Source organism: Sphingomonas asaccharolytica NBRC 15499 (assembly GCF_001598355.1).
In the GTDB taxonomy this organism is placed as follows: Bacteria; Pseudomonadota; Alphaproteobacteria; order Sphingomonadales; family Sphingomonadaceae; genus Sphingomonas; species Sphingomonas asaccharolytica.
Genome location: NZ_BCYU01000020.1, coordinates 1 through 57,208 on the forward strand (window position 1 = coordinate 1; position 57,208 = coordinate 57,208).

General features: G+C 64.3%; 51 protein-coding genes, 1 tRNA gene and 1 pseudogene (1 of these 53 cut by a window edge). 28 read left to right on the forward strand and 25 right to left on the reverse strand.

From position 1 onward, the window contains the following. Positions 1–61: 61 nt before the first annotated feature. Positions 62–1,570 (reverse strand): replicative DNA helicase, encoded by a 1,509-nt coding sequence (locus SAS01S_RS07440; RefSeq protein ID WP_066806745.1) that lies wholly within the window; start codon positions 1,568–1,570, stop codon positions 62–64. Between the two features lie 83 nt (positions 1,571–1,653). Between SAS01S_RS07440 and SAS01S_RS07445 the strand changes: the two genes are divergently transcribed. Genes SAS01S_RS07445 through SAS01S_RS07455 form a run of 3 tightly spaced genes read left to right on the forward strand, consistent with a single transcriptional unit; the run spans position 1,654 to position 3,247 of the window. Next, positions 1,654–2,136, forward strand: coding sequence for a UPF0262 family protein (locus tag SAS01S_RS07445; RefSeq protein WP_066806747.1), 483 nt, complete (start codon positions 1,654–1,656; stop codon positions 2,134–2,136). Next, the gene (locus SAS01S_RS07450) at positions 2,136–2,807 is read left to right on the forward strand and encodes a GH25 family lysozyme (protein ID WP_174544947.1); all 672 of its coding nucleotides are present in this window, start codon (positions 2,136–2,138) and stop codon (positions 2,805–2,807) included. The genes SAS01S_RS07445 and SAS01S_RS07450 overlap by 1 nt, the downstream gene beginning before the upstream one ends. Continuing rightward, a complete protein-coding gene (locus tag SAS01S_RS07455) occupies positions 2,804–3,247 on the forward strand; it encodes a cytidine deaminase (protein WP_066806749.1) in 444 nt (147 codons plus the stop codon). Before SAS01S_RS07450 ends, SAS01S_RS07455 begins: the two co-directional genes overlap by 4 nt. Before the next feature lie 24 nt (positions 3,248–3,271). Here the strand turns inward: SAS01S_RS07455 and SAS01S_RS07460 are convergent, their stop codons facing one another. Continuing rightward, on the reverse strand, positions 3,272–3,961 hold the full coding sequence (locus SAS01S_RS07460) for a hypothetical protein (RefSeq protein ID WP_066806751.1): 690 nt from the start codon (positions 3,959–3,961) through the stop codon (positions 3,272–3,274). A 96-nt stretch (positions 3,962–4,057) separates the two neighbouring features. Here SAS01S_RS07460 and dcd point away from each other — a divergent pair, with 96 nt between their 5' ends. Then, positions 4,058–4,612, forward strand: a complete 555-nt coding sequence (gene dcd / locus SAS01S_RS07465; RefSeq protein WP_066591765.1) for a dCTP deaminase — start codon at positions 4,058–4,060, stop codon at positions 4,610–4,612. 127 nt (positions 4,613–4,739) lie between these two features. Next, entirely contained in the window at positions 4,740–4,922 is a 183-nt protein-coding gene (locus tag SAS01S_RS07470; protein WP_157082702.1) for a hypothetical protein, read from the forward strand. Positions 4,923–5,042: 120 nt separating this feature from the next. On the opposite strand, the gene SAS01S_RS07475 is transcribed toward SAS01S_RS07470, so the two are convergent. From SAS01S_RS07475 to SAS01S_RS07490, 4 genes are all read right to left on the reverse strand, one after another. Then, entirely contained in the window at positions 5,043–5,471 is a 429-nt protein-coding gene (locus tag SAS01S_RS07475) for an ExbD/TolR family protein (RefSeq protein WP_066806755.1), read from the reverse strand. Positions 5,472–5,500: 29 nt separating this feature from the next. After that, positions 5,501–5,986 (reverse strand): ExbD/TolR family protein, encoded by a 486-nt coding sequence (locus SAS01S_RS07480; protein WP_066806758.1) that lies wholly within the window; start codon positions 5,984–5,986, stop codon positions 5,501–5,503. 89 nt (positions 5,987–6,075) lie between these two features. Further along, the gene (locus SAS01S_RS07485) at positions 6,076–6,873 is read right to left on the reverse strand and encodes a MotA/TolQ/ExbB proton channel family protein (protein WP_066806760.1); all 798 of its coding nucleotides are present in this window, start codon (positions 6,871–6,873) and stop codon (positions 6,076–6,078) included. A 78-nt stretch (positions 6,874–6,951) separates the two neighbouring features. Then, positions 6,952–7,632 carry an energy transducer TonB gene (locus SAS01S_RS07490; RefSeq protein WP_066806761.1) on the reverse strand — a complete coding sequence of 227 codons (681 nt, stop codon included), beginning with the start codon at positions 7,630–7,632 and terminating at the stop codon, positions 6,952–6,954. Positions 7,633–8,003: 371 nt separating this feature from the next. Between SAS01S_RS07490 and SAS01S_RS07495 the strand changes: the two genes are divergently transcribed. Continuing rightward, complete coding sequence (locus SAS01S_RS07495; protein ID WP_245656787.1) at positions 8,004–8,699, forward strand: hypothetical protein; 696 nt, start codon at positions 8,004–8,006, stop codon at positions 8,697–8,699. A 74-nt stretch (positions 8,700–8,773) separates the two neighbouring features. Here SAS01S_RS07495 and SAS01S_RS07500 read toward each other — a convergent pair whose 3' ends face one another. Then, complete coding sequence (locus SAS01S_RS07500; protein ID WP_084238631.1) at positions 8,774–9,145, reverse strand: dihydroneopterin aldolase; 372 nt, start codon at positions 9,143–9,145, stop codon at positions 8,774–8,776. 163 nt (positions 9,146–9,308) lie between these two features. Here SAS01S_RS07500 and SAS01S_RS07505 point away from each other — a divergent pair, with 163 nt between their 5' ends. The 4 genes from SAS01S_RS07505 to SAS01S_RS07520 all read left to right on the forward strand — a co-directional run bounded on the left by SAS01S_RS07505 (position 9,309) and on the right by SAS01S_RS07520 (position 12,355). Continuing rightward, complete coding sequence (locus tag SAS01S_RS07505) at positions 9,309–9,821, forward strand: GNAT family N-acetyltransferase (RefSeq protein ID WP_066806765.1); 513 nt, start codon at positions 9,309–9,311, stop codon at positions 9,819–9,821. A 211-nt stretch (positions 9,822–10,032) separates the two neighbouring features. Then, on the forward strand, positions 10,033–10,599 hold the full coding sequence (locus tag SAS01S_RS07510; RefSeq protein WP_066806767.1) for a DUF1285 domain-containing protein: 567 nt from the start codon (positions 10,033–10,035) through the stop codon (positions 10,597–10,599). Further along, positions 10,596–11,183, forward strand: coding sequence for a CoA pyrophosphatase (locus SAS01S_RS07515; RefSeq protein ID WP_066806769.1), 588 nt, complete (start codon positions 10,596–10,598; stop codon positions 11,181–11,183). Before SAS01S_RS07510 ends, SAS01S_RS07515 begins: the two co-directional genes overlap by 4 nt. Then, positions 11,171–12,355, forward strand: coding sequence for a CCA tRNA nucleotidyltransferase (locus tag SAS01S_RS07520; RefSeq protein ID WP_066806771.1), 1,185 nt, complete (start codon positions 11,171–11,173; stop codon positions 12,353–12,355). Before SAS01S_RS07515 ends, SAS01S_RS07520 begins: the two co-directional genes overlap by 13 nt. Here SAS01S_RS07520 and SAS01S_RS07525 read toward each other — a convergent pair. The 4 genes from SAS01S_RS07525 to gcvA all read right to left on the reverse strand — a co-directional run bounded on the left by SAS01S_RS07525 (position 12,331) and on the right by gcvA (position 18,108). Then, positions 12,331–14,040: a putative bifunctional diguanylate cyclase/phosphodiesterase gene (locus tag SAS01S_RS07525; protein WP_084238627.1), complete on the reverse strand. Its 1,710-nt coding sequence runs from the start codon at positions 14,038–14,040 to the stop codon at positions 12,331–12,333. The genes SAS01S_RS07520 and SAS01S_RS07525 overlap by 25 nt on opposite strands. A 263-nt stretch (positions 14,041–14,303) precedes the next feature. Further along, positions 14,304–16,553 (reverse strand): DNA topoisomerase IV subunit A, encoded by a 2,250-nt coding sequence (parC, locus tag SAS01S_RS07530; protein WP_066806773.1) that lies wholly within the window; start codon positions 16,551–16,553, stop codon positions 14,304–14,306. A 226-nt stretch (positions 16,554–16,779) separates the two neighbouring features. After that, positions 16,780–17,088: a hypothetical protein gene (locus SAS01S_RS07535; protein ID WP_066806775.1), complete on the reverse strand. Its 309-nt coding sequence runs from the start codon at positions 17,086–17,088 to the stop codon at positions 16,780–16,782. Between the two features lie 123 nt (positions 17,089–17,211). Further along, entirely contained in the window at positions 17,212–18,108 is an 897-nt protein-coding gene (gcvA, locus tag SAS01S_RS07540; protein ID WP_066806777.1) for a transcriptional regulator GcvA, read from the reverse strand. 116 nt (positions 18,109–18,224) lie between these two features. On the opposite strand from gcvA, the gene SAS01S_RS07545 reads away from it, so the two are divergent. Both SAS01S_RS07545 and SAS01S_RS07550 read left to right on the forward strand, forming a co-directional pair. Next, positions 18,225–18,410 carry a hypothetical protein gene (locus SAS01S_RS07545; RefSeq protein ID WP_066806779.1) on the forward strand — a complete coding sequence of 62 codons (186 nt, stop codon included), beginning with the start codon at positions 18,225–18,227 and terminating at the stop codon, positions 18,408–18,410. A 142-nt stretch (positions 18,411–18,552) separates the two neighbouring features. Continuing rightward, the gene (locus SAS01S_RS07550) at positions 18,553–19,398 is read left to right on the forward strand and encodes an alpha/beta hydrolase (protein ID WP_157082703.1); all 846 of its coding nucleotides are present in this window, start codon (positions 18,553–18,555) and stop codon (positions 19,396–19,398) included. Here SAS01S_RS07550 and SAS01S_RS07555 read toward each other — a convergent pair. Beyond that, on the reverse strand, positions 19,395–20,318 hold the full coding sequence (locus SAS01S_RS07555; RefSeq protein ID WP_245656789.1) for a LysR substrate-binding domain-containing protein: 924 nt from the start codon (positions 20,316–20,318) through the stop codon (positions 19,395–19,397). The genes SAS01S_RS07550 and SAS01S_RS07555 overlap by 4 nt on opposite strands. Positions 20,319–20,429: 111 nt before the next feature. On the opposite strand from SAS01S_RS07555, the gene SAS01S_RS07560 reads away from it, so the two are divergent. The 3 genes from SAS01S_RS07560 (at position 20,430) to purC (ending at position 22,737) form a co-directional block, all read left to right on the forward strand. Further along, positions 20,430–20,756: a UrcA family protein gene (locus tag SAS01S_RS07560; RefSeq protein ID WP_157082704.1), complete on the forward strand. Its 327-nt coding sequence runs from the start codon at positions 20,430–20,432 to the stop codon at positions 20,754–20,756. A gap of 193 nt (positions 20,757–20,949) precedes the next feature. Beyond that, positions 20,950–21,858, forward strand: a complete 909-nt coding sequence (locus tag SAS01S_RS07565; RefSeq protein ID WP_066806785.1) for a DUF4349 domain-containing protein — start codon at positions 20,950–20,952, stop codon at positions 21,856–21,858. 99 nt (positions 21,859–21,957) lie between these two features. After that, a complete protein-coding gene (gene purC / locus SAS01S_RS07570) occupies positions 21,958–22,737 on the forward strand; it encodes a phosphoribosylaminoimidazolesuccinocarboxamide synthase (protein ID WP_066806787.1) in 780 nt (259 codons plus the stop codon). A 138-nt stretch (positions 22,738–22,875) separates the two neighbouring features. Here the strand turns inward: purC and SAS01S_RS22750 are convergent, their stop codons facing one another. Then, entirely contained in the window at positions 22,876–23,025 is a 150-nt protein-coding gene (locus SAS01S_RS22750; protein WP_169804913.1) for a hypothetical protein, read from the reverse strand. Positions 23,026–23,194: 169 nt separating this feature from the next. Between SAS01S_RS22750 and purS the strand changes: the two genes are divergently transcribed. After that, a complete protein-coding gene (purS, locus tag SAS01S_RS07575) occupies positions 23,195–23,422 on the forward strand; it encodes a phosphoribosylformylglycinamidine synthase subunit PurS (protein WP_066806789.1) in 228 nt (75 codons plus the stop codon). Beyond that, entirely contained in the window at positions 23,419–24,087 is a 669-nt protein-coding gene (gene purQ, locus SAS01S_RS07580; protein WP_066806791.1) for a phosphoribosylformylglycinamidine synthase subunit PurQ, read from the forward strand. The genes purS and purQ overlap by 4 nt, the downstream gene beginning before the upstream one ends. Positions 24,088–24,090: 3 nt before the next feature. On the opposite strand, the gene SAS01S_RS07585 is transcribed toward purQ, so the two are convergent. After that, complete coding sequence (locus SAS01S_RS07585; protein WP_066806793.1) at positions 24,091–24,834, reverse strand: queuosine precursor transporter; 744 nt, start codon at positions 24,832–24,834, stop codon at positions 24,091–24,093. A gap of 88 nt (positions 24,835–24,922) precedes the next feature. On the opposite strand from SAS01S_RS07585, the gene SAS01S_RS07590 reads away from it, so the two are divergent. Further along, positions 24,923–24,999 (forward strand) — tRNA-Arg (locus SAS01S_RS07590). 91 nt (positions 25,000–25,090) lie between these two features. On the opposite strand, the gene SAS01S_RS07595 is transcribed toward SAS01S_RS07590, so the two are convergent. The 5 genes and pseudogenes from SAS01S_RS07595 to SAS01S_RS22755 form a co-directional block, all read right to left on the reverse strand. Beyond that, on the reverse strand, positions 25,091–26,755 hold the full coding sequence (locus SAS01S_RS07595; protein ID WP_066806795.1) for a putative glycosyltransferase family protein: 1,665 nt from the start codon (positions 26,753–26,755) through the stop codon (positions 25,091–25,093). Further along, positions 26,752–28,260 (reverse strand): hypothetical protein, encoded by a 1,509-nt coding sequence (locus tag SAS01S_RS07600; RefSeq protein WP_066806804.1) that lies wholly within the window; start codon positions 28,258–28,260, stop codon positions 26,752–26,754. Before SAS01S_RS07600 ends, SAS01S_RS07595 begins: the two co-directional genes overlap by 4 nt. Beyond that, positions 28,250–29,518: a GMC oxidoreductase gene (locus tag SAS01S_RS07605; protein WP_245656791.1), complete on the reverse strand. Its 1,269-nt coding sequence runs from the start codon at positions 29,516–29,518 to the stop codon at positions 28,250–28,252. Before SAS01S_RS07605 ends, SAS01S_RS07600 begins: the two co-directional genes overlap by 11 nt. Positions 29,519–29,710: 192 nt before the next feature. Then, a pseudogene (locus SAS01S_RS23325) lies at positions 29,711–29,830 on the reverse strand (FAD-dependent monooxygenase); the annotation flags it as partial. After that, entirely contained in the window at positions 29,827–31,002 is a 1,176-nt protein-coding gene (locus SAS01S_RS22755; protein WP_066806807.1) for an NAD-dependent epimerase/dehydratase family protein, read from the reverse strand. The gene SAS01S_RS22755 and the pseudogene SAS01S_RS23325, both read right to left, overlap by 4 nt. Before the next feature lie 326 nt (positions 31,003–31,328). On the opposite strand from SAS01S_RS22755, the gene SAS01S_RS07615 reads away from it, so the two are divergent. The 5 genes from SAS01S_RS07615 (at position 31,329) to SAS01S_RS07635 (ending at position 36,296) form a co-directional block, all read left to right on the forward strand. After that, positions 31,329–32,555, forward strand: a complete 1,227-nt coding sequence (locus tag SAS01S_RS07615; protein ID WP_066806809.1) for a glycosyltransferase family 2 protein — start codon at positions 31,329–31,331, stop codon at positions 32,553–32,555. Positions 32,556–32,611: 56 nt separating this feature from the next. Next, the gene (locus tag SAS01S_RS23035) at positions 32,612–32,968 is read left to right on the forward strand and encodes a hypothetical protein (RefSeq protein WP_066806811.1); all 357 of its coding nucleotides are present in this window, start codon (positions 32,612–32,614) and stop codon (positions 32,966–32,968) included. 80 nt (positions 32,969–33,048) lie between these two features. Then, positions 33,049–34,929 carry a M1 family metallopeptidase gene (locus tag SAS01S_RS07625; RefSeq protein WP_066806816.1) on the forward strand — a complete coding sequence of 627 codons (1,881 nt, stop codon included), beginning with the start codon at positions 33,049–33,051 and terminating at the stop codon, positions 34,927–34,929. A gap of 20 nt (positions 34,930–34,949) precedes the next feature. Continuing rightward, positions 34,950–35,165, forward strand: coding sequence for a hypothetical protein (locus SAS01S_RS07630; protein WP_066806818.1), 216 nt, complete (start codon positions 34,950–34,952; stop codon positions 35,163–35,165). 51 nt (positions 35,166–35,216) lie between these two features. After that, positions 35,217–36,296 carry a PLP-dependent cysteine synthase family protein gene (locus SAS01S_RS07635; protein WP_066806865.1) on the forward strand — a complete coding sequence of 360 codons (1,080 nt, stop codon included), beginning with the start codon at positions 35,217–35,219 and terminating at the stop codon, positions 36,294–36,296. Between the two features lie 49 nt (positions 36,297–36,345). Here the strand turns inward: SAS01S_RS07635 and SAS01S_RS07640 are convergent, their stop codons facing one another. From SAS01S_RS07640 to SAS01S_RS07665, 6 genes are all read right to left on the reverse strand, one after another. After that, positions 36,346–42,591, reverse strand: coding sequence for a YDG domain-containing protein (locus tag SAS01S_RS07640; RefSeq protein ID WP_066806820.1), 6,246 nt, complete (start codon positions 42,589–42,591; stop codon positions 36,346–36,348). A 17-nt stretch (positions 42,592–42,608) separates the two neighbouring features. Continuing rightward, on the reverse strand, positions 42,609–44,354 hold the full coding sequence (locus SAS01S_RS07645; protein ID WP_066806821.1) for a ShlB/FhaC/HecB family hemolysin secretion/activation protein: 1,746 nt from the start codon (positions 44,352–44,354) through the stop codon (positions 42,609–42,611). A 121-nt stretch (positions 44,355–44,475) separates the two neighbouring features. Then, on the reverse strand, positions 44,476–45,642 hold the full coding sequence (locus SAS01S_RS07650) for an alpha-hydroxy-acid oxidizing protein (protein WP_066806822.1): 1,167 nt from the start codon (positions 45,640–45,642) through the stop codon (positions 44,476–44,478). 22 nt (positions 45,643–45,664) lie between these two features. Further along, positions 45,665–46,720, reverse strand: coding sequence for a CaiB/BaiF CoA transferase family protein (locus SAS01S_RS07655; protein WP_066806823.1), 1,056 nt, complete (start codon positions 46,718–46,720; stop codon positions 45,665–45,667). A 50-nt stretch (positions 46,721–46,770) separates the two neighbouring features. Then, positions 46,771–47,553 (reverse strand): SDR family NAD(P)-dependent oxidoreductase, encoded by a 783-nt coding sequence (locus tag SAS01S_RS07660; RefSeq protein ID WP_066806824.1) that lies wholly within the window; start codon positions 47,551–47,553, stop codon positions 46,771–46,773. A 92-nt stretch (positions 47,554–47,645) separates the two neighbouring features. Then, positions 47,646–48,821, reverse strand: coding sequence for an acetyl-CoA C-acetyltransferase (locus SAS01S_RS07665; protein ID WP_066806826.1), 1,176 nt, complete (start codon positions 48,819–48,821; stop codon positions 47,646–47,648). A 144-nt stretch (positions 48,822–48,965) separates the two neighbouring features. On the opposite strand from SAS01S_RS07665, the gene SAS01S_RS07670 reads away from it, so the two are divergent. From SAS01S_RS07670 to SAS01S_RS07690, 5 genes are all read left to right on the forward strand, one after another. Then, a complete protein-coding gene (locus SAS01S_RS07670) occupies positions 48,966–51,065 on the forward strand; it encodes a malate synthase G (RefSeq protein ID WP_157082706.1) in 2,100 nt (699 codons plus the stop codon). A 214-nt stretch (positions 51,066–51,279) separates the two neighbouring features. Beyond that, on the forward strand, positions 51,280–51,618 hold the full coding sequence (locus SAS01S_RS07675; RefSeq protein WP_066806830.1) for a hypothetical protein: 339 nt from the start codon (positions 51,280–51,282) through the stop codon (positions 51,616–51,618). 122 nt (positions 51,619–51,740) lie between these two features. Beyond that, complete coding sequence (locus SAS01S_RS23130; RefSeq protein WP_066806832.1) at positions 51,741–52,496, forward strand: ImuA family protein; 756 nt, start codon at positions 51,741–51,743, stop codon at positions 52,494–52,496. Beyond that, positions 52,432–53,976, forward strand: a complete 1,545-nt coding sequence (locus SAS01S_RS07685) for a Y-family DNA polymerase (protein ID WP_245656794.1) — start codon at positions 52,432–52,434, stop codon at positions 53,974–53,976. Before SAS01S_RS23130 ends, SAS01S_RS07685 begins: the two co-directional genes overlap by 65 nt. Before the next feature lie 243 nt (positions 53,977–54,219). Then, positions 54,220–57,208 carry the 5' portion of an error-prone DNA polymerase gene (locus SAS01S_RS07690; protein WP_066806834.1) on the forward strand. Its footprint extends 587 nt past the window's final position, so the window shows 2,989 of its 3,576 coding nt (coding positions 1–2,989); its start codon is at positions 54,220–54,222; its stop codon lies beyond the right edge, outside the window.

Consider the following 57,208-nt stretch of genomic DNA (forward strand, 5'->3'; position numbering starts at 1 on the left):
CTCGCGCGGTCCTACGGACCGCTCACCCCTCTCCCAGCTCCCCTACCGGGGAGAGGAAGATCTACTCGTAATCCGTGCTCGCATATTCCCCAGCATAGTCGCTGAACCGCGTCACTTCCGGCTCGAACCGCAGGATCACCTTGCCCGTCGAGCCATGGCGCTGCTTGGCCACGATCAACTCGGCCAGGCCATAGACGCGGTTCATCTCCTCGGCCCATTTGGCATGGTCCTCGAACGCCTTGGCGTCATCGCCCTCGACTGGCCGTTTGGGCTCCTTGGCCGCGACATAATAATCCTCGCGATAGACGAACAGCACGACGTCGGCGTCCTGCTCGATCGATCCCGATTCGCGCAGATCGCTCAATTGCGGGCGCTTGTCCTCACGGCTTTCGACCTGACGGCTGAGCTGGGACAGCGCCAGCACCGGTACGTTGAGATCCTTGGCCAAGGTCTTCAATCCACGGCTGATCTCGGAAATCTCCTGCACTCGATTGTCGCTCGCGCGCGAGCCGCTGCCCGACAGCAATTGCAGATAGTCGACCACCACCATGCCGATTCCGTTCTCGCCATGCCGCCGCTGCAGCCGTCGCATGCGAGTATGGAGCTGACCGATCGTCAGGCCAGCAGTGTCGTCGATCACGAACGGCAGGTTTTGCAATTCGCCCGCGGTGACCACCAGCCGGTCCATTTCCGACTGGCTTATCTTGCCCATGCGCAGGTCCTGGCTCGAAATCCGCGCCTGTTCCGCCAGCACGCGCGTCGCCAGCTGATCGGCCGACATTTCCAGGCTGAAGAAGGCGACTTTGGCGCCGATCCGCTGCTTGGGATCGATGCCGTCCTGCTCATCCTGCATGTAGCGCTGCGCCGCATTGAACGCGATATTGGTCGCCAGCGACGTTTTGCCCATGCCGGGTCGCCCGGCCAGGATGATCAAGTCGGAACGGTGGAAGCCACCCATCTTCCCGTTGATCGAGGTAAGGCCAGTGGTCACGCCCGATACGCCACCGCCCGAATTGAGCGCGCGATCGGCCATCGCCACCGCCAAAGTCGATGCCTGGGCGAAGGTCTTGATCGACTGTTCGCTGCCGCCGTCGCCGGCAACCTTGAACAATTCCTCTTCGGCCGCTTCGATCTGCGCGCGCGGATTGACCTCTTGCGAGGTGTCCATCGCCTTGTCGACCAGTTCGCGACCGACCCCGACCAAGGTCCTGAGCAGCGCCAGGTCATAGATCTGTTGGGCAAATTGCCGCGCGCCGATCAGCCCCGCGCCCGATCCCGTCAGCCGCGCCAGATAGCCCGGCCCACCCAATTCCTTCATCGCCGGATCGGCTTCGAACATCGGCCGCAGGCTGACCGGCGTCGCCGGCATCTGAGCATCGACCATCTTCTTGATCGCGCCGAAGATCCGCCCGTGAAGCGGCTCGAAAAAGTGATCGGGCGTCAGCTTGTCGATCTCTTCGGCGATGCGGTTGTCGATCATCATCGCGCCAAGCAGCGCGGCTTCCGCTTCGACGTTCTGTGGGAGCGAGGGCGCCTCCGCCCCCGGCAAGGAATGAATCGCTGTCGCCATGGCGTCCTTCTACGCCACTCCCCGGCCGGGACAAAGCCAGCAGCGCTGTGGATAATCGCATTGGATGGGGATAAGCGCGGTCTGTGGCGGATCATCGCATCAAGGACATCACCCTCGACGACCGCACGATCGTGTGGCGCAGTGCGGATGTCGAACAGGAACGCCGCATCGCGATCTTCGATCTGCTCGAGGACAATGCCTTCCGCCCGTTGCGCGACTATCCCGACGGTTATGCCGGCCCCTATGTCCTCCATCTCGGGGTCGAGGAGGGCCGACTCGTGCTCTCTTTGTCGCGCGAGGATGGCTCGCCGCTCGAGACATTGATCCTCTCGCTCGGCACGCTCAGGCGACCGATCAAGGATTATTTCGCGATCTGCGACAGTTATTACGAAGCGATCCGCAACGCCACGCCGCAGCAGATCGAGACGGTGGACATGGCCCGACGCGGCATTCACAACGATGCTGCCGAACTCCTGAAGGAACGGCTGGGGGGCAAGATTGAGGTCGATTTCAACACCGCGCGGCGGCTGTTCACGCTGATCTGCGTGCTGCACATCCGCGCCTGATGCGGCGCCTGGCGTTACCGGTCGGCTTGGCGGTCGCGATGCTCGCGCTGGCCGGCGCACTGTACCTGGTCGCGCGCGGCTGGCGGCCATCAGCCAGCGATTATCAGTTTCAGGGCGTCGACGTGTCGGACGCCAATGGTGCGGTCGACTGGAACGCGGTCAAGGCGGCAGGCGCCGATTTCGGCTATGCCCGCGCGACCCTGGGCGGCGACCGCGACGCGCGGTTCGAGGACAATTGGCGCGGCATTGCCGACGCGGGCATGCGCCGCGGCGCCATCCACGCCTGGTCGCTGTGCCGGCTCGCCGCCGATCAGGCGAACAATTTCAACACCACCGTGCCCAAAGCCGACGACGCCTTGCCGCCGGCGGTCGAGGTCGATTTCATCGATGGCTGCAACGACCGGCCATCGCGCGATGTCGTGCTGGAGGAGCTCAAGCGCTTCATCATCATGGTCGAAGCGCATACCGAGCGCCCCGTGCTTCTGCTCGTGTCGAAACGGTTCGAGGCGAATTACGACGTGACGTCAGCGCTCGACCGCCCCATCTGGAGCGCGCAGAACTTCTTCCCGCCCGATTACGCCGCGCGACCCTGGCGGATGTGGCGGGCAAGCGATATGCGGCGCGTCGATGGCGTCGAGGGGCTGGTCAATTGGGATGTGGTAACGAAATGACCGATGCGGATACGGCCGAACGGCTGATCGAGGCGGCGCGCGACGCGGCCGCAAATGCCTGGGCGCCCTATTCGCATTTCTCGGTCGGCGCGGCGCTGCTCATGAGCGACGGCAGCGTGATCACCGGCGCCAATGTCGAAAATTCCAGCTACGGCCTGTCGCTCTGCGCCGAGACGGTAGCGGTGGCGAAGGCGAGTGCCGACGGCCGGATGCGCGATGTGGTCGCGGTCGGCGTGGTTGGAGGCATGACGGGCAAGGACGGCATCGGGCCGATCCTGCCGTGCGGGCGCTGCCGTCAGATCCTAAATGAGGCAGCGCAGGCCGGCAAGCGCGACCTCAAGGTCTGGTGCTCGGGGCTGACCGGCGGCCCGATTGCCGAATATGCCTTGTCCGACCTCCTTCCTCACGCTTTCGGGCCGGCGAATCTCGGAATCGTCTGACGTTCCCGGCGTTCAAGGTTCGGGTTACCGCACCGTCCTCGTCACCTTGCCAGCCGCGTCGCGGAGCTCGACACTTGGAACGCCGTCATTGCCGACGCCGAGCGTCAGCCGCGGCCGCCCCGCCGGGTCGCTGAGGATCAAGGCGACGCTGCCATCCTCGCTTCGGCCCAGCCAAGCCCGTCTCGCGCTGGTCAGCCCCGCCTTGGCGATCAGCGCATCCCGCTCAGGCCCCGGCTTCATGGCCCGCATCTGCAGGCCCGCCGCGATGTCCATCGGTGCATCGGGGCGGTCGTTGACCACCAGCCCCGCGCGGCGATCGCGGCCATCCTCCGTACTGACCAATTGCAGCGTCTGATCCTGATGCCAGCGATCGAAGGTCAGGCTGCCGCCATTGGTCGGCTTGCCGTTCTTCATCCCGCCGTCGAACACCAAGCCGCCATTCTCATCGCCCTGATCGTTGTAGAAGATCATCCCCGCTTCGGTCCGGTTAGGGTGCGGATATTCCTTGCCGCCGATGATGATGCCGGGGATCAGCGCGTGGTTGGCGATCGCCAGCCGTAGCGTTCCGTCGGGTTCGCGCACGTTGATCCGTTGGACGTCGATCGTATCGAATTTCGTCGCCGCCGGTGCGACCGCGGCCAATGCCAGCCACGCCGCCGCCAAGGTCATCACCGCGGCATAGCCGCCAATCGCGCGCGAGGGATCGATCCGCATTCTATCGTCTCCTTGGATTTCGCCGACGCGCGATGCGGCGCCTCTTGCCCGATCGCTTTATTGCCGCGAAAGCTGCTGGCGAACAGGGAGTAGAGAATGTCGATCCTTTCCGACCGCTGGATTCGCGAGCAAGCAACGCAGCATGGGATGATCGAGCCGTTCGTCGAGGCGCAGCGGCGCGAGGGCTGCATCAGTTACGGCCTGTCGTCCTATGGCTATGACGCGCGCGTCGCCGACGAATTCAAGATCTTCACCAATGTCGATTCCGCGACGGTCGATCCCAAGGATTTTGCCGCCAACAGCTTCGTCGACCGCAAGACCGATTGCTGCATCATCCCGCCCAACAGCTTCGCCCTAGCGCGCACCGTCGAATATTTCCGTGTGCCGCGCGACGTGCTGGTGATCTGCCTCGGCAAGTCGACCTATGCGCGCTGCGGCATCATCGTGAACGTCACCCCGCTCGAGCCCGAATGGGAAGGCCACGTGACGCTCGAATTCTCCAACACAACGCCGCTGCCGGCCAAGATCTATGCCAATGAAGGCGCGTGCCAGTTCCTGTTCCTGCAGGGCAACGAGCCGTGCGAGACGAGCTACGCCGACCGCGCGGGCAAATATATGGGGCAGCGCGGGGTGACTTTGCCGCGGCTTTGAGAGCCGTCTTTCCTGGTCAAGCAGGATCAAGACCTACCAAGCGGGAAAACGCGAACGAGCGCGATAAGAATCGATTCGCTGACGGAATGCTGCTGGGATGCGGGTCGATTCGCGCCAAAGCGAGTCCATGTCCGAACCACTAACGACGATCGAACGTGCCATCCAATTGGCGCAGTCCAGCGACTGCCGCTCCGTGAACGACGTGCGCCAACGGTTGCGGCGGGAAGGCTATATCGGTATCGGAGCCGATCTGGCAGGAGTCGCAATCAATCGCGAGTTGGTTGGCTATCTCCATGCCGCGCGGCGTTAGGCCCGATCGGATTATCAGGCCGCATCCTAACTCGAACAGACCAGCACAGCCCACCCGCCAACGAAAAGGGGCGACCGCTTGCGCGGCCGCCCCTTTCGACGAAAGCGATGCCCGAAAGCGTCAGAATTCGTTCGCGTATTGCTCGTTGCCGATGAAGCCGAGCTTGCTGATCCCGGAGCGCTTGATGACCGCCAGGACCTTGTCGACCTTCTCGTAGCGCGCGTCCGGAAGCGGCTGGAAGTGCAGCTCCGGTTCGGGCTGGATCTGCAAGGTCGCCTGCAGATACTGGTCGAGCTGTTCGTCGCTCGTCACCGGCGTACCGTTCCACGTCACATTGTCGTTCGCGTCGATGATGATCTTGTTCTTCTGCGCGTCGACCGGCGGCGGATTGTTCGCCTGGTTGACCGGAAGGTCGACCTTCACCGCGTGGGTCTGGACCGGGATGGTGATGATGAACATGATGAGGAGCACAAGCAAGACGTCGATCAACGGCGTCATGTTCATATCCATCATCGGCGCGCCATCATCCCTGCCGCCACTCATTGCCATGATTCAAAACTCCTGAGCTAGCGAGACGGTTAGGATTCCGCCGCGGAACCGTCCTTGGGTGGCGGCTGCGAGATGAAGCCGACCTTGATGAAGCCCGAGGACTGCATCGTGTAGATCGCCGCGCCGATGCACTTGTACGGGACGTTGACGTCGCCACGGATGTGCACTTCGGGAATCTTCTCGGGGTCGATCGGACCGGCCGCCTTGAGACGTTCGATATCGGCCTTCATCTTCTTCGTCGCCCTGTCGAGCAGTTCCTTGTGCGTCATCCGGGTCATGCCCCAATAGATGCCGCACTGACCCGCGTCGTCTGACACGATCGAAAGGTTGACGTTTTCCGGCTTCGTCTGCGTCACGTCGTACTTCACTTCGGGCAGCTTCAGCTTCACATTTTGCACCACGACCGGAACCGTGATGATGAAGATGATCAGAAGCACCAGCATGACGTCGACGAGCGGCGTCGTGTTGATGTCCGACATCGGCGTTTCGGAGGAGCCTCCGGTGCTAATAGCCATTAAGCATTCCTATCCTTGCTTCGTGCGTCCGGGCCAGCGCCCGAACGTCTGGCGGAACAGGGCACCGCGCCCGTTCCGCCATCACGCGCTTACGGCTTGGTGGTAACGCCACCCGCCTGACCGGCGGTGGTGGTCACCGGCTTGGCCGGCGTCGTCGCAGCGGCGGCCGGCTTGCGAACCGCGGCGCTGGGCTTCACTGCGCCGTTCGACGCGAGGTAGCCGAGAACGTCGTTGCCGAACGCGCTGAGCGCTTCCTGGATCCCCTTGTTACGGCGCTGCAGGAAATTGTAGCCGAGCACCGCGGGAACCGCGACGACGAGACCGAAGGCGGTCATGATCAGCGCTTCACCGACCGGGCCGGCGACCTTGTCGATCGAAGCCTGACCAGCAGCGGCGATGCCGAGCAGCGCCTTGTAGATGCCGACCACGGTACCGAACAGACCGATGAACGGCGCAGTCGCACCGACCGTCGCGAGGAAGGCGAGACCGCCAGCGAGCGCCGAGTTGATCGTGTCTTCCGAGCGCTGAAGCGAGCCGTGCAGCCAGTCATGCGCTTCGACCGGATCGGTCAGCCTTGCATGCTGCTCCTGCGCGGCGAGGCCGTCATCGACCAGCTGCTTGTAGGCGGAGTTCTTCTCGAGCTTGGCGGCGCCTTCGCGCAGCGAGTTCGAGTTCCAGAACGTGGCGCGCACGCGGCGGCCCTGGTTGATGATCTTCTGCTGCTCGAACACCTTCGTGAAGAAAATGTAGAGCGTGAAGAACAGCATGACCAGCAGGATGCCGGCGGTGGCGTAGGAGATGGCGCCGCCGTTGTTCAGCGCGTTCCAGAAGCCGAACTGTTCCTGGGCGGCACCAGCCGCACCAGCGTTAAGGATGGAGATGCTCATTCGGATGCTTCCTCTAAAAATATCGTCTCAAGATACAACCTGGCCGGCGCCCGGGCTTCCGGGCGCCGGCGTGAAAAATCATTCGTCCTTCAACGTCCAGCGGATGCCGGGCAACGTATAGGTGTAAGCCTGCGCGTTCCCTTCGGTATCCTTCTGCACGATGAAGCGGCCACGACGCTGCGCGAGACGGCAAGTCGCGTCGTCGAGCGACGAGTAGCCGCTCGATGCGGTAACGCGGCAACCGGCAACTTTGCCCGACGTATCGATGTTCAGCAGCACCGAGACGCGACCCGAGGCGCCAGCGCGCTTGGCGTCGGCAGGATAATCGTCGTCGGTGAACCAGCCACCAGGATTACCCTTGGGGCCACCCTTAACGGCGACGGGCCGAGGCGCCGGCGGCGCCGGTGGCTGCGGCGGCACGACCGGAGCCGGCGGCGTCACCGGAGGCGGCGGCTGCGGCACGTTGGTCGTAGCGATGTTGACTGGCGACGGGACCGGCGGAGTGATCGGCGGGATCACGACCTGAGTCGGCGGCGGCGGCAGATTCGGCTGGTCCGGTGGCGGGGGCGGCGGCTTGTCTGGCGGCGGCGGCGGTGGCGGTGGCGCCACGTCGAACGCGTTCAGTTTTTCAGCGGCCTTCTTGGCGAAATCTACCGCCAAGCCGGTCACGAATGCATAACCGAATCCCGCAACGATTAGCGAAACAATGATAATCGCTACGATACGGCTGCCGGTTGTATCACGATCAGCGTATGACATTCAGAAACTCAACTCCTTCGTGTCCGACCCGCGAATGTCGCCAGACGTTAATCGTTCGGCAACGAACCCTTCGGCTAGCGCCTGATCGGGCAGAGCGCGAGTCTCTATCGCTAGCCCTGCAACGACGCAAACGCTTTGTCGGGCGCAACAAACGTACAATCGCAGCATGGCAGAATTATTTCTGTAAAGGAACGTTCTGATCGCCTAACTCATTCGCTATGTCACGCGTTCCCATGGCTCGATTCCTCTCCGTCCTGTTCATTGCGACCGGTATCTCGATGATACCGGTGTCAGCAAACACACTGCCACCGCCTCCGCCTGTTTATCGTTATGCCGATATGGCTGATCTGGCGACGAAGGCGCCGGTGGTCGTGGACGCCACTATCACCGATGCGGCGAAGATCAAGCCGGCGGAGGCAGTCGGTATAGCCCCAGGGCATGTTCGTTATTATCTGACGGTCACGATCAATGCGCTGATCCGCGCGCCGGGGGCGTTGCCGCCGCAGATCGGCTACCTCTACGACGCCCCGCTCGACGCCGCCGGACGGGCACCCAAGTTGAAGAAAATGCGCGTGATTATCTTCGCACGCACAGTCGCCAACAGCCCCGACCAGCTCCAATTGATAACCCCGGGCGCGCAGTTGCAATGGTCGCCGCAGACTGACGCCACGGTGCGCAGACTGGCCGCTGATCTGGTGTCGCCAAAGGCGCCGCCGGCGATCGTCGGCATCTCCAATGCGTTCCATGCGGCGGGCACTCTTCCCGGTGAAGGGGAGACGCAGATCTTCCTCAAGACCACCGGACATCCGATCTCGCTCGGCATCCAGCGCAAGCAGAATCAACCGCCGGTATGGACGGTATCGCTGAGCGAAGTGGTGGAGGACGCCTTGCCGCCGCCGCAACGCAATACCTTCTTGTGGTACCGCCTAGCCTGCGGCCTACCGGTCGAAATACCAGCCGACACGTTGTCGGGACTCGACCCTGCCGACGCCGCGGCCGTCCAACAGGACTATGCGCTGGTCAAGCAAGGGCTCGGTCCCTGCCGCGCCGGAGCGAATCCGTCCTGACGGATTCGCTCCGCGTTCCCTCTCCGCAGCGATTTCCGAGCCGCCGACCGCTCAAATCGGCTTGAAAATCGCTCCTAACGGCGGTGGCGGATCAGGGTAATCCCGATCGATTCGCCGGCTTCGGCAATCGCCAGCTTGACGATCTTGACCCCGACGCGGGCGACACGCTTGTCCTGCAGGAACAATGTCTCGCAAATGTGGTCGGCGACGCCCTCGATCAGCGTGAAATGCACGCCCTCCGGCAGCGATCTGGTCGCAGCGTGTTTCAAATCGAGATAATTTTTCGACATTGAAAGCGGTGATTCGGGAGCGAATCGACCCGGCAGGTCGAGATCGACCGTGATCGAGATGCGCAGCGGCTGGGGAAGATGCGTTTCCTCGGAATAGATGCCGGTCAGCACCATTACCTCGATATCGTGCACTTCGAGTTGCAGGCGGTCTTCCAAGTCGCGTGATCCCATCTAAGGAGCGCGCCCCTGCCCTTCCCGGGGCCGGCGATCAAGCCCTAGCGGTGCCGCGGCCTGCGCATTCGCCTTGTATTCAGCCGCGATGCCGATAAAGCGCCCGCCCCCGGGCGTATTGCCCGTGCGTTCGAGGAGATTCCGCCAAGTGACCGATTTCGTGCCGATCAACGCCATCGACCCCGCCGCCGTCGAGGCGCTGCTGGACCGTGCGTTCGGCCGAGATCGTCACGGCCGCACTGCCTATCGCCTGCGCGATGGCGTCGAATCGATTCCCGATCTCAGTTTCGCGGCGATCGAGGGCGGCGTGCTCGCCGGCACGATCCAATGCTGGCCGATCGCGCTCCGCGGCGACGACGGCAGCATTCACCCGCTCGTCCTGGTTGGTCCGGTCGCGGTCGAACCGTCGCGTCAACGCGGCGGGCTGGGCAAGGAACTGGTCCACCAGGCGCTCGACGCCGCGCTCGAGCTCGACCTAGACGGCGCGATGATGCTGATCGGCGATCCGGAATATTATGGCCGCTTCTGGGGATTTTCCGCCGCGGCGACCGCCGGATGGCGTCTACCCGGGCCGGTGGAGGCGCATAGATTGCTCGCGCGGGGGACGAATGTACCGGCAATCGCTGGGGAGTTGGGCCCGCGGGTCAGCGTCGCGGTTTGACGCAGCGGGAAAAGGGCCATCACCAACCAATCGTCACCCCGGGCTTGTCCCGGGCCCCAACGAGCGGCTGAGCGAAGGGCAAGAGACTAAAAAGTCCGGTGCTCGCGGCACCTTGGACCCCGGCACAAGGCCGGGGTGACGTGGAAGGGAGGAGCCATCATCCCGCGGCTCGCGGTTGCAGCCCGATCTTCCCTGCCCTAGCGGTCATCGCATGCCGATGGCCCCGCCTCCCGATCTCGCCAACCTGTCGCTCGCCGACGTGGCGCGGCTCGTGGCGGAGAAACGCTTGCCCCCGGTCGAGCAATGGAATCCCAGCCATTGTGGTAACAGCGACATGCGGATCGCGCGCGACGGGACCTGGTTCCACATGGGATCGCCGATCGGCCGGCAAGAGATGGTGCGGCTGTTCGCCACCATCTTGCGGCGCGAATCCGATGGTGGTTACGTACTGGTTACGCCGGTCGAGAAGCTCGACATCGAGGTCGAGGATGCGCCCTTCGTCGCGGTCGAGATGAAGGCGGAAGGCGAAGGGCGCGACGCGGCGCTGGCCTTTCGCCTCAACACTGGCGAATTGATCACCGCCGACGCCGATCACGCGCTGCGATTCGAGCAAGGCGAGGACGGCCCGCGCCCCTATCTCCACGTTCGTGGCGGGCTGGAGGCGCTGGTCGCGCGATCGGTCTATTACGATATCGCCGAGCGGGCGCTGTCGGGCGACGACGATCCGCCGGGGGTGTGGAGCAACGGCGCCTTCTTTGCGCTGGAGCCCGACGCATGACGACGCTCGCCGAGCGGCTGCGCGTCGCGCTCGACCATGTCCACGAGCCTGAATTACTCGCCGGCGATCACCCCGGAATCGGAAGCTCACGCATGCCGGCCGCGGTACTGGTAGCCGTGACCGACCGGCCCGAGCCCGGGCTGATCCTGACCCAGCGCACCGAAAGCCTGCGCCGCCATGCCGGACAGGTCGCCTTTCCCGGCGGCCGGATCGACCCCGGCGACCGCGACGCAGCCGACGCGGCATTGCGCGAGGCGGAGGAGGAAATCGCTTTGCCCCGCGCCGCCGTCACGTTGATCGGCGAGGCGGACCGCTATCTCACCGTCACCGGCTTCGAGGTGATTCCGGTGGTCGGGGTGGTCCCGCCCGATCTCGATTATCATCCCAACGAGGCCGAAGTCGCCGACGTGTTCGAAGTGCCGCTGGCCTTCGTGCTCGATCCGGACAACCAGCTTCGCGCCAGCGCCGAATGGCAGGGCCGGACACGCTATTTCTACGAAATCCGTTGGGGCGAGCGCCGCATCTGGGGCGCGACGGCGGCGATGCTGGTCAACCTGTCGCGGCGGCTGCGATGGGCGGCGTGACCTTACTACCCCCGGCAGAGTGGCGCGATCGCCCCGGTCTCGCCCGATTGGTCGCCGCGCTGGGCGCCGGCAATGCGCGAATCGTCGGTGGAGCTGTGCGCGACACGCTGTTGGGGATCGAAACCGCCGATATCGATCTCGCCACCCCGCACGACCCGCGCACGGTGATCCAACTGCTCGAAGCCGCCGGGATCAAGGCGGTTCCGACCGGGATCGACCATGGCACGATCACCGCGGTGTCGCGCGACGAAGTGTACGAAGTGACCACCTTGCGGCGCGACGTCACCACCGACGGACGGCGTGCGACGGTCGCCTTTACCGATGATTGGCGCGAGGATGCGGCGCGGCGCGATTTCACGATCAATGCGCTTTATGCCGAACCCGCGACCGGCGAAATCCACGATTATTTCGGCGGCATTGCCGATCTCGAGGCCCGGCACGTCCGCTTCATCGGCGACCCTTATCGTCGCATCGCCGAGGATCATCTACGCATCCTGCGCTTCTTCCGCTTCCTCGCGCGGTTCGGCGACACCGCCGATCCCGACGGGCTCGAAGCCTGCGCCGAGCGCGCCAACGACCTGATGGCGCTGTCCCGCGAACGCATCGCCAACGAATTGCTGCGCCTGCTCGTCGCACCGCGCGCGGTCGAGGTCATCACGCTGATGATCGAGCGCGGCGTGTTCGTCCCCGTCTTGCCCGAAATCGCCGGCATCGCGCGTCTCGCCGATCTGGCGAGAAGAGAGGCCAATAGCGGGATCGCTCCCGATCCGATCCGCCGGCTGGCCGCGTTGCTGCCAGCCGATCCGGCCGTCTCGGCAAGCGTCGGCGCGCGGCTGAAGCTTTCCAACAAGCAACGCCAGCGGCTGGAAAGCGCGACGCTACCGGTCGATGCCGAACCGCACGCGCTGGCCTATCGGCTGGGCACTGAACTCGCGGTCGATCGGCTGTTGCTGTCGGGGGGCGATGCTGCCGCGATCCGCGACTGGACGCGGCCGAAGTTGCCGATGTCGGGCGGACAACTTGTCGCCAAGGGGCTGAAGGCAGGACCCGATGTGGCGAAGACGTTGCGGGCGATCGAGGATCGCTGGATCGCCGAGCAATTCCCCGATGCCGCGCGCGTTGCCGCGATTACCGACGAGGAAGTCGCTCAAGCCCTCGACGCGACCAGATAGGCGTAAGCCTCGTCGGCCTCGAGCGGCTTGGCGTAGACGAATCCCTGGCCATAAGTGCAGCCCAATGCCGCCAAGGTCTGGGCCAGTTCGTTGGTCTCGATCCCTTCCGCGGTGGTTTCCTTGCCGAGCGCCTGGGCCAGGCTGAGGATCGCGCGAACGATCGCGACCTTGTCGCGGTCGGCTAGCATTCCGGTCACGAAACTGCGATCCATCTTGAGCACGTCGATCGGCAGTTTCTGAAGATAAGCCAGGTTTGAATAGCCCGTGCCGAAATCGTCCATCGCCAGGGTCGCACCCAGACTCTTGAGCTGATGCATGGTCTCGGCGACGCGCTCCGGATCGGAGATCAGCGCGCTTTCGGTGAGTTCGAGCGTGAAGCGGCTGCCGGCAAGCTGATTGCGCAGCAGCGCCTGTTCGACCACCGGCGCGATATCGTCGCGCTGCAACTGGATCGCCGACAGATTGACCGCGACGCGCACGCCGCATTCGCCGCCCGCGCGGACATCCCACGACCGGAGCGTCCGTGCCGCTTCTTCGATCGCCCAACGACCGAGCGGCACGATCAACCCCGATTCCTCGGCGACGGGGATGAAGTCCGCGGGCGAATGTTCGTGGCCATGGTCGTCGGTCCAGCGCGCGAGCGATTCGAACGCGACGACCTGGCCGGTCGCGAGGTCGCAGATCGGATGATAGGTCAGCCGCATCGCGCCGTTCTCGATCGCCCGGCGCAGCTCGGTCTCGATGCCGAACTGCTCGCGCGCGATGTCGAGCGCCTGGGTCTGGTAATATTCAGCCTGGCCCGACGTCTTGGAGCGTTTGACGGCGAAATGGGCGTGGCGGATCAGGTCTTCCGAATCCTCTACCGCGTCCGACCCGAACGCGATGCCGATCGAGCACGACACGCGGATCTCGAAGTCCGACATGCGGAACGGCGTCGCCAGCGTCTCCTGAATCCGACGAACGACCTGTTCGGCCTCCGCTTCGCTCTCTTCGAGCGCGAGCAGGATACCGAATTCGTCGCCGCCGGTGCGCGCCAGCATGTCCGACGCGCGCAACGCACCCTTGAGGCGCCGCGCCAGTGTGATCAGCAATTCGTCGCCCGCCATCGATCCCATACAGGCATTGACACGGCTGAACCGATCGAGGTCGATGATCAACACCGCATAGCGCGCGCCGCCGCCCTCGGCGATCCGTTCCTCGAGCAACTCGCTGAAGCCGCTGCGATTGGGCAGACCGGTCAGGCTGTCGGTGATCATCTCGCGGCGCAGATTGCGCGCAGTCCGCAATTCGCCGGTATGGTCGACCAAGGTAGCGAAGCAATAAGACGAGGCCGGCGAACGCCGCGCCAGGGTGACGCGGAAATGGCGGCAATCGACCGCGTCGCCGAATTCCCAGGTGAAGTCGTCGTTCACGGCCTCTCCTGCCAGGAACGTCGCGATCCGGTCGCCCAAGGCGACGATCACCGGCGCTTCGCCCGCGGTGTTGCCTAGGCCGGCAGCACGAAAGGCGCGGTTGGCGGCGGCCACGACAACAGCATGATCGGGGCGCCCGACCAGCGCCAACGGCACCGGGATCAGTTCGATCGATGCGGCGATTCCGGCGATCTCGTCGGGGCGCAGCACGACCGCCGCCGATTCGGCGGGCACGGCTTTAGCGGCCTTCGCGCGAGACAATCCGAGCGCCATTGCGACCCGCTTAGGCGGGATTGGTTAAAGCGCACTGAAGCTTGCTCCGGTTTCAGCCACTTGGGGATGGCTGGCGGGATACCAATCGCACCGCCCGTTTAGCCCTCTCCCGCTTGCGGGAGAGGGTTTGGGTGAGGGTCTTCTTTCTTCTTTTGCCAATCGCGCCAGTTAGAAAGAAGAAAGAAGAAAGAAGAAAGAAGACCCTCACCTTCCCACCGCTTCGCGGCGGGCCCCTCCCTCTCCCGCAAGCGGGAGAGGTGTACTTAGAACCTGTTATCGCGCGGGAAACCAGTGGGCGGCATCCGCCCAGCGGCACCGCGTGCAGTACGCCACGGCTGCAAGTCGGTTTCGGTGCGCGTGCGGCCGCTTTCACCGCCCATCGCCCAGCTCAGCCCCTCGGCGAATTTGAACGTGACCGCGTCCGACAGCCCGCCGTCGCGATAGCGCTGCAACTGCACGCCTTGCCCCTTCGCCAGTTCGGCGACTTCCGACAGCGGGAAGACCAGCATCTTGCGGTTGTCGCCGATCGCCGCGACGTAATCGTCCTCGCGACCGATCGGCCGGACGATCTTGAGCTTGGCACCGGCGCGCGGCGTCACCACCGCCTTGCCCTTGCGCGTTTCGGCGATCGCGTCGGCGGCCTTGAGCACGAAACCGCGACCGTCGGATGCCGCGACCAGCAATTTCTCGGCCTCGCTCGCGCGCAGCAACGCGGCGATCCCGGCCTCTCCGTCGAGATCGATCATCAGCCGTACCGGTTCGCCGAACCCACGCCCGCCGGGCAGCCTGTCGGCGGCGAGCGTGTAGAAACGCCCGGTCTCGGCCGCGAGCAGCAATTTATCAGTGGTCTGGGCGTGGAAGGCGAAGCGTGGGCCGTCGCCTTCCTTGAACTTCATCGCGTCGGCCGAGGCGAGTTCGACATGCCCCTTCATCGCTCGGATCCAGCCGCGCTGCGACAGGATCACGGTGATCGGCTCGCGCTCGATCATCGCTTCCAGCGGGATTTCGCGCGCCGGTGCCGCTTCCTCGATCCTGGTGCGACGGCGGCCGAGTATAGTCTCCGGGCCATAACGGTCGCGGACCTTGCCGAGGTCGCGCTTCAACCGCGTGCGCTGCCGCGCGTCGGACGAGAGCAACAAGTCGAGCTCGGCCTTTTCCTTCTCAAGCCCCTCGCGCTCCTTGCGCAGTTCCATTTCCTCGAGCTTGCGCAAGCTCCTGAGCCGCATGTTGAGGATCGCTTCGGCCTGGCGGTCGGTCAGCTCGAACTCGGCGATCATCACCGGCTTGGGCTCGTCCTCGGTACGGATGATTTCGATCACGCGGTCGAGGTTGAGATAGGCAATGATATAGCCGTCGAGCAGTTCGAGCCGGTCGGCGATCTTGTCGAGCCGATGCTGCGAGCGGCGACGCAACACGATAAACTGGTGGTCGACCCAGGATTGCAGCGCTTCCTTGAGGCTCATCACGCGCGGGGTTCGCGTCGCATCGAGCACGTTCAAGTTGAGCGGGATGCGCGTCTCGAGATCGGATAGCCGGTACAGGCTTTCGATCAGCGTGTCCGAATCGACAGTGCGGCTGCGTGGTTCGAGCACGATGCGCAAATCCTCGGCGGATTCGTCGCGGACATCAGCCAGGATCGGCAGGCGCTTGTCGTTGACCAGGTCGGCAATGCCCTCGATCAACTTACCCTTGGACACGCCGTACGGGATTTCGGTCACGACGAGGTGCCAGCCGCCACCCTTTTCGTTGATCCGCTCGATCGTCGCGCGCGTCCGGAACGAGCCGCGGCCGGTCGCATAGGCCTCGGCGATCGCCGACGGACTATCGACGATCGCGCCGCCGGTCGGCAGATCGGGACCCTTCACGTAATCAAGCACATTGGCATTCGGATTGTCGATCAGCGCGATCGACGCATCGAGCAATTCGGCGGCGTTGTGCGGCGGGATGCTGGTCGCCATGCCGACCGCGATCCCCGCCGCGCCATTGGCGAGCAGATTGGGAAACGCGCCCGGCATTAGCTCGGGCTCATGGTCCTCACCATTATAGGTGGGTCGGAACCCGACCGCGTCCTCGTCAAGGCCGTCCATCAGGTCGGTCGCGACCTGCGTCAGCCGTGCCTCGGTGTAGCGATAGGCGGCGGCGTTATCGCCGTCGATATTGCCGAAATTCCCCTGACCGTCGACGAGCGGATAGCGCAGCGAGAAATCCTGCGCGAGGCGGACCATCGCGTCATAGACCGAGGCGTCGCCATGCGGATGGTATTTGCCGATGACGTCGCCGACCACGCGTGCCGATTTCTTGTAGGCGCTGTTGGGATCCATCTTGAGCGTCCGCATCGCCCAGAGCAGGCGGCGATGCACCGGCTTCAGCCCGTCACGGACGTCGGGCAGCGAGCGCGCGGTGATCGTCGACAGCGCATAGACGAGGTAGCGTTCGCTGAGCGCGCTATCGAACGGCGCATCGAACACGCCCACGGAAGGATTGTCGGGAAGGTCGGTCGTCTCGGCTGCCATTCAAGAGCGGTTAGAGCCTATTTGCTCGAGAGGAAATATCGGGAACGAAGAAGGTGTGGATTGGCGATCGAGCCGCAAGCGCCATCACCGGCACAGGCCGGAACGCCCGCATCGTTTCCGGCGAACGGAACCGGCGCCGCAATCCTTTCGGTTGTGACGAACGGTTCCGACAACAAGACAACAATGGGCCCGTGATCGCCGACCTGTTGGCGAAGCGGCGTTCAAGCTACCATTTGATCTGGTTGCTCGACGGCGCTTTCCATTGGTTGCTCGAAGGCGACTTCAACTGAGTGCTCGACGGCGCCTTCAACTGGTTGCTCGCGGGCGATTTCCACTGATTGCTGACCGGCGCCTCACCCTTGAGCTGTTCGCTCTTGATCTGGGTGCTGTCCGGCTTGTCCAGCCCGATCAGGACACCCTGAGTATCGCCCGTCGGCATTCCGGGCTGCTTCTGTGCCGCCGCATCGGTTACGCCCAGCGACAGGCCCAGCATCGATACCGCCGCCGCCAGCGCAGGTCTCATGAGATCGGCCATGCCATCCTCCCTGCAACGCGAGAGCGCACTCCGGGAGCGGAGAGCGGCTCTCGACCCTTGGAGAGATAGGTCCGCACGCTCCGACCGTATTGGCGGAATGCGACATGCTCGCCGGCGACGCGATCAGACCGGGCTCGGCAGATCGCGGGCGAGTTCGGCGAGCAACCATTCCCGGAAGCGGCGGATCTTGGCGACACCGCGTCGCGCTTCCGGATAGCATAGCCAATACGCGTAGCCGCGCGTCGACACCTGATCGAACGGCCGCACCAATCGTCCGTCGGCCAGATCGTTGCGCCAGAAGAAAGGCGTCAGCATCGCCATTCCCTGCCCGGCCATGGCGGCATGTCCTTCATGCGCCTGGCTGTCGAGGCGGACGCCGACGCGCGGCGGGCCGTCGGGTACTTCGACTCCCGCCTCGCGCAGCCAGAACGGCCACCACGGATCGTGCGGACTGATCTGCGGAATGCGCAACATGTCCTCGACCGTGAACGGCCCGTGGCGCTTGAGGAAGCCAGGCGAGCACATCGGCGTGAAGTCGATCCGCACGAGCAATTCCTCGTGCAGCCCGTCCCATCCGCCCAGGCCGGCACGGATCGCGATATCGACATCGTCGCTGACGAAATCGGCCAGCGCGTCGCTGGTCAGCAGGCGCACCGCCATCTCCGGATGGTTCATCTGGAAACTGCCGAGCCGCCAGGCGAGCCAGGTATTGGCGAACGTGTTCGAGGTCGACACCGTCAGCACCGCCGCATCGTCCGCACGGATCGCGCCGAACGCCGCATCCATCGCGTCGAACGCCCGGGTGATCTGGGGGGCGGCCTTGCGGCCGGCATCGGTCAACACGACGCGACGCTTTTCGCGGCGGAACAGCGGCGCGCCGAGCCGCTCCTCGAGCAATTTAACCTGATAGCTGACCGCCGCCTGGGTCATGCCGAGCTCGTTCGCGGCGGCGGTGAAATTCTCGTGCCGGGCTGCGGCTTCGAACACGCGAACGGCGGCAAGGGGCGGCAGGCGGCGCATGCGGACTTGATAAGCATGGCTTGTCGATCATGTCCAACGATTTGTTGGCGGAGCGACGCCGATACAAGCATATCCAGCTCATCGCCAACGCCGGATTTTATGAGGAGGATTAAGCCATGCGCGATGATTTCCTGAGCGGCGACTGGGCCGCGAACAAACACCGCCTGACGGCGGACGTCGATAAGCTGGGCCACAATCTGGTCGAGAAGGTCAGCGACAGTTTCGAAGCGCTCAATCGGGCGCAGTTCGACGCGCCGTGGCACCGCGTTTGGCGCAAGGTCCGCATCTCCGGGCTGCGGTGAACCGCCGCTGCCCCAAGGCCGGGACGCGTGCCCCCATGCGCGCCCGGCCCCTTCAGGACCTACGCTTCTCCGGCGGCGCTGATCGGATGGCAGGACCCGCTTCCTTCTTGCCTTCCGCGCGCCGCCGGTCTTTTCCCTTCACATGAGCGACGATTTCATGCCGCTGACCTGGGCAGACCTGACCGCGCGCCCACGTCCCGAGCCGCAAGCAGCGATCGCCTATGGCGATGATCCCTGGCAACGCGTCGATTTATGGCTGCCCGCTGGTGCCGGTCCCTTCCCTGTCGTGTTGATGGTCCATGGCGGATGCTGGACGACCAGCATCGCCGATCGCACGCTGATGAACTGGGTAGCCGAGGATCTGCGCCGCGATGGCTTTGCCGTGTGGAACGTGGATTATCGCGGTGTGGACCGTCCGGGCGGTGGCTACCCCGGCACCTTTCGTGACGCCGCCGCGGCGGCCGATGCGTTGCGCGGCTATGCCCCCAAATATGGACTCGACCTCCGCCGGATCGTCGCCACCGGCCATTCCGCGGGCGGGCATCTGGCATTGTGGCTGGCAGGGCGGCGGCGGCTGCCGTCCGACAGTCCGTTGTGGTGCGCGACGCCATTGGCGATCGCGCATGTCGTCGCCTGCGGCGCGCTGCCAGACCTCGAAGCGGTGGCGGCGAGCCCCGACAATGGCTGCGGCATCGACGTCGTCCGCGATCTGGTCGGCGCGCCGGGCAGCGACGGGCGGAATGTCTATGCCGACACCTCGATCCCACCGCTCTTGCCGATCGGCGTGCGCCACGATCTGGTCAATGGCCGCGAGGACCGCATCGTGCCGTATCGGCTGGCGACGGATTATGCCGCCAAAGCGGGTGAGGAAGCCGTCCTGCACACGGTGCCGGACACTGGGCATGTCGAATTGGTCACCCCGGGGACCGCGGCTTGGACAGCCACCAAGCAACTGATTGCTGTCGCCTTCAGCCTGGACAATCGCTAGGCCGGCGGCGGCACCAGTGCGCCGAACGGATCGTCGTGCAGCGAGGCCGCCACTTCGGCAAGCAGCCAGGTGCGGAACGCCGCGACCTTGCGCTGCCGCTTGCGATGCGCAGGATAGACCAGCCAGAAACTGTTGCGCCAATAAGCGGTGCGCTTGATCGGCTGGACCAATTGACCGGCATCGATCGCGCGCTGCCACATCGGCGGGCTGAGCACCGCAACGCCGTGCCCGGCGATAGCGGCCTGACCCTGCAGCACTTGCGATTCGAGCTGCACGCTGGGCGGCGCGTCGCCGGGCTGATCCCCAAAAACGCTATCAAGCCACAATCGCCACCAGCCGTCGCCCGGCGACAGTCGCGGCAGCGCCAACAGGTCGTCGATAGTTTCGACCGGCGGATGGGCAGCGAGAAGCGATGGGCTCGCCAGCGGCGTGAACGGCATCCGCATCAGGAACTCCGTTTCCAGCCCCGGCCAGGGCGCCGGCGCGCCGCGGATCGCGACGTCGATCTCCCCGCGCTCGAACTCGGTCACGGCGTCCGACACGCGGAGCCGCACCGCCAGGTCGGACCGGGCGAGCTGAAAGTCGCCAATGCGCGACGACAGCCAGTTGGTCGCGAAAGTCGACGGCGCGCTGACCGAGAGCATCGTCTCGTTATCGCTGCGCGCGGCACGAAACGCCTCGTCGAGCTTCTCGAACGCGCTGGTCACTTGCGGCGCGATCAATTGGCCAAGTTCGGTCAGTTCGACCCCGCGTCCCTTGCGCGCGAATAGCGGCGCACCGACCCGCTCCTCGATGACCTTGATCTGATAACTCACCGCCGCCTGGGTCGTACCGAGTTCCTCGGCGGCACGCGTGAAATTGCCGAGCCGCGCTGCGGCTTCGAATACGCGCACCGCACCCAAGGGAGGAATGGACGTCATTCGAGACATAAAGCAGATTTATAACTTGCTCTCAACGTTCGATTGGAGCTGCGGCGCAGCCCGCGGCATATCGGCGTCGTCGCCACCCCCGGCGACGACAGGAGAAAGAAGATGTTCAAGCCCTTGATGATGACCGCGCTGCTGCTCGCAGCAGTCCCTGCATTTGCCGGCGACAAGCCGGTTCCCCCAACTGCCCGCGTCGCGACCGCCGACCTCGATCTCTCGACCGCGACCGGCCGCCACACGCTCGACCGCCGCCTGCGCATGGCGATCGATACGGTATGCGGTGGCGCAGAAACCATGGTCCATACCGGCATTATCGCGACCGACCCTTGTCGCCGGGCCGCGGCAGTCAGCATACGGCGCCAGCGCAGCGTCTTGATTGCCACTGCCGGGAATAATGGCAAAGCGGGCGTCGAACTCGCCATTGCCCGATGATACTTAGGTACCATTCGACCAATTAAGCGATCTGATGGGTTGCCTAAGCCGGCAGGCATCCATCAGGCGCGATGTTTCACCCCCTCGCCACTATCCGAAAGTATCATCCTTCCGATTCGTCGCCGTTCCGACACGCCTTGACGCAATATCCGATCAATGAGATTGTGTATCAAGGCTATCGGGAGAGAGCATCATGCGGATCGTTCTGATGTCGACCATTCTGTGTTTCGTCCTTGCCGGATGCAGCCAGGTGTCGAGCCGCAAAGCGGCCGAAAAGCTCAACGCCTATGACGTCGCCCCATCCGCGCCGCCGGCCGACGCCTCCAATGGAGGCAAGGGTGACGCGACGGCGGCCACGCCGCTGACAGTGACGATTCCCAAGATCGCGTATGATTATACATACAGCTTTCGGCTGCCCGCCGATCGGGTCGCGTCGACCCAGCAGGCGCATATCGCGGCTTGCGACAACCTAGGGCTAACGCGATGCCAGCTTGTCTCATCCGAAAGCAGTAGCGGGAATGGCAGCGCCGCCTCGCTAAAATTGCGCGTCGCCAGCGACGTTGCGCGGCGTTTCGGTGCAACCCTGGTCGATTCGGTCGCCAAGGCCGGCGGGCGGGCGGTGGATCAGTCGATCAGCGCCGAGGACGTATCAAAAGAGATTTCCGACACCAGCGCGCGGATCCGCCAGCGCGAGCTATTGGTTCAGCGGCTAACGCAGATACTTCAATCGCGCACCGGCAAGGTGAGCGAATTGGTCGAGGCCGAACGCAGTGTGGCAGCCGCGCAAGAAGAGCTTGATCAGGCCAAGGCATGGCTGACTCAATTGCAGGGCCGGGTGGCGATGTCCGATGTCGAGATCGACTATGCCGCCGCAATCGCCGGCGCGCCCGAGCAAGGCCCGCTGGGTGAGACGATTGGCCAATCCTGGTGGTTCTTCACTTCCGCGCTCTACGCGATCCTGCGCCTGGCGATATTCCTTGCGCCATGGGCAGCAGTTGGAATCGGCATCTTCCTCACCGCCCGCTCAGCAAGGCGGCGTTGGGGAGCGCCCGCTACGGACGTCGAGTCGCTGCCGTCCGACGATGCTCCGTCCCTCGCCTGATTGCACCGGAGCAGTCGTTCCGGTATAGGCGAATGCTTCCCGCCCCGGCGCGCCACCCGCGTTGCCGGGGCGCTCATTTTACAAAGGTAAGCGCCGAAGATGGCACGCCGCCGCCAGATCTACGAAGGCAAAGCCAAGATCCTCTATGAGGGTCCCGAACCGGGCACGCTGATCCAGTATTTCAAGGACGACGCGACTGCGTTCAACGCGCAGAAAAAGGGCACGATCAGCGGCAAGGGCGTGCTCAACAACCGGATTTCCGAGCATATCTTCACCTTGCTCGGGATGATCGGCGTGCCGACCCACTTCATCCGCCGCCTCAACATGCGCGAGCAACTGATCCGCCAGGTGGAGATCGTGCCGATCGAGGTCGTGATGCGCAACGTCGCCGCCGGATCGCTGTCGAAGCGATTGGGGATCGAGGAAGGCGTCCAACTGCCGCGCACCATCATCGAATATTATTACAAGGACGACGCGCTCGGCGATCCGATGATCACCGATGAGCATATCGCGGCGTTCGGCTGGGCCAGCCAGGAAGAGATGCACGACATCGCCGACCTGGCGATCCGCACCAACGATTTCCTGTGCGGCCTGTTCGCCGGGATCGGCATTCGCCTGGTCGACTTCAAGATGGAGTTCGGGCGGATCTGGGATAATGACTATAGCCGCATCATCCTGGCCGACGAGATCAGCCCCGATGGTTGCCGGTTGTGGGATATGGTGACCAACGAGAAGCTCGATAAGGATCGCTTCCGCCGCGACCTGGGCGGCGAAGTCGAGGCCTATCAGGAAGTCGCACGACGGCTGGGGCTGATGCCCGAGGGCGCCGACGGGGCGGTGCTCGACCTCGAGACGCATCGCCAGAACCGGGGCAAATAAGCGCGTTTTGCAGCTTCGCTGTGACGGCACCGGCCCGCTCCCACACCCGGCCTCCCAACTAGGGTATTCTATGGGAGGCCGGGTGGGGGAGCGGGCCGGTGCCGCAACCGTTTCAGTTCGGCTGAAACGAAAGAGACTCTAGTCTTTAACCCGGAATCCGCAGATGATCCCGAAGATGAACGACGAGACCAGCGACAGCTGAATCCACCCGCCGGCGTCGGTCCAGCCGAAATACTGTCCACCGAACGTGAACAGCGCGATAAACATCACCATTGCCAGTCCGGCCATGTCCGGGCCCCCTAATCAAGCGAGCGCGACTCCTCAGCGAGTCGCGCGCTGGGCGAAACGCTGCGCTTCGCGGGTAAACGAAGTGTAAAACTTGCGGCGAACCGTCGGCGCGGCCATAGGGGCGCCGACTCCATCCATCAGGCAAGCGCCGCTTCAAGAAGGTCCGCCCATGAAGGTCCGCATCGTCGTCACCCTCAAGCCCGGGGTGCTCGACCCGCAAGGCAAGGCGATTCACAAGTCACTCGAAGGCTTGGGCTTTGGCGGAATCAACGACATCCGCGCCGGCAAGGTGATCGAGCTCGACGTTGCCGACTCGGTGACCGATGACGAGCTCGACGGCATGTGTCGTAAGCTCATCGCCAATACCGTGATCGAAAATTACAGGATCGAGCGGTGACCGCCGCGGTCGTCGTTTTTCCCGGCTCCAATTGCGACCGCGACCTCGCGGTGGCGATCGAGTCGATCATGGGACGCAAGCCCAACATGGTGTGGCATGGCGAGACCGAACTGCCCGCCGGCACCGATTTGATCGCGCTGCCGGGCGGCTTTTCCTACGGCGATTATCTGCGGTCGGGCGCAATGGCGGCGCGATCGCCGGTGATGCGCGCGGTAGTCGATGCCGCCGAGCGCGGCGTACCGGTGCTCGGCGTGTGCAATGGCTTCCAGGTCTTGACCGAAGCGGGCCTGCTGCCGGGCGCGCTGATGCGCAATGCCGGCCTCAATTTCGTCTGCCGCGACGTCGAACTGTCGGTCGAGAATGCGCAATCGGCGTTCACCAGCCGCTATGCCGCGGGCGAGACGATCCTGATCCCGGTCGCGCATCATGACGGCAATTACACCGCCGATGCCGAGACGCTCGACCGGCTGGAAGGCGAAGATCGCGTCGCGTTCCGCTATACCGGCAACGTCAACGGATCGGCGCGCCAGATCGCTGGTGTGCTCAATGCCGCGGGCAACGTGCTCGGCTTGATGCCGCATCCCGAACGCAAAATCGAGGACGCCCATGGCGGCGACGATGGCCGCCGCTTGTTCGAGGGCTTGATGGAGCTCGTCTCGGCCTGACGGTCAGACCTTCGCCTTGAACGGCGAGAAGTCGGTGCCTTCGTCGAACACGTCGACGCCCTCGGCACGCTTGAGCGCGCCGACGACGATATAGGTGACCGGGGTCAGCAGCACTTCCCAGGCGACCTTGAGGAACCATTGCGTGAACAGCACGGTGATGACGAGGTTGGTCGTCCAGCCCGCTGCGCCAAGGAACGCGAGCGGGTAGAAGATCAGGCTGTCGATCCCCTCCCCGGCGATGGTCGAGCCGATCGTGCGCGTCCACAGATGCTTGCCGCGCGTCATGATCTTCATCTTGGCGAGCACGAACGAATTGACGAACTCGCCGGCCCAGAACGCGGCGCAGCTGGCCAGCACGATGCGCGGCACCTGGCCGAAGATCGTCTCGTACGCCGCCTGGTTCTTCCAGTCGGGCGCGGGCGGCAGCGCGACTACTACCCAGCTCATGAACGCCATGAATAAAACCGCGCCGAACCCCGCCCAGATCACCCGGCGCGCGCGGGCATAACCATAGACCTCGGTCAGCACGTCGCCGATCACATAGGAGATCGGGAAGAACAGGATCCCAGCGCCGAACGGCCAATAGCCGATCCCCGGCAGCCAGACCTGTGCGACCTTGCCCGCGCCCAAGACGTTGGACAGCAACAGAATCGCGACGAACGCCGCCATGACGAAATCGTAATAGCGGAAGTGGTGGACGGTATTGGCCGTCACGGCGCGCAGCGCGGTCGATTCCCCCTCGGTCATGGCGGCCGTTATGATCAAGGTTCGGTTCGCCCGCAATCCGTGTCGAGGGCGTTGCCGGTCGCGCGCAAACGCCCTAGGCGGAAATCGGGCGCCCGTAGTTCAACTGGATAGAGCACGAGCCTTCTAAGCTTGGAGTTGCAGGTTCGAGTCCTGCCGGGCGCGCCAATATATATATCGCGGATTCGAAACTAGACCCTGCGGCTGCTGCCCCAGCACGCGTCGAGCCGGGAATCGCTTTGCGACCACGACCTTATGGTCAACAGGGGATAGCACGCCCCTCCGAGACGCTGATCAACGCCCAGGGGGCTATCGGCGACGTGATTGGGCCGAACCCGGCGAGCTCGCGCTGGACACGCTCGTCGAGCTCGTTGTCGAGATAGGCGATATGCGTCGCGCCCCAGCGGCGGGCGATAGCCCTCCGCTCGCAATTGGCGACACCAGATGTGAAAAAACGGCGATAGTCGGCTTGACGGGCAGCATCCGTGGGGCTCAGCGGCATCGGGCGCGGGAAACTTGCTACCAGCACGCCATGCGACGGCATCACGAGCGCCGCGCTATCCCAACCGAGGATACGCGCGCCGGGCGGCAGGCTCGCCACAACCCGGCTGGTTTCGGCTTCTACCGGGTGGATCGGGTAAGGGTAATGGGTGTTCGCCCAGGGATTGGTAAGTTGCTGGAGTGCAACCGCCGTTTGCCACAGAACGAACAGGGCACCGGCGATGGCAAGACCACGCCAGGATCGCGCGGTGAACCTGTCCAACAGCCGCGGCGGACGACCATCGAGCACGTCCAGAATGATCCTCACCAGCAGGAGGTGAAGCATCAGAACGATGTAGGCGAGCAAGCGATGCGATACCGAGATATCGGCGATGCCGCCGACAACATAGGCAGCGAACGTCGAGACGAGCCCGAGCAAGGGCATCCGCGTGTGACGATCGCGGTATAACCCGGGCAGGCCGGGCAACGCGAACAGCGCCGGTCCGATCAGGGCGATCACGAATAGCGGCTCGTAGAAGAACCGGAAATTGTTGAACGTGGCCTGGCCATGAGCAAAGCCGGCACCAGCAAGCGTTAGCGGATTGAAATACGGCCACAGCGTCGTCACGGCGATACCAGCGGCGATCACCAGCAATACGCAAGCACGGCGCGACAGCGCGATTGCCGGCTCCAGCACCGCAAAGCCCACCGCTCCGGCGATGAGGAAGGCCGCGTTCAACGGATGCGTGATGACACTGCACGCCACCACGCCCCACAGCACAACAGCATCGAGAACGGCCGTCTTATGGTGCCTAAGCAGCCGCAACGCACTGGCCCAGGCAACGAAGGTGAACGCGAATACCAATGCTGCCGGATAGTAATTGCCATGCAGCTGAGACCGAAAAGCGTAAAAGCCGGTCCAGATCAACGGCCAGCTTCCCCAGGCGCAATTCAGCACGACGAGCATCAGCGCCGGTGCCCAGCGATCGGCATAATAGACGCGGGCAAATCGATGAACGCCGGCGACGAACACGATCGATACGATCATCGCGCCCCAGGCCATCGCTGCGTCGGTGTCGAGAAGCCCGAACCGCACCAGATATCCCAGAGCAAGCGACCAAGGGGTATATTGCCGCGAGGACGCCGCTTCACCGTAAATGGGATCCGTCAGCCGCAGCCCGTGGCGAGCGACCTCGTTGAGAATTGCGCGATGTTCCCAATAGTCCGTGAAATAAAGCAGCGTGCTCGGCCGCACGACAAAGAACGACAGCGCGCAGAAGAGCAGATACACCACCGCGCAGACCACGAACGTGCGATTGGGCGTCGCATATTTGCCGACCACCGTACCAAGTCGCCGGACGCGATCGATCAGCGCATGAGCGGAGCGCCGTTTGTCGGCGTCGCCCGCGACCCGTGCCGCCGCACCGATAGTGAACCTGGTCATCGTTTCCCCGTCATTCGGTCTGGGCACCTATGGGCTCGCGCCAGGGTGAGAGAGGCATGGTCGGCGGGTGGCGCGGCGAAATCGGCGCGACCGGCCAACCAGCCGGGGAGCGCGTCCGCACCGCCGCCATTCGGCTGGGCGAATAGGTAGAAAGCGGGCGTCCGACAGAGAAAGGCAGTCACGCTTTCCACCCTCAGCCGTGGATCGATCGCTTTCCAGCGCAATACCTGATGAGTGTTGGTCGGGTCGCCCGACGGTGGTCCCGGCGTGTCGAGAAAGGTTATATGCGCGCCGGCAGGAGAGTTTTCGCTGATTTCGAAGAAGCGCAGGCCGCTCCCCGTGACGATGGGGAGGGAATCGCGAACAGACGCCACCAATGCCAATGCCTCGAGGCGATCGCCTTTGCCGACTTCGCCAGCGCTGCGCCAAGGCGTCGCTAGAATGAGCAATGCGATGAGTACAACCGATACCGTTGCCGCCTGCTTCCCAAGCTGCTGGACAAGCGATGCAAACAACAATGCGATGCCGATGCCGCCGGCGAGTGCATAGCGCTCGGCATAGCTGTGGCTCACCAATAGCGCGAAAAGGAAGACGCCTAGCGGCGCGGCACCGATCACCAGCGCGGTCACGCGCATCTCGCCTTTTTCGCGGGGAGAAGACATTGTCGCAACAAACAGGCCGACGAGTGGGACGATCAACGGTCCGAGCAACATGGCGTAGGTGCTGAACAAGCCGGATAGGACGGGACGAGCATAGTAACCAGGCGCGCTGACATCCCCGTGACTATAAGCACTCGCCGCTATCAGGATCGGCAGCCAAAGCAGGATGGAGCAACCGCTCAACGCGATCGCGCCCAGCACGCGCCACGACGGTGCCCTCCCCTCCTTGCCGGCACGGAGCAGTTCAAGCAACCCCAACCCCAAAGCCAGCAGCAGCGCATAGAAATGCAGCCCGATCGCCAATGCGAGCAAGGAAGCTATCGCGGCAAGGCGTCGGTTCGAGAGATGCTGACGCTGATCGTATAGCGCCAGGGCGCAAGCGAACGCCGCTGTGACCATTGCATAGGGACGAGCCTGCACCGCATAGCCGAAAAGACCGCTGGAGAGCACTACCCCGGCAGCCAGCGCCGCCGGCGCAACGCCAGCGTGGCGATAGGCGATCGCGCCGGTTGCCACTGCCGCGACATAGATCGCCACGATCGACGGTAGGCGCAGGCCGAATGCGCTGTTTATTCCGATCTGCTGAAGGACGTGAATGAAGCAGTCATAGAGTGCCGGCGTGAATTCCGCGCCGTGCACCAGCGCCGACCAGATACTGGCCACGTCCGGCAGCCGCGCCGTCCAGAGCGTCAATATCTCGTCCATCCAGAACGGTGCCTGAGCGGCCGTGAAGCCGGCTTGCGCGAAATAGACCACGCTGAGCAACGCGAACAGCAGGACGGCGGCGTGATCCAGTGTCGAGTTCCCGACCGGGGTGCGCCCGTGCGGGAGTGCTTCAGACCGCATGCACAACCCCTGACCGGACGGCGAACTGGTCAGCCAGCGCGCGACCGATGCGATCCGCGTTCGCCATGATCGTCATCGTCGGGTGCCGAGCCGACAACAGAGGCAACGCAGCGCCATCGGCAATGTACACGCCAGGCGCCCCTTCAAGTTCGCCGCGGCCGTCCGTGCGAGCGGGGCCCGTCCCGCCCATCGGCAGCGTACCCGTTGGATGTGCATCTGCGCCCGGCATCAATCGTTGCCGGGACCCGGGAATAGCCCACATGCCGCGGCGTCGAGCAAGCCGAGCGAGCTCGGCGAAACTCTGCGCCAGCAACTTTTCGGCCTCGGGAGATTGCGCACCGGTGATTTTGACGCGGCCGGCCGCGCCGTCATCTTCGACTATGATCTCGTTGTCACTGAACCTTCCCGGCAGATACGTCGTTGCGAGCACCAGCGCCGGCGCGAGTGCTCGTGCCGCCCGCAGGGCATAGGGGCGAGTGAACGGCAGGCGATCCGCGACGGGAGCGAGTGGCAATGCGTCCGCGCCATAAAACACGCCGGCAGCCTCGACGCCCGGGCCGACATCAAGCGTGTAGAACAGCTGGCCGAGCCCGAAGCCGCTCGAGGGCAGCGACCGACCGACGAGGTGTGGAACGACGAACGCCATGCCGCCGACCGGATTGTTCTCCAGCCGCACCGGCACACCGGTAAGCCCGATCCTGCGCAGGGCGAGGCTGGTGGTGGCCAATGTTCCAGCCGCCAGAATGACGATCGGCGCACGAAAGCGAACCAGTTCGGCGCCGATCCTTGCTTCGACGATCTGACCGCCATTGTCGAACGACAGCCGCTGGACGAAGACGCCGCCTTGATGACTGAAATTGCCGAAGCGACGCAGCGCTGGAAGCTCGAGCGCGCTGTGATAGATGCTATCGCGGTTGCAGCCATGGAGGCAGAGCCCGCACGCATTGCAGCCGAGTCGATCCTCGCGCGCCTCGGCCAATACCGCGTTGGGAGCAGTGACGAGGCGGAAAGCCGGCGGACTGCCGAGCCGCCGATGATTGTCGGCAAAATAGGCAACCGGCGGCGCCAGCGATGTCATATCGGCATCGCCGATGTTTCGCCCGCCACTGACACCGATGCGATCGGCGACGCGCTCATAGGCCAGGTCGATTTCAGCCGCGCTCACAGGAAAAGTGGCAAGATCGGCTTCGCTGTAGCGCGCGGCCAACGCACCCCAAATGCGGGAGAGCCCGCCCGAGGCATGCGAACCCAGCGCCATATAGTTTTGCGCCGTCACGCCGGCAGCCTGGCCGAACCCCGCCAGCGTCGCGCGCGCCAGCGGCGTGGACAATTTGGGTGAGACGCCGGCGTCGGCAATCGGGCCCGTCAGGCCAAGTTCGGTTTGCCACCGTGCCGGATCTGTGCGCAGGGCAGCGACATCCTTATGGTCGGCACGGGTGGGAAGGGGAGCGCCCGACGCGTCGAGCATCAGCACCCGAACCCCTGATGAGACCAAGGGCCACGCGGCGCTGACGCCAGCGGGGCCGCTGCCGACGATGATAATGTCCGCTGGCTCCGCCAACCTGCTCACCGGCCAAGGCTCGCGAGCATGCGGGTCGGGAGCAGCAAGAGTTCGACCAGGCCCTGGAACGCCAAGCCGAGCAACCGACCGGCGCGTGATTCGCCCGACAACACTTTCTCGCCAGGCGCGCTCGCCTCGGCAATCCGCGCGGCGACGCGGAGACGTTGGCCGAGAGGACTGGTCCCGGAAAGCGGCTCGCGCCAGCGCATGCCCCAATGCGGACGGGCAATCGCGCCGTCAGGCACCGCGCGCGCATAGCGTCGCAGCAGCGCCGGCGTTGGCCGGACGCCCAGGTAGCGCATAAAATAGCGCCCTTCGTCGAGAACGGCACGGCGCCCGGCCGGCTCTTGTGTCAGGCGCGCGGTCATTGGCTGAACGTCCACGCCGAGACGGACGAGGTCCATGGCGCTTTCGATCGGCTCGGTTCCGGCTAGACCCAATACGCGTTCCTTGTCGATGGTCGGCATCAACGGAACGTGCGCACTGATTTTGCACGCGAGCAACGCGAGGTTCAGCGGCACGGGAAGGATCGGCAAGCGTTTCCCGCCGTACGCCATGGCCAGCGCGCGCAATACATCGCCGAAGGCAATCCTGTCCGGTCCGGCGAGCGCGAGCACGCCGCAGGCGCGGCCATCGGCGGCGGCCAGAATGCCACGAATGACTTCATCGAGGTGAATCGGTTGTACCGCCCGCTTTGGATCGATCATGGGCAATATTGGCAGCCGCGCGAGACGGCAGAGCAGGCCGTACATCGCTTGGCGCGGGCCACCATAGACCAGGCCGACGCGCAGCGACGTCGCGCCAACGATGCACTGCTCCGCCGCCCATTTCATCCGACCGTAAAGATTGAGCGCGTCTGATCGAGCGGATTGAGAGGAGATAAAAACGCGCGCCGCCACGCCGGTATCGCGCGCACTGGCAAACAAGGTCGCGGTTCCGGCGACATTGTCTTCTGCCTCCGCTCGCCAGTCGTGCGCCAGATGGACGAGCGCGCTCCCTTCGACAAGCGGCAAGCCCGCCGGTAACGGATCGCCCAGCGCCCATTGCAGGTGCGTAGAGCCTGCCGGTCCGGGCCGTCGCCCCAGCACCGTGACGGTACGACCCTGTGCCAAAGCGAACTCGATCAGCCGCGCACCGATATACCCGCCGCCGCCGGTCACGATCAGATGATGTGCGCGCATCGTGTATCCCCGCCACTTGTCGCCAGCCGGGGTAGGTGATGATGGTTAACGCAAGACTAAAAGGGGCACTGATGGGGCCACCTGGCCAGCGTTGACTGAACCAAGGATACGGCGAGCGAAGGCGCACCGGCGTCGGTCCGCTTTGCCGAGCATGGGCGCACGCCAACGGAGACGTTCATCGCGCAACGCCGACCGGCTTTCGCCTGACATCAGGCATCGGCTGCGAATATCTACCACCGCTCCCGGCAGCGAAAGGCAAATTACCGGCGCCGTTAACCAGAATTTCAGCGCCGGTCAGCAAACCGCTACGACACCGGGAGGACGTAATGGCCGCTGCTCAACTTCATAAACTGCCCGATGCATCGGAAAGATTGCACTCCGGCAACGCCGCGGCGCCAAAAGCAGAGGCGATGGAATTGTCCATCATCATGCCGTGCCTCAACGAGGCGGAGACGTTGGCGCTGTGCGTGCGCAAAGCGAAGGCCTTCCTTGTCGACAACGACATAGTGGGCGAAGTGATCGTGGCCGACAACGGATCGATCGACGGGTCGCAACAGATAGCCAATGCGCTGGGCGCGCGCGTCGTCCATGTGCCGACACGCGGATATGGCGCGGCCCTCATCGGCGGAATTGCGGCTGCCAAGGGCGAGTTCATCGTCATGGGCGATGCCGACGACAGTTACGACTTCGGTGCCTTGATGCCCTTCGTGGCGGAACTGCGCGATGGTGCGGAACTGGTAATGGGCAATCGCTTTCGCGGGGGGATTGCATCCGGCGCAATGCCGTCCTTGCATCGCTACCTCGGCAATCCGGTGCTGAGCTTTCTGGGCCGGACGTTCTTCTCCACTCCAGTGGGTGATTTCCACTGTGGATTGCGCGCCTTTCGCCGCGATGCGATCACCGCGCTCGACCTCAACCTGCCCGGCATGGAATTCGCGAGTGAGATGGTCGTCAAAGCGTCGATCGCCAAGCTCGATATCCGCGAAGTGCCGACAACGCTGGAACCCGACGGGCGTAGCCGTCCACCGCATCTGCGCACCTGGCGGGACGGCTGGCGGCATCTGCGTTTTCTGCTGATATACGCGCCGCGGTTTCTCTTCTTCTATCCCGGCATGGCATTGACGCTGGCCGGTCTGGTCGGCGTGTTTGCGCTGATGCCGAACGCCGTCCGCATCGGTCATGTCGAATTCAGCGTTCACACGATGATTTTCGCCGCCATGGCGGTGTTGATCGGATCGCAGCTAATCGGCTTATCCGTGCTTGCCAGGCGCTATGGCGAAATTACCGGTATGTGGCCGGAGACGGATACGATGCGAAGGCTTCGCTCTTGGTTCTCGATCGAGCGCGCGTGCCTGTTGGCGGCGGCGATGGTCGTGACGGGCTTTAGCGGAGCAATCGTGGCGACGATGATCTGGGCTGATTCCGGCTTCGGTGCGATGAACTCGTTCGCCTTGATGCGAATCACCATTCCCTCGATGCTGCTGTGCTGCCTCGGCGTACAGATTGCGGTCGCCGCCTTTTTTGCCGGCTTGCTCGACCAGCCGAGGCGATAGAGCCTCAGACGTAGAGGTTGTTGTCGGCCTCTATTTGATACGAACGGGCTAGCTGTTTGCGCCGGATCGGCGGCGACGATCTCGGATGCGCCAGATCACCATTCGGTCGGACAAGCATCGGCTGGACCACCCCGCGCTCGCTGGCCGGCGCCATTCGTCGACCGCTGACGCACGACATGCATCCGATCCACGATCGAAGCGTTATGTTCGACATGACCAGCTTCGATCGCGGCGATGCACCTTTCCTGTTCGATAACGAGCGCCGCCTGCGGTGCGAGATTTCACGCGAACGCGACATCGCCTCGACACTCCCCGACCCGGCTCGCCGGGCTGGCCACCTTAACCGCGCGCGTGCCTTGTCCGCCCGGCTTCCGCAATCGGCCTGCGAACGGCTGCTGCTCATCATGGGCTAAAGGGGCGACGCCCCTCGCCTTGTAACCGCAGGCCGATTGGTGGAGAGCGCAGGACTGTTCACCATGCCGGAAAGTCCGCGATGCGCCCTCCTTTCGTCACCTCCGCTTTGTTGATCGCCTCGGGGATGAGCGCCCCCACCGCAATCGCCGCCCCCGACGCGCCGTCGCCGATCCTGATCAGTCCGGATGCCAAGGACGTGCTCAGCTATGCCCGGCCGGAGATCGCGCGCGTCACCCATGTCGATCTTGACCTGACCGCGGACTTCAAGGCGCACGTCATGCGCGGCACTGCGATGCTCGACATCCTCGCCCGGCCCGATGCGCGCGAGATCATCCTCGACGACAAGGACCTGATCATCTCGCGGATCACCGATGCGCGCGGGCATCCGCTCAAATGGTCAGTCGGCGCGAGCGACGACTATAAGGGCGCGCCGCTGACGATCGCGATCGGCAGCGCGCGGCGGATCGTCATCACCTATCGCTCCGATCCTAAGGCGCGCGCGCTCGGCTGGCTGGCGCCGGCGCTGACCGCGGGGAAGAAGAAGCCTTATCTGTTCAGCCAGGGCGAAAGCATCAACAATCGCAGCTGGATCCCGACCCAGGACAGTCCGGGCATCCGCCAGAGCTGGTCGGCCAAGATCACCGTGCCGTCAGACCTGGTCGCGACGATGAGTGCCGAGCGGCTGACCCCATCGGGCATTCCCGCCGCGCGTGGCTGGCGTAGCTATCGCTTCCGCATGGATCATAATGTCCCGCCCTATCTGATCGCCCTCGCGGTCGGCGACCTCCGCTTCCAGGCGATCGATGCGCGCTCTGGTATCTATAGCGAGCCGGGCGTGTTGGCGAAGGCCGCTGCCGAATTGTCCGATACCGGCAAGATGGTGACCGCCGCCGAGAGCCTCTACGGCAAATATCGTTGGGGCCGATACGACGTGCTGGTGCTGCCGCCGTCCTTCCCGTTCGGGGGGATGGAGAACCCCACCCTCACTTTCGCCACACCGACGATCATCACCGGCGACAAGTCCAACGTCGACGTCATCGCGCACGAACTGGCGCATAGCTGGTCAGGCAATCTCGTCACCAACGCGACCTGGTCGGATTCGTGGCTCAACGAGGGGTTCACGACCTATTTCGAGAACCGGATCGACGAGGCGCTGTACGGCAAAGAGCGCGCGGCGACGCTGGCGGACCTGTCGTGGGACGACCTCCAGCGCGATCTGAAGGCGGCGCCCGATGCCAAGGCGACGCGACTGCACGGGGATCCGGAAGGCGTGTATGGCGAGCTCGATTACACCAAGGGTTCGACCTTCCTGCGGACGATCGAATATACCGTCGGCCGGGCGCGTTGGGACGCGTATCTGCGATCCTATTTCGATCGCCACGCTTTCCAGCCGCAGACCACCGCCGGCTTTCTCTCCGATTTGCGCGCCAATCTGATCAAGGGCGATCAGGCGCTCGAGGCGAAGTTGCAACTCGACCAATGGGCCTACGGAACGGGATTACCGGACAATGCGGTCCGTGTCCGCTCGGCGACGCTCGCCAAGATCGATCAGACCTTGGCGTCAGTCGCGGCCGGCGCTCCGATCAGTTCTGTCGATACGTCGCATTGGTCGACGCAGGAATGGCTGCGGTTCCTCAACGGCCTGCCGCGACAGCAATCGGCGGAACGGCTGGCGGAACTAGACCGCTCGCTGGGGCTTTCCGCGTCGAGCAACGCCTATATCCGCTCGGCTTGGCTCGTGCTGGCGATCGGCAATCGTTACGAGCCGGCGGTCCCCTCGATCGCGCAATATCTGCCAAGCGTGGGGCGCGGCTTGCTGATCCTGCCGGTCTATGCCGCGCTCAAGGCGCAGGGCGACTGGGGTTTGCCGATCGCGCGCAAAGTCTATGCGACCGCGCGTCAGGGATATCACCCGACGATCGACGCCGCGATCGACAAGATGCTCACCCCAAAACGATAGTCCCGCGCCAGTTGCAGCCGATGGAACGAGAGACTTCGCGTACACGCTGTATCGGCGATGACGGTTCGACGCTGGTCGTGATCGAGTATCAGCATATCGACCATCGCCGACCGATGGCGGCGAGCGCATGTCCGGGCGCGCGGCGCGCAACGCTGGCCGGCGGTGAGCCGGTGCGGTCGCTGGGCGACGGCGTGTGGGAAGTCATCGCCACGGGCGAAGTGCTGCGGCGGGCGTGATTGGGTCGCAGACGGTTGACGCCGGCCCGCCATGCGTCGATGCGCGCGCGGATGACGTCCAATCACCCTCCCCATGACCGCGCCTGGGCCGACGAAGCCGTCCGCCTGATCGAGGCTGACTATAATCGCTCCGCCGACACGCATCTCATCCCGATCCCGCTGCCGCGGTTTCCCGGCGTCCAACTTTATCTGAAGGATGAATCGAGCCACCCGACCGGCAGCCTGAAGCATCGCCTGGCGCGCTCGCTGTTCCTCTACGCGCTGTGCAACGGCCGGGTCGGCCCCGATACGACGATCGTCGAGGCGTCGAGCGGATCGACCGCGGTGTCGGAAGCCTATTTCGCCCGCATGCTCGGGCTCGACTTCATCGCGGTGGTGCCGCGCGCCACCTCGGCCGAGAAGATCGCCGAGATCGAATTCTATGGCGGCCGACCGCATTTCGTCGAGCAGGCGGTGGAGGCGGCCGGCGAGGCCGCGCGGCTCGCCGACGAGCTCGGCGGCGTGTTCATGGACCAGTTCACCTTCGCCGAACGGGCGACCGACTGGCGCGGCAACAATAATATCGCCGAATCGATCTTCGCCCAGATGGCGCTCGAACAGCATCCGATCCCGCACTGGATCGTGTGCGGCGCGGGCACCGGCGGCACCTCGGCGACGATCGGCCGCTATGGCCGCTATCGCCGCCTCGCGACCCGGATCTGCGTTGCCGACCCCGAGGGATCGGTGTTCCACCGCCATTGGGCCGACCGCAGCGTCGCCAAGCTCGACCGCTGCGCCAGCCGGATCGAGGGGATCGGGCGCGCGCATGTCGAGCCGTCGTTCGTTCCCGAAGTGATCGACCGGATGGAGATAGTGTCGGACGCGCGCAGCATCGCCGCCGCGCGATTGCTCAGCGAGCGGCTGGGACGGCGCTGCGGCGGGTCGACGGGGACCAATTTATGGGCCTGCGCGACATTGGCCGAAGAGATGGCGGCGGCCAGCGTCGAGGGATCGATCGTCACCATCCTGTGCGACGACGGCAATCGCTATGCGTCGACCTATTTCGACGACGCCTGGCTCGACCAATGCGGGATCGACTGGAAACCTGCCGCAGCCGACCTTGCAGGCCGGTTGGGCTGGTCGGCCGATTAGCGCCGAGCAACGGGCGAGGCGGACCAAAGTCCGCCACGCCCACCGATCGTTATTTGGTCGGATTGCCCGTCGTGCAGTTCTTGTCGTCGCCGCACACCGCGCTGGTATCGAGATTGACCGAGCTGCCTGACGAAGCGCCCGTGCCGATCTGCGACGGCAGCGGCTGCGCCTTCAGCGCCGGCTGCAAGCCCTCGCTGCCCAGAGGCAGGTTGATCGTGAAGGTCCCCGGCGTGAACGTGATCGTGTAGTTGTCGCCGGCGTTGAGTGTCCCGATCTTGATCGCGTAGGTGCCAGGGTTCTCGCCCGTATCGCGCGCGAGGTTGCCGCTGAAGGCATCGCCGCTGACCAGCGAGCCCGAGGTAAGCGTGTACGTCAGCGCCGGATCCGGATCGTTCTGCACCTTTGACGCGTCATCCGCCGTTACCGACAGCGCCCGCCTCAGGATGTCGCCGAGCGCACTGGCCGGGATCGTGATGGTGTAATTGCCCGCGTCCGCGCCGCCGATTGTCGTGCCCGCGACAGCGACCGCCTTGCCCGTCCCGGCGTTCTTGTCGGCATAGGTGAAGGTGGTGCCGCTGGTCGTGACGTTGTCGCCCGATACGACGCCGTTCACCGTCACCGTGCCGGTGCCGGCGGTCGTGCCGTCGTAGGTCTTGCTAGTGACCGCGACGCTGGCGGTGATCGCCTTCTTCAGGATGTCGGCCAACGCGCTGGCTGGGACGGTCACCGTGTAGTTTCCAGCATCTGCCCCTGTCAGGGTCGTACCCGCGACATTGACCGTCTTCCCCGCGCCCGCATTCTTGTCCGCGAAGGTGAAGGTGGTGCCGCTGGTGCCAACCGTATCGCCAGAGACGACGCCGTTCAGCGTAATCGTGCCGGTGCCCGAAGTTGTACCGTCATAGGTCTTGTTGCCTGCCACGACGCTGGCGGTCAGCGACTTCTTGAGGATGTCGGCCAGCGCGCTGGCGGGCACGGTCACGGTGTAGTTGCCCGCATCCGTGCCGGTCAGGGCCGTACCTGCCACCGTGACCGTCTTGCCGGTGCCGGCATTCTTGTCGCTGAAGGTGAAGGTCGTGCCGTTGGTGCCGACCGCATCGCCTGCGACGACGCCGTTGAGCGTCACGGTGCCGGTACCGGTGGCCGTGCCGTCATAGGTCTTGTTGTTGGCGACGACGCTCGCGGTGATTGCCTTCCTCAGGATGTCGGCCAGCGCCGCTGCCGGCACCGTCACCGTATAATTTCCGGCATCCGCGCCGGTGAGCGTCGTTCCCGCCACCGTCACGGTCTTGCCCGTACCGGCATTCTTGTCGGCGAAGGTGAAGGTCGTCCCGGCAGTGCCGACGGCATCCCCGGACACGACACCGTTGAGTGTTACCGTGCCGGTGCCGGCGGTCGTGCCGTCATAGGTCTTGGTGTTGGCGACAACGCTCGCGGTGATTGCCTTTTTGAGGATGTCGGCGAGAACGCTGGCCGGGACAGTTAGCGTATAATTACCCGCATCTGTCCCGGTCAGCGTGGTTCCGGCGACCGTGACGGTCTTAGCCGCGCCGGCATTCCTATCGGCAAAGGTGAAGCTAGTACCGCTGGTGCCCACCGTATCGCCAGAGACGACACCGTTCAGCGTGACCGTGCCCGTACCGGCGGCCGTGCCGTCATAGGTCTTGTTGTTGGCAATGACGTTGGCGGTAAGCGCCTTCTTCAGGATATCTGCGAATGCGCTGGCCGGAACCGTAAGCGTGTAGTTGCCGGCGTCGGCGCCGGTCAGCGTGGTGCCGGCGACAGCGACCGTCTTGCCGCTGCCGGCGTTCTTGTCGCTGAAGGTGAAGTTCGTCCCGCTGGTGCCGACCGCATCGCCGGAGATCACGCCATTCAGCGTTACCGTGCCTGTGCCCAACGCGGTACCGTCGTAAGTCTTGGTATCTGCCGTGACGTTGGCAGTCAGCGCCTTCTTGAGAATGTCCGCGAGCGCGCTCGCCGGGATGGTTAGCGTATAATTGCCGGCATCGCCGCCGGTCAGAGTGGTACCGCCGACTGCGACCGTCTTACCGATACCCGCATTCTTGTCGCCGAAGGTGAAGGTCGTGCCGCTCGTGCCGACTTGATCGCCCGCGACAAGCCCGTTGAGCGTCACCGTGCCGGTGCCAAGGGTCGTGCCGTCATAGGTTTTGTTGTCGACCGCGACGCTGGCGGTAACGGCCTTCTTCAGGATGTCGCCGAGGGCGCTGGCGGGGATGGTGATTGAGTAATTGCCGGCGTCCGCGCCACCAATCGTCGTTCCCCCGACGGCGACCATCTTCCCCGTCGCGGCGCTCTTGTCGGCGAAAGTGAAGGTAGTACCGCTGGTAGTGACGGCATCGCCCGAGACGACACCGTTGAGCATCACGCTTCCGGTGGCATTGGTATCGCCATCATAGGTCTTGCTGTCGACCGTGACGCTCGCCGTGATCGCTTTTTTGAGGATATCAGCGAGCGCACTGGCCGGAAGGTGGATGACGTAATTGCCTGCATCAGCCCCGCCGATGATCGTGCCCGCGACCGTCACCGTCTTGCCCGTGCCTGCATTTTTGTCGCTAAACGTGAACGTCGTGCCACTGGTGGTCACATTATCGCCAGCGATCATGCCATTGAGCGTGACCGTACCGCTGCCGGCGGTAGTGCCGTCATATGTCTTGTCATTCGCGATGACGCTCGCGCCGATCGCCTTTTTCAGAATATTGGCCAAGACGCTTGCCGGCATAGTCAGCGTGTAATTACCCGCGTCTGCGCCCGTCAGCGTCGCCCCGGCGACATTAACGGTCTTACCGGTCCCAGCATTCTTGTCGCTGAACGTGAACGTAGTGCCGGTGGTCCAGACCGCGTCGCCCCCAATGACTCCGTTGAGCGTAACATAGCCAGTGCCTGCGGTGGTTCCATCATAGGTCTTGTTGCCGGCTGTAGCGACGCCGGTAAGCTGCTTGGGTGTAACCGTTACGGTGCCCCCAGGCGCGAAGGAGAAAGCGTAACCTGCCGCGCTCTGCAACGACCCGGTTCCCCCGAGAATGGCATAGGGGCCACCGGCGACGCTGGCGCGTTGTGCGAACCCAGCGGAGGTAAAGCTCGGCGCACCGGTAAAGGCGGTTGCCGCCGTATCGATCAAGAACGCCCCGGCAACGCCCCGATAGCCGGTGACCGTCCACGGCACCACATTGCCGCTGGGCGTGTCGCCATAAATTTTGGAGATGTCTTGCGCCGAGATGGTGAGGGTCGGCCTCAGAGCGAAGACATAGCGGTTGCCGGTAATCATCGAGGGATCACGTGTCGCCAGCGTCGAGCTCCACAAAGCGGTATTGCCGCTATCGAGCCCACCGAACGTATCGAGCGACGGATCGGCCGAATAGATGACCCAATGTCCAGAGGGATGCATGACGCTGCCCCCGGCATTATTGGTGAATGCGCTGGCCGCCGACAGGACGACATTGCTGCCGGTAAAAGATGCGCCCGCGTCGAGCCGCACCAGCGAATTGGACCTTGCGATGATGTCGCCCGTCGCGCTGATCGCGCCGCGAATCGAAATGCCCGTCATGGGGTCGGTCGTTCTAGTCGTGATGTCGATCCCGCCGTTAGTCACGGTCAAGGCCCCGGCGATAACGAGCGACCTGACGTCCAGGTAGAGGCCGTTGGTGAACGTGTCGCCCCCTAGTGAAACGGTCGCGTCATGGTCGATGCCTTGGACGGGCGTGGTCGTAAAACTGACCGCGCTCAGACTGTGCGCGCTGGTGTTCCACAGCGATATGGATTGCGGGCTCTGCGGCGAATCGCGGAGCACGATCTTGATATCCGATTCGCGGTTCGGCCCGGCGCGAACACTCCCTCCTAACCCGACGTCGATATATCCCGCGTCCAGCGTGATGGGTTCGGCGCCCAAACCGTCGCTGTTGCCTAGGAGCGTCAGCCCGCTATTGCTGCTGATCGAACCAGCGGACGCCGTGAGCGAGATCGCACCTTTTGCCTTGATCGTCGATGCAACACCATCGAGATTGCCGATATCGACACGGTCCCTCGCTGTAGCGATCAGAGCGCCGCCGACGGTGACGTTGCCGCGAATTGCCGCAACCCCGCCATCTGCCGTGAGGATGATGTTGCCCGAAGCGCTGCTGTTGCCGCCCGAATAGAAGCTATTTGAAATAAGGCCGCCGAGCGTCACTCCGCCGGTCTGGCTCGTCATCTCGATATTGCCATCGAAGGCATTGGCGTTGCTGAAGGTGACATCATTCCCAGTCGCGACGATGTCGCCATGCGCGGCATTGGCGGTCGCTGCCCTGACGGTGGCTGCGCCAAGATCTATTCCCGTGGCGGCAGCCAGATTTGCGCCAACCAGGTAGGCACCCGCGCGTAGCTTGATGATTCCCGCAGATGACAGATCTGCGGTCTCGATTCCGGCTCCAGCATCGATCTTAATATCGCCGGTACTGCTGGTCGCCTTGCTGTAGAGCTGGACGAACGCCGTCGGTGCGGTGTTCGTCTGTGTAATCGTAATCGACCTTCCCTTGGTCTCGCCCAGCACCAGCAACGACGTCGCGGCGTCAATCGTCAAGTCGCCTGTCGCATTGATGCCGCCCGGTCCGACCGACGTGCCGAAATTCTGTCCGACCACGATCTTGTCGGCAGTTAGATTCATCGCGCCACCGGACACCAAATTGCGCGCGGTGAACGCCTGGCCGGACAGGTTGACGGTGAGATCGCCGTTGGCCTCGATATCGATGTCGTCATTGCCCGCGCTAATGGTGCCGGAGATCATCGCATTACCGGTGGTCGTCGCATTGCCTGCGCTCAATTTCACCGGCCCGGTTGCGGTGATGCTGTTCAAAATCTGCAGATCGACGCCTGCCTTGATGTCGACCGATCCGGCGGTCACGGCGCCGTCGAGCTCTACCACAGCGAAGGCGTTCACCTTCAGCGCACCACCGATTTTGGCACCCGGCGCGCCCAGCATGAACCCGGGCACCGAACCGTCGATGATGACATCACCCGTCGCTTCCACGCCGCCCTCGAAATACGTCTGACTCTTGGAGATGATATCGCCTGCGGTCGCCGTCACCTTGCCGGCTAGCCCAACAATCTGCCCGAAGGTAACTCTGGCGCCCGTGATGGTGTCGGCACTCGAAACGGAGTTGACGAAAGCCCCGCCGAAGTCGATCGCGCCCGCCGCGTTGACGACTCCATCAATACTGTGGGTAATGGCATTTGAAAGCAAACCCGACGCGCTATCGATGTTGCCGGTCTGGTTGATCGAACCGTAACCCGAGGTGGCGTTGAGGTCGATATTGACGTTGCCCGTGCCGATCCCGGACGATAGCACGACACCGCGATCCGTGACCGTTGCCCCAGTGGCGATGAGATTTCCGAAGATGGCCATCGAGTAGTCGGGACCCGGCGCGAACGTCGATTGGGCATAGGCCAGCACGACGTTGCGACCGCGCAACGTCGAACCGCTACCGACTTCGATGCCGTTCCACAGCGACGTGCCGCTGTAGATCTGGATCGACAGAGGGCTGCCGGGCGTGTTGGTGATCGCCGCGTCGCTCGCCGCGATCAGGGCGATGTCCCCCGCTGCGCCCCCAGAAGTGGCGTTGCCAACCGTACCGCGGAACAGCACCTGCGACCCCATCATCACCAAGTCGCCCATGCGCCCGCCATTGCTGCTGGCGCTTGCCGCGGTGGTGAATTGCGAGCCGGCATTGGCGGTGATCGTGCCGCCGCTCGACCCGCTGAAACGCAACCTCGTAGCCGCATTCAGGAAGTCGTTGTCGTCCGACAGATTGCTGGTGCCGGCAAAGAATGCGCCGGTATTCACGACGGCGTTGCTGCCGAACAATATCCCCGATTGGTTGATCAGATAGACCGCGACGTTGGGATCGGACTTGATCGTCCCGAGAATATTCGACGTATTGCCGCTCAGATCGCGATTGAGCACCGCGATATTGTCAGTCCGCCCCGTTACGCCTGCTGTCGCGCGCGCATCCTTGAAATCCACTGTGTTGCCGGCCGCAACATTGAAGCCCGTCCCGCCCCAGTTTAGGATCGTGCGGTTGTCCTTGAGATCGACGCGCAAGGTCTGCGCTCCCGCCGCCCCTGAAGTCACGAAGCCCGGATCGGTAGACCCCGGCGCACCGCCGCTGAGCCCGCGCGTGGACACCGACACATTCCCCGTGTCCGGTAAATTCTGCGCCTGGGCGGGCGCCACCACGAGCAGCAGCCCGGCGGCGAGGATGGTCGAGGCGGAAAGCGTGCTACGCAGGCGGGTTGACTTGATCATGACTGGTCCCCTGAAACTCAACGGCGCGGAGCGAATTGGATGGTGAGCGACAACAGCACGCGATCGGACGCGCGCGGTGCGCCGGGCAGGTTCAGCTCGGGATCCTGCGGATGCGCGTACATCGCTTCGAGCGACATCAGGCCGGGCAGGATCGCCCGCATGCCGCCGCCGAACGAGGTCAGCGCACGGCTGCCTTCGGTGGTAAAGGTGTCGTCGTTCCAGATGTGCACGGTGTCGTAGAAACCGAACGCGACGAACGCCGCACGCGACTTGACCGGCAATTGCCAGCGCGGCTCGAGCCGGATGGCGATCGCCTTGTCGCCCGAGGTCACGCCGGGATCATAGCCGCGGCCGATCGTCAGGTTGCCGACCGAGAATTCCTCGAAGCTAAGCAGCGGGCCGCTTGCCCATTGTCCCTGCGCCGTCGCCGACAGGCTGAAGTCGCGGCCAATGCTGACGAAACCGTTGAGCCCGCCGCGCAGCACGGTCGCGCTAGCGCTGCCCTCGAACCGGCTCGGCCCGTAACCGGCAGGTGTGATCACGCCCGTCTTGGTCGCGCCCAGGATATCGAAACCCTGGCGCAGTTCGAGCGAGCCGCTGATCGCCCAGGCATCGGGCTTGTTGAAGCGCGGCGCACGCTTGCTGGCCGACAGACGGAGATAGCCGACCCGCAATTTGTCGAGCGTGACCGGAATGCCGCTCTTGCCGACGAACAATTGGATACGCTGCTCGATGATCTCGACGCCGCCGCCGAAATCGGCGCTCGCGCGGACGCTGCGTAGCAACGGCGCCGACATATCGAGCCCGCCGATCAGCGAGCGCGAGCGCAAATCGAGCGCGCCGATATCGGGCTTCGACCAGGCGTAGCTGAAGCGCCCGCCGATGCTGAGGCCGCTGTCGGTCGCGAAATAATGGCCGACCTGGAGAACTTGCTGCTCGCGGAAATCGGCGGTCGACGACGCTCCGATGAAGGTGCGGTCGGACAGCCCCGTCAGGCCATAATATTCGGCGCGCAACGTCCCGCTCTCACGCCCGATCGAGCGCGATCCGGTGTTGGTGACGTTGGCCAGGATGGTGAACGGCGTATACTCGACCGCCACTTCGCCGACGACCTGGCCCGGGCCGGTGCCGGCGGCGCGCAACGCCATCTTGACCTGGAGTCCGGGAACGTCGTTCACGCCTAGCAGGATGCTCTCGATCTCGTGCGTGTTGAGCGCGGGGAGCGCCTTGAGCCGGTCGACTCGCGCGGCCAGCGTACGTCCAAAGCGTCCCGCCGAGCCGGAGACATGAACGTCGACCAGGCGCGCCGGGATGACGATCAGCGTCGCGTCTCCGGCATTGATCTCCTGCGGCGGGATGGTGACGCCGGCAATATAGCCCGCATTACTGAGTGCGCTCGCCGCTGCATCGCGCAGGTCGCACAGCTGCGCCAGTTTCTGCTTGCCGGGTAGCGGCTTGATGTCCGCCAGCGTGTCGAGCAGTCCGGTCGGCAGCGTTGATCCGTCAGGTGCGGTGAAATGCAGCCGGTCGATCGCCACCTCGATCGGCGAGTCGGCAAACGGGCAGTTCGCGACCCGCTTGGTCTCGTCGGTGACGGTGATGCCGGACTTCGGCTTGACGGAATCGACCTTGGGAAGTTCGATCTGCTCGCGGCTGGGCAAGGCGCCAGGCGCGGACTGCGCCATGGCCGTATCGATACCGAATGCGCCGGGCACGACAAACACCGCTGCGCAAAACAATGCGCGCTTGAAACGAAGCGACACGAATCCCCCTGTATTAGCCCCTTGGGATTCGTATCATTTCTCTGGACAATTGAAAGCCATTGTTAAGGGCCGAACTGGGACCATCTCATGGGGAAGGCTCGCTTTATTGGCGATCATGCCTTCAAGCGGATAGCCGCGTCGCCCCGGCCGCGCGGACATGGTCGAGCGTCGGCATGCCGTTGACCGCCATCATCAGATCGGCCTCGGCCAGGATACATTTAAGCACGTGCGCCGCCCCCGCGGCCCCATCGAGCGCCAGGCCATAGACGAACGGCCGCCCCACCCCGACCGCGCGCGCGCCTATCGCCAACGCCTTGATCAAGTCGCTGCCCGAGCGGATGCCGGAATCGAACCACACCGGCACTTCCCCCGCTGCCTCGACCACACCCGGCAGCATGTCGATCGCGGCGATCCCACCATTGGCCTGGCGCCCGCCATGGTTCGAACAGAAGATCGCATCGGCGCCCATATCGACCGCTTTGCGCGCATCCTCGGGATGACAGATGCCCTTGAGCACGATCGGCATCTTGGTGACCGACTTGAACCAGGCCATATCGTCCCAGGTCAGCGGCCGTGCGAACAGCGAGCCCCATAGCATGACCGCTTCGGGCAGCGCCTGCGCAGGATCCTTGCCGAGCAGCTTGCGGAAGACCGGATCCGCGAAATAGTTGGTCAGAACATGGCCGCGCAGCTGCGGGAAATTGCCGGCATTGAGGTCGCGCGGGCGCCAGCCGGTCACCCAGGTATCGAGCGTCACCACCAACGCGCGATAACCGGCTACTTCGGCGCGACGGATCAGGCTCTCGGCCAAGTCCCGGTCACGCGGCGTATAGAGTTGAAAGAAGCCGGGCGTGTCGCCGAGATGCGTCGCCACCTCTTCCAGCGTGTCGTTACCCAGCGTCGAAACGGTCATCGGCACGCCGGTCATCGCCGATGCCTTGGCCGCGGCGATATCGCCATGCTGGTCCTGGCCGCAAATACCCGTCACGCCGATCGGGCTCATGAGCAACGGGCTGTGATAGGTGTGGCCGAAAATCTCTGTCGACAGATCGCGGCTGGTCGTGCCGACCATCATCCGCGGCACCATGCCCCAATGATGGAAAGCGGCGGCGTTCTGGTCCTGGGTCCATTCGTCGCCACAGCCGCCCTGGACATAGTTCAGGACGTGCGGCGGCATCGCCGCAGTCGCGCGCTGGACGAGCGTGGCATAATCTACCGGCACCTTTGGCAGCACGCCGCGCAAGCCGGCGCCGTAGATCTCGTTCTGATAATCGCCGAAATGCGGCATCGTCCCTCTCCCGTTCAGCGTATCATCGCGGCGGATCGCATGGCGTGGCCGAGTAACGCGGCGCCGGTGCGGGCTGCATCACCCCATTGACCTCGATGAACGTCCCGCGTGCCTTGTTGTGGGGATGGTCCGCCACTTCGTCCCAGGCGAGGACCGGCGCGAAGCAGATGTCGCTCGCCTCCATCGACGCACACCATTCGTCGCGCGTCTTCGACCGAAAGATCTCGGCCAGCCGCGCCTTTTGCGCCGGCCATTGCGCGCGATCATATTGGCTGTCGAACAGCGGATCGGCGGCCAGCCCAAGCGCCTCGCGAAGCAGAGCATAGAACTGGCCCTCGATCGACCCGATCGCGACGAACCTGCCATCGGCGGTCTCGTACGTGTCGTAGAATGGCGCTCCGGTATCGAGCAGGTTGGTGCCGCGCGCGTCGCCCCAGATGCCCTGGGCGCGGAACCCCCACATCATCGCCATCAGCAATGCCGACCCGTCGGTCATCGCGCAGTCGATCACTTGCCCGGGCGCTCCGTTCTTCACCGCCAGCAACGCGCTGACCATCCCGAACGCCAGCATCATCGCCCCGCCGCCGAAATCGCCGACCAGGTTGATCGGCGGCGTCGGCTTCTCGCCCGCACGGCCGAGCGCACCGAGCACACCGGACAAAGCGATATAGTTGATGTCGTGCCCGGCGGCCGCGGCATAGGGCCCGTCCTGACCCCAGCCGGTCATCCGACCGATCACCAGCTTGGGATTGTTAGCGAGCAGGATATCGGGGCCGATCCCTAGCCGCTCGATCACGCCGGGCCGGAACCCCTCGATCATGCCATCGGCTGTCTTGAGCAGTTCGCGGAGCGTCGCGATGTCGTCAGGCGATTTGAGATCGAGCGTCTCGATCGTCCGCGACCGCAGAAGAGGATCGCCGCCATGGCGCGCCGTCGGTCCGCGGGGATCGCCGCCAGGTACGGGACGGTCGATGCGGATGACCTCCGCGCCGTGATCGGCGAGCATCATGCCGCAGAACGGTCCGGGCCCGATCCCGGCGAGTTCGACGATGCGGATGCCAGCGAGTGGGCCGGGCATGGATTCTCCTGCTTCTACTAGCCCCTCCCCTCAGGGGAGGGGCTTGCGGATCACCGCGGCGCCATGCGGATGGCGCCGTCGAGGCGGACATCCTCGCCGTTGAAATACGAATTCTCGATCATCGTTAGCGCCAGCCCGGCATATTCAGGCGGATTGCCCAGACGCTTGGGAAACGGGACCGACGCCGCCAGCGCGTCCTTCACATTCTGCGGGGCGCCCTGCATCAGCGGGGTTTCGAAGATGCCGGGCAGGATCGTGTTGATGCGGATGCCCTCGTTCATCAGGTCGCGCGCGATCGGGAGCGTCATGCCGACTACCCCGCCCTTCGACGCCGAATAGGCCGCCTGGCCGATCTGGCCATCCTCGGCGGCGACCGACGCGGTCATCACCATCGCGCCGCGCTCGCCGTCAATGCCCGGTTCGAGGGTCAGCATGCCCGCGGCCGACTTGGCGACGCAACGGAAGGTGCCGATCAGGTTGATCTGGATGAGCCAGTTGAACGCTTCCAGGGGGAAGTGCTTGATCGAGCCGTCTTCCTTCGACCGGCTGGCGGTCTTGACCGCATTGCCGGTGCCCGCGCAGCAGACCAGCACGCGCTCCTGGCCATGCGCCGCGCGGGCCTTGGCGAAGCCGGCGTCGACGCTCTCGTCGCTGGTCACGTTGACCTCGCAGAACACGCCGCCGATCTCGCTGGCGAGCGCTTCGCCCTTCTCGGCTTGAAGGTCGAAGATCGCGACCTTGACGCCCTTGGCCGCGAGCGCACGCGCGGTCGCGGCGCCAAGGCCTGAGGCTCCGCCGGTGACGACCGCGGCTACCGAATTATCGAGTTTCATTGACCTCTCCCGTCGCCCCGGCGAAGGCCGGGACCGCTATGTTGGTTATCCTGACGCGGCGGCCCCGGCCTTCGCCGGGGCGACGCAACATTTCACAGCCGCTCGACGATCGTAACGTTGGCGATGCCGCCGCCTTCGCACATCGTCTGCAGCCCCCATTTCTTGTCTCGCGCCTTCAACGCATGGAGCAACGTCGTCATCAGCTTGGTGCCAGACGCACCCAGCGGATGGCCGAGCGCGATCGCCCCGCCATTGACGTTGAGCCGGCTGTGGTCGCCGCCGATCACCTGGAGCCAGGCAAGCGGTACCGGTGCGAATGCTTCGTTGACTTCGTACAGGTCGATATCCTCGATCTTCATGCCTGCGCGCGCCAGCGCCCGCTGCGTCGCGGGCAGCGGCTCTTCCAGCATGATGACCGGATCGCCGGCGGTCACGGTCAGATTGTGGATTCGCGCCAGCGGGGTCAGGCCGTGATCCTTGAGCGCGCGTTCACTGACGATCAGCACGCCCGAGGCGCCGTCGCAGATCTGGCTGGCGGACGCCGCAGTCAGCACGCCGCCTTCCTGGAGCAGCTTGACGCTCGCCATCGATTCCGGAGTCGCGTCGTAGCGGATGCCTTCGTCATGAACGTGAAGGACGGTGTTGCCCTCCTCGTCGAGCACCTCGATCGGCACGATCTCGGCATCGAACGCGCCCGCTTGCGTGGCGGCGGCAGCACGTCTGTGGCTTTCGAGCGAGAAGGCGTCGAGCTGCTCGCGGCTGAAGCCGTATTTGTGCGCCATCATCCCGGCGCCGACGAACTGGCTGAACCCCTGAACGCCGTAGCGGTCCTTGATCTTCTGCGACCAGGGCCCGATTCCGATGCCGAGCTGTGCAGGCGCGGAACTGGCCAGGCCCATCGGCACGCGGGTCATGCTCTCGACCCCGGCGGCAAGGACGACATCCTGCGTGCCCGACATCACGGCCTGCGCGGCGAACTGGATCGCCTGTTGCGAGGAACCGCATTGGCGGTCGATCGAGACGGCGGGAACGCTGTCGGGAAGCGAGGAGGCCATCACCGCGCTGCGGCCGATATGCCCCGATTGCTCGCCGGCCTGGATGACGCAGCCCATGATGACGTCCTCGACTGCGGCGCCGTCGATCCCGGCACGCTCGACCACCGCATCGAGCACCTTGCCCGCCAGATCAGCCGGGTGCCAATCCTTGAGCTTGCCGCCGCGCCGCCCGCCCGCAGTTCGCGCCGCCGACACGATAAATGCCTCCGCCATCCTCTCGCTCCTTATTATCCGTTTCAGTTAGCCACCGGTTGACGCGAGCGGCAAGCGCATTTTCGTGTGGACGGTATGTTCTGTCCGTGTATTGGCACGGCTCCTCCCCCACATCATTGTAAGCAGCATATGTCCGGAGGCACCATGATCGATCGTAACGGCCTGAAGATCGCGAGCGAACTCGTCGAGTTCGTCGAGGCGCGCGCATTGCCGGGCACGGGGATCGATGCCGGGGCTTTCTGGACGGGCGTCGCGGCGATGTACGCGGACCTCGCCCCGGTCAATGCGGCGCTGCTGGCAAAGCGTGACTTGATCCAGGCGGAGATCGATGGCTGGCTGGCCCAACGCGCGGGCGAACCGATCGACCAGGCCGAATACCAGCCGTTCCTCAAATCGATCGGCTATCTGGTCGACGAGCCGGCGCCGTTTGCGGTGACAACGCGGAATGTCGATGCCGAAGTCGCGATGATGGCCGGTCCGCAACTGGTCGTACCGGTGCTCAATGCGCGCTTCGTGCTCAACGCCGCCAATGCGCGTTGGGGAAGCCTGTACGACGCGCTCTACGGTACCGATGCGATTCCGGGCGCGGCCAGGCCCGGCGGCTATGATCCCGAACGCGGTGCCCAGGTGATTGCCTGGGCTAAGGCGTTCCTCGACAAAGCGGTGCCGCTCGCCAACGGAAGTTGGGCTGCACTGGCCGGCGAACCCATCCTGGCCGACCCGACGCTGCTCGTCGGGCGCGCGGGCGAGAATTATCTATTTCGGCACAACGGTCTGCACATCGAAGTGGTGATCGATCGCGACCATGCGATCGGCAAGGCCGATCCCGCCGGGATTGCCGACGTCATCCTGGAAAGCGCGATCACGACGATCGTCGACCTCGAGGATTCGATCGCGGCGGTCGATGCCGAGGACAAAGTCGCCGCCTATGCGAACTGGCTCGGCCTGATGCGCGGCGACCTCGAGGACACATTCGAGAAAGGCGGCCGGACGCTGACCCGTCGCCTCAATGACGACCGCCGTTACGTCGCGCCCGACGGCAGCGAGCTGGTTTTGCGCGGCCGCAGTCTGCTGTTCGTGCGTAATGTCGGCCATCTGATGACCACGCCGGCAGTGATCCTGGGGGACGGCGGCGAAGGACCCGAAGGCATTCTCGACGCGATCATGACCAGCCTGATCGCGCTGCACGACGTGAAAGGCCTCGGCCGGTTCCGGAACAGCCCGGCCAGGTCGATCTATATCGTCAAACCCAAGATGCACGGGCCGGACGAAGCCGCCTTTACCAACCGGCTGTTCGACGCGGTCGAGGATCTGCTCGGCCTGCCCCGCCACACGATCAAAGTCGGGGTGATGGATGAGGAACGCCGCACCTCGGCCAACCTTGCCGCATGCATTCATGCGGTGAAGAACCGTATCGCGTTCATCAATACCGGTTTCCTCGATCGCACCGGCGACGAGATCCACACCAGCATGCAGGCCGGGCCGATGGCGCCCAAGGGCGAGATGAAGACCTCCGCCTGGATCAAGGCCTATGAAGATCGCAACGTCCAGATCGGGCTCGCCTGCGGCCTCAGCGGCAAGGCGCAGATCGGCAAGGGGATGTGGGCAGCGCCCGACCGCATGGCCGATATGATCGAGCAGAAGATCGCCCATCCGCTGACCGGCGCCACCACCGCCTGGGTTCCATCACCCACCGCGGCGACCTTGCATGCGACGCATTACCACCAGGTCGACGTGTTCGTGCGCCAGAAGGAACGCGCGGCCGAGCCGGTCGCGAGCCTGAACAATCTGTTGTCGGTGCCCCTGGCGCTCGGCCGCAACTGGACGCCGGACGAGGTTCGCGCCGAACTCGACAACAATGCCCAAGGCATATTGGGCTATGTCGTGCGCTGGATCGACCAGGGCGTCGGCTGTTCCAAGGTACCCGACATCCACGATATCGGGCTGATGGAGGACCGCGCGACCTTGCGCATCTCCAGCCAGGCGCTCGCCAATTGGCTGCTCCACGGCGTGTGCACGCCCGAGGAGGTCGAAGCGGCGTTCGGGCGCATGGCGGCCAAGGTCGACACGCAGAATTCAGGCGATCCCGCATATCGTTCGTTGGTCGCCAATCCTGCGGGCGCGGCTTTCCAGGCGGCGCGCGCGCTGGTGTTCGAGGGAACCGTTCAGCCCAACGGCTATACCGAGCCCCTTCTTCATCGTTTTAGATTGCAGAAAAAGCGCCGTGAGATCGAACTATTGTAAATTGTATAAAAGAGACACTGCAATACATACCGTTGCGCGCGAAACATTACGTAAAACTTAACCCGATTTTATCAGACAAGAATGAGACAAGTGTTTGGTCAGCGGCCGATCTTGTCTGGCGATAACTTAATACGTGCAAGATGGCCCCAATTATATTAGGTGGGTTTCACCGGATTCATCCGGTTCGTTCAACCTACGTTTGGGGGTTACGGGGATGATACAGGCAATCAAGGCTGGCACGGCGGTCGCCGTGCTCATCGCTGGCATCGTGGCGGCGCCGGCGATTGCGGACACGGGCCGCAATTTCACCGTTTTTAATGGCAATGCCGACGTGTCGGTGCAGCGCGTTTGGACGGCCCGCTCCGGGGAGTCGAAGGACCCCTGGCATGAGGTCGACATGAAATATGCGATCAAGCCGAAGAGTTCGTCCAACTTCACGCTCGGAACGGGCGATGTCTGCCTTTACGACATCAAGATCCAGTTCTCGGATGAGGTCACGCAGCAGTTCGACAACATCAATGTCTGCAAGGGCCAGACCGTCAACGCGACCTGACGCGACGCGATTGGGGGGGGGAATTACGGCGGCGGCTAACCGGGGTTCGCCGCCGCTTTCGTTTGTGCGTGCTCGGCGGATTCAATTGCATTTTTATCAAGAGAACATATCATGAACACATTATGCCCGAGTCGTCTACCTCACTGAGTCGATTGCGCCGCCGTGTCGCGCACATCGAAGGCGCGCGCGTATCGGGCGGGCCAGCGCGGTTCGCCACTGGGCATGCGGCGATCGATGCGTGGCTGGGCGGCGGGCTCGCGCGCGGGCGCTTGCATGAAGTGATGGCGGATGACAGCGAGGATGCCGGCAGCCTGTCGGGATTCGCCGCGATGCTGGCGCTGCGCATCGATGCCGGAAAGCCGCTATTGTGGCTCAGGACCGAAACGGCGGAGCGGCGGGCGGGTAAGCTTTACGCCAGCGGATTGGGTGAAATCGGCCTCCATGGCGACGACCTCATCCTCGGGCTGCTCGGCGACGATGCGGCATTGCTCAAGGCCGCGAACGACGCTGCACGATGTGCCGGGCTCGGCGCGCTGGTGGTCGAGAGCTGGGGCGATCCCAAACCGCTCGACCTGACCGCGACGCGGCGGCTGATGCTGGCAGCGGAAGCTTCGGGCGTGACCGTGCTGCTGCTTCGCGGTGAGGCGCGCGAAAGCCCGAGCGTCGCCGATACGCGCTGGCGGGTCTCCCCTGCCCCCTCGATCGCGCTTGCCGCCGATGCGCCGGGGCCGCCCGCCTTCGATTTGGAATTGTTGCGCCGTCGCGCCGGCCCCGCCGGACGCCGCTGGCGCGTGGAGTGGAATCGTGAACGACGTGCCTTCCAGCCCCTCGACGGGCAGGCGCTATCTGGCGCTGTTCTTCCCCTGGCTGCCAGCTGAGCGCATCCGCATCACGCGCCCGCATCTGTTCGCGGGTCGTGCTGGTGCGCCTTATGCGTTGACCGAGAAGGTCAAGGGCGCGCTACGCGTGCATGCGATCGATCAGGAAGCCGCGCGACTGGGGATCGAGCGCGGCATGACCCTGGCCGATGCCCGCGCGCGGCTGCCCGAGCTCGAAGCGTTCGACCATGTTTCGCATGATGACCATTCATGGCTCGAACGGCTGGCCGATGGCTGCGCGCGCTATACGCCCTGGGTGATGCTCGATGCCCCTGACGGGCTGGTGCTCGACGTCACCGGCTGCGCCCATTTGCTTGGTAACGAAACGGCGCTCGCAAGCGATGTGCTGTCCCGGCTCGACCGGCTGGGCGTCACCGCGCAACATGCCTTCGCCGCCAATCCCGATGCCGCGCGCTCGCTGGCGCGATGGCGCAGCATCGGAGCCAATGAGGACGAGGCGGTCCGCCGCTTGCCGGTCGTTGCACTCGGGCTCGAAGAGGAAGCGACAACCGCTTTGAAACGCGCCGGGCTCAAGACCGTCGGCGACGTCGCGGCGCGTCCCTTGTCGGCGATCGCCGCGCGGTTCGGCAGCGATGCCGCGACCCAGGTCCGGCGGATCATCGGTGAAGCGGATAGCCCGCTGACTCCCCGTATCGTCGCGCCACCTTTGTTCGTTGAACGACGCTTTGCAGAGCCGGTCGCTCGCACCGAATTCGCGCTGACCGTGCTGGGCGAATTGATCGGTGAGGCTGCGGGACGGCTCGATCAGACCCATGAAGGCGGACGCCGGTTCGAGGCGCGCTTTTTCCGTACCGACGGGCTGGTGCAGCGGATGGCAGTCGAGACGGGCCGGCCGACCCGCGACGTGGCCGCGGTGTTACGGCTGTTCCGCGAACGGATCGAAACGCTGTCCGATCCGATCGATCCCGGGTTCGGCTTCGACCTGATCCGGCTCGACGTGCCAGTGGCGGAGCGGCTCGACGCGGCACAGTTGCGGCTCGAAGGCGGCGCAGTCGGCGAAGCCGAGCTGGTGCAATTGATCGATCGGCTGTCGACCCGGGTCGGGCGCGGACGCGTGCGTCGGTTCGCGCCGCGCGACCGCCATTTGCCCGAACAGGCCGAGCTCATGCTGCCCGCCACCGATCCGGTTCCGCCCGGCGACTGGCCCGAACTCGAAACCGGCGAGCCGCCGTTGCGCCCGATCCACTTGTTCGACCCGCCGCAATTGATCGACTCGATCGCGAGCGAAGTCCCCGACGGCCCGCCGCGTCAATTCCGCTGGCGGCGTGTCCTGCACGACGTCGCCCGGGTCGAAGGCCCCGAACGGATCGCGACGCCCTGGTGGGGCAGCCGCCAGGCGCCGACACGCGATTATTACCGCGTCGAAGACCGCCGCGGCCGCCGCTTCTGGATCTTCCGCCACGGCCTGTACGGCGAAGTCACCGAGCCCGGTTGGTACATTCACGGCGTGTTCGCATGATGAGACTCGCACAAAGACACGAAGACACGAAGGTTTTGTTCGCGCGGAGGTGCGGAGGCGCGGAGATTTGCCTGCGTCCCGCGTCAGCGAGACTCTCATCCCCTTTTTCCATCGGTGATGGCGGAGCCGCTATCGCGGCTCGATCATCATTCCTGCGTCCTCTGCGCCTCTGCGCGAACCAACTCTTCCTTCTTTGTGTCTTCGTGTCTTTGTGCGAGCGAAATTGCAAAGCGGCGGGTCGACATGGCTGACCCTATCCGTTTCGCCGAACTGGTCGCCGCGACCAACTTCTCGTTCTTGCGCGGGGCCTCGCATCCCAGCGACATGGTCGGCGAGGCGATCGCGCTCGGCATGCGCGCCATCGGTATCGCCGACCGCAACACCGTCGCCGGCGTAGTGCGCGCGCATGTCGCGCTGAGGCAAGCACGCGAGCAATGGAATCCCACCTGGGCCAAGGCCAAGGCGCGGCATGAGGCCGACCGGCCATGGGAAGAATTTCCCGCTCCGCCTGATCTTCCCTCCCCTGCCCCCGATTTCCGCCTGATCGTCGGGGCACGGCTGGTCTTTGCCGACGGCACGCCCGACATCGTCGCCTATCCGGCGACGCGATATGGCTGGGGCCGCCTGACGCGGCTGTTGTCGCTCGGTAATCGCCGCGCGACCAAGGGAGGCTGCCTGATCGGTTTCGGCGACCTGATCGCGCATCATCAGGACCTGATGCTGATCGTGCTGCCCGAGAGCAGCTTCGACGAGGAGGAGAATGAGGCGCTGCCGGAGAAGCGGCAGATCAGCCAGGATCAGGATCGCGGTTTCCTGCGGCTGGGTGAAGAGGATGAAGTCGAGGCTACGAACGTCATCCCCTTTCCCGACCGTCATGCCGGGCTCGTCCCGGCATCCACCGAGCCGCAAGCTTCAGGGCAAGTTGTGGAGTGGACCCCGGCACAAGGCCGGGGTGACGGGTCGCTTGAGGGCACGCTTTCCCGTCTCAAACGCGTCGTCGGTGACCGCTTATGGCTAGGTGCTTCGATGCCCCGCTCGGGCCGCGACAAGCGCCGTCTCGCCGCGCTCGCCGCCACCGCCCGCGCCGCGCGCGTCCCGCTGATCGCAACCAACGACGCGCTCTACGCCACCCCCGAGCAACGCCCGCTGCACGACGTCGTCACCTGCATCCGCAAGGGCACGAATGTGAAAGCAGCGGGCAAGTTGCTCGAAGCCAATGCCGAACGCCATCTCAAGCCGCCCGAGGAAATGGCGCGGCTGTTCCGCGACTATCCCGAAGCGGTGGCGGAAACCGACGTACTGCTCTCGCGCATCGGCTTCACGCTCGATCAATTGAGCTATGTGTATCCCAACGAGCCCGTGCCCGCCGGCTGGGAGGCGCAGGAATGGCTCGAACATCTCGTCTGGCAGACTGCGCTCGAACGCTATGAGTATCGCGTTCCCGACAAGCTCTATGCATTGCTCTACGAGGAATTCTCGCTGATCCGCGAACGCGGTTACGCCCCCTATTTCCTGACCGTCCACGACATCGTCCGCTTCGCGCGCAGCTGCGATCCGCCGATCCTGTGTCAGGGGCGTGGGTCGGCGGCGAATTCGGTGGTGTGCTTTCTGCTCGGCGTGACCTCGGTCGATCCGATGAAGCACGACCTTCTCTTCTCGCGCTTCGTCTCGGCCGAGCGCGACGAGCCCCCCGATATCGATGTCGATTTCGAGCACGAGCGGCGCGAGGAGGTGATGCAGTATGTCTACAAGCGCTATGGCCGCCACCGCGCCGCGATCGCCGCGACGGTGATCCATTACCGATCGCGCAGCACGGTGCGCGAGGTCGGCAAGGCGCTGGGCATGACCGAGGACGTGACTTCGCGCCTCGCGAGTACCGTCTGGGGCAGCTATTCGAGCCATTTCGAGGAAGAGCGCGTGTCACAGTCCGGGTTCGACCTGGCCAATCCCGACATCGCGCGACTGAAGTCGCTGGTTGACCAATTGCTCGAATTTCCGCGCCATCTGTCGCAGCATGTCGGCGGGTTCGTGCTGACCCAGGACCGGCTCGACGAGACCGTGCCGATCCACAATGCCGCGATGGAGGACCGCACCTTCATCGAATGGGACAAGGACGATATTGACGCGCTGCAATTGATGAAGGTCGACGTGCTCGCGCTCGGCATGCTGACCTGCATCAAAAAGGCGTTCGACCTGATCGAGGCGACCGGCGGCGAGCGGCACACGCTCGATACGATCCCGGGCGAGGTGCCGGCGGTCTATGACATGCTGTGCGAGGGCAACAGCCTGGGCCTGTTCCAGGTCGAGAGCCGCGCGCAGATGAGCATGTTGCCGCGCCTCAGGCCGCGCGAATTCTATGACTTGGTCGTGCAGGTCGCAATCGTCCGCCCCGGACCAATCCAGGGCAACATGGTCCACCCTTATCTGCGCCGGCGCTCGGGTAAGGAAAAGGTCGAGTTTCCAGCGCCGGGCTCTGCCTTCGGCCATGCCGACGAATTGAAGGACGTGCTCGGCAAGACGATGGGCGTGCCCTTGTTCCAGGAACAGGCGATGAAGCTGGCGATCGTCGCCGCCAAATTCTCTCCCGAGGACGCCAATCGCCTGCGCCGCGCGATGGCGACGTTCCGCAATGTCGGCACGATCCATCACTTCGAGACCAAGATGGTCGAGGGCATGGTGAAGCGCGGTTACGAGCGCGACTTCGCCCAGCGCTGCTACGATCAGATCAAGGGGTTCGGCAGCTATGGCTTCCCCGAAAGCCACGCGCTGGCGTTTGCGCGTTTGGTCTATGTCTCAGCCTGGCTCAAATGCTTCCACCCGGCGGTGTTCGCCTGCGCGCTGCTCAATTCGCAGCCGATGGGATTCTACGCGCCGGCGCAGATCGTCCGCGACGTGCAGGAAAAACATGGTGTCGCGGTGCGGCCGATCGACGTCAATGCGAGCGGCTGGGACAATAGCCTCGAACGCGAGGGTCAAGATCTCACGCTGCGATTGGGCTTCCGTCAGGTCGACGGTTTCCGCGAGGATTGGGCCGAACGACTGGTCGAAGCGCGAACCGCAGCGCCTTTTACCTCGATCGAAGAACTCGCCCGTCGCGCGCACCTGCCCTCGCGCGCCTTGCGGCTATTGGCCGACGCCGATGCCTGGGGATCGATCGGCCAGGGACGGCGCGACGCCTTGTGGGAAGTGCGCCGCACGCCGTCGGACGAACTGCCGCTATTCGCCGCGGCCA

Coding starts and splice junctions, on each gene's coding strand:
- SAS01S_RS07440 (WP_066806745.1), bottom strand. CDS start 1,570: ATGGCGACAGCGATTCATTCCTTGCCGGGGGCGGAGGCGCCCTCGCTC.
- SAS01S_RS07450 (WP_174544947.1), top strand. CDS start 2,136: ATGCGGCGCCTGGCGTTACCGGTCGGCTTGGCGGTCGCGATGCTCGCG.
- SAS01S_RS07455 (WP_066806749.1), top strand. CDS start 2,804: ATGACCGATGCGGATACGGCCGAACGGCTGATCGAGGCGGCGCGCGAC.
- SAS01S_RS07460 (WP_066806751.1), bottom strand. CDS start 3,961: ATGCGGATCGATCCCTCGCGCGCGATTGGCGGCTATGCCGCGGTGATG.
- dcd (WP_066591765.1), top strand. CDS start 4,058: ATGTCGATCCTTTCCGACCGCTGGATTCGCGAGCAAGCAACGCAGCAT.
- SAS01S_RS07470 (WP_157082702.1), top strand. CDS start 4,740: ATGTCCGAACCACTAACGACGATCGAACGTGCCATCCAATTGGCGCAG.
- SAS01S_RS07475 (WP_066806755.1), bottom strand. CDS start 5,471: ATGGCAATGAGTGGCGGCAGGGATGATGGCGCGCCGATGATGGATATG.
- SAS01S_RS07480 (WP_066806758.1), bottom strand. CDS start 5,986: ATGGCTATTAGCACCGGAGGCTCCTCCGAAACGCCGATGTCGGACATC.
- SAS01S_RS07485 (WP_066806760.1), bottom strand. CDS start 6,873: ATGAGCATCTCCATCCTTAACGCTGGTGCGGCTGGTGCCGCCCAGGAA.
- SAS01S_RS07490 (WP_066806761.1), bottom strand. CDS start 7,632: ATGTCATACGCTGATCGTGATACAACCGGCAGCCGTATCGTAGCGATT.
- SAS01S_RS07510 (WP_066806767.1), top strand. CDS start 10,033: ATGCCGATGGCCCCGCCTCCCGATCTCGCCAACCTGTCGCTCGCCGAC.
- SAS01S_RS07515 (WP_066806769.1), top strand. CDS start 10,596: ATGACGACGCTCGCCGAGCGGCTGCGCGTCGCGCTCGACCATGTCCAC.
- SAS01S_RS07520 (WP_066806771.1), top strand. CDS start 11,171: ATGGGCGGCGTGACCTTACTACCCCCGGCAGAGTGGCGCGATCGCCCC.
- SAS01S_RS07525 (WP_084238627.1), bottom strand. CDS start 14,040: ATGGCGCTCGGATTGTCTCGCGCGAAGGCCGCTAAAGCCGTGCCCGCC.
- parC (WP_066806773.1), bottom strand. CDS start 16,553: ATGGCAGCCGAGACGACCGACCTTCCCGACAATCCTTCCGTGGGCGTG.
- SAS01S_RS07535 (WP_066806775.1), bottom strand. CDS start 17,088: ATGGCCGATCTCATGAGACCTGCGCTGGCGGCGGCGGTATCGATGCTG.
- gcvA (WP_066806777.1), bottom strand. CDS start 18,108: ATGCGCCGCCTGCCGCCCCTTGCCGCCGTTCGCGTGTTCGAAGCCGCA.
- SAS01S_RS07545 (WP_066806779.1), top strand. CDS start 18,225: ATGCGCGATGATTTCCTGAGCGGCGACTGGGCCGCGAACAAACACCGC.
- SAS01S_RS07550 (WP_157082703.1), top strand. CDS start 18,553: ATGAGCGACGATTTCATGCCGCTGACCTGGGCAGACCTGACCGCGCGC.
- SAS01S_RS07555 (WP_245656789.1), bottom strand. CDS start 20,318: ATGACGTCCATTCCTCCCTTGGGTGCGGTGCGCGTATTCGAAGCCGCA.
- SAS01S_RS07560 (WP_157082704.1), top strand. CDS start 20,430: ATGTTCAAGCCCTTGATGATGACCGCGCTGCTGCTCGCAGCAGTCCCT.
- SAS01S_RS07565 (WP_066806785.1), top strand. CDS start 20,950: ATGCGGATCGTTCTGATGTCGACCATTCTGTGTTTCGTCCTTGCCGGA.
- purC (WP_066806787.1), top strand. CDS start 21,958: ATGGCACGCCGCCGCCAGATCTACGAAGGCAAAGCCAAGATCCTCTAT.
- SAS01S_RS22750 (WP_169804913.1), bottom strand. CDS start 23,025: ATGGCCGGACTGGCAATGGTGATGTTTATCGCGCTGTTCACGTTCGGT.
- purS (WP_066806789.1), top strand. CDS start 23,195: ATGAAGGTCCGCATCGTCGTCACCCTCAAGCCCGGGGTGCTCGACCCG.
- SAS01S_RS07585 (WP_066806793.1), bottom strand. CDS start 24,834: ATGACCGAGGGGGAATCGACCGCGCTGCGCGCCGTGACGGCCAATACC.
- SAS01S_RS07595 (WP_066806795.1), bottom strand. CDS start 26,755: ATGACCAGGTTCACTATCGGTGCGGCGGCACGGGTCGCGGGCGACGCC.
- SAS01S_RS07600 (WP_066806804.1), bottom strand. CDS start 28,260: ATGCGGTCTGAAGCACTCCCGCACGGGCGCACCCCGGTCGGGAACTCG.
- SAS01S_RS07605 (WP_245656791.1), bottom strand. CDS start 29,518: ATGGCGCTGGGTTCGCATGCCTCGGGCGGGCTCTCCCGCATTTGGGGT.
- SAS01S_RS22755 (WP_066806807.1), bottom strand. CDS start 31,002: ATGCGCGCACATCATCTGATCGTGACCGGCGGCGGCGGGTATATCGGT.
- SAS01S_RS07615 (WP_066806809.1), top strand. CDS start 31,329: ATGGCCGCTGCTCAACTTCATAAACTGCCCGATGCATCGGAAAGATTG.
- SAS01S_RS07625 (WP_066806816.1), top strand. CDS start 33,049: ATGCGCCCTCCTTTCGTCACCTCCGCTTTGTTGATCGCCTCGGGGATG.
- SAS01S_RS07630 (WP_066806818.1), top strand. CDS start 34,950: ATGGAACGAGAGACTTCGCGTACACGCTGTATCGGCGATGACGGTTCG.
- SAS01S_RS07635 (WP_066806865.1), top strand. CDS start 35,217: ATGACGTCCAATCACCCTCCCCATGACCGCGCCTGGGCCGACGAAGCC.
- SAS01S_RS07640 (WP_066806820.1), bottom strand. CDS start 42,591: ATGATCAAGTCAACCCGCCTGCGTAGCACGCTTTCCGCCTCGACCATC.
- SAS01S_RS07650 (WP_066806822.1), bottom strand. CDS start 45,642: ATGCCGCATTTCGGCGATTATCAGAACGAGATCTACGGCGCCGGCTTG.
- SAS01S_RS07655 (WP_066806823.1), bottom strand. CDS start 46,720: ATGCCCGGCCCACTCGCTGGCATCCGCATCGTCGAACTCGCCGGGATC.
- SAS01S_RS07660 (WP_066806824.1), bottom strand. CDS start 47,553: ATGAAACTCGATAATTCGGTAGCCGCGGTCGTCACCGGCGGAGCCTCA.
- SAS01S_RS07665 (WP_066806826.1), bottom strand. CDS start 48,821: ATGGCGGAGGCATTTATCGTGTCGGCGGCGCGAACTGCGGGCGGGCGG.
- SAS01S_RS07670 (WP_157082706.1), top strand. CDS start 48,966: ATGATCGATCGTAACGGCCTGAAGATCGCGAGCGAACTCGTCGAGTTC.
- SAS01S_RS07675 (WP_066806830.1), top strand. CDS start 51,280: ATGATACAGGCAATCAAGGCTGGCACGGCGGTCGCCGTGCTCATCGCT.
- SAS01S_RS23130 (WP_066806832.1), top strand. CDS start 51,741: ATGCCCGAGTCGTCTACCTCACTGAGTCGATTGCGCCGCCGTGTCGCG.